The sequence below is a fragment of the Streptomyces spiralis genome (assembly GCF_014654675.1).
Lineage (GTDB): Bacteria > Actinomycetota > Actinomycetes > Streptomycetales > Streptomycetaceae > Streptomyces > Streptomyces spiralis.
Genome location: NZ_BNBC01000024.1, coordinates 80,326 through 126,607, shown reverse-complemented (window position 1 = coordinate 126,607; position 46,282 = coordinate 80,326). Strand labels below are relative to the sequence as shown.

Below are 46,282 nucleotides of genomic sequence, written 5' to 3'. Positions count from 1 at the left end.
GGGATCCTGGTCGTCGACTCCCCGGCCGGGGGCCCCACCCGCGTGACGGCGGAGCTGCCCTGGCGGCGCTGAGCGCACACGGGAACAACAGACGGAATCATTCGACGGGCCTGGTGGGCCGCGGCCGTACGGTCGCGGCCCACCAGGCCGAAGCACGGCCCACGGGCCGCAAACCAGGGGAAGCGCCCCCATGGCAATCCCCGCGACCCCGGTGAGCTCCCCCGCTTCACCGGGCCCGGGCGCGTCGCGGTCCGAATGCTGGAATGCTGGACCGTGTCGTAGCCGTTCCCTTGTGGACGGCCGGGAGAGCGAGGCAGCGAGGCTGTGGGGGGCCGAGGACGTGGAGGACAGAGTGCGGGTGGTCATCGCCGAGGATTCAGTGCTGCTCAGGGAGGGCCTGACCCGGCTGCTGACCGACCGCGGGCACGACGTCGTGGCCGGTGTCGGTGACGCCGAGGCGCTGGTGAAGACCATCACCGAGCTGCACGACCAGGGCGAGCTTCCCGATGTCGTGGTGGCGGACGTGCGGATGCCGCCGACGCACACCGACGAGGGCGTGCGGGCCGCGGTGCGGCTGCGCAAGGCGCATCCCGGTCTCGGTGTGCTGGTGCTGTCGCAGTACGTGGAGGAGCGGTACGCGACCGAGCTGCTGGCCGGATCCAGCCGCGGGGTCGGCTATCTGCTCAAGGACCGCGTGGCCGAGGTGCGGGAGTTCGTGGACGCGGTGGTGCGCGTCGCGCAGGGCGGTACGGCCCTGGACCCGGAGGTGGTCGCCCAGCTGCTCGGGCGCAGCCGCAAGCAGGACGTGCTGGCCGGTCTCACCCCGCGGGAGCGGGAGGTGCTGGGCCTGATGGCCGAGGGCCGGACGAACTCGGCGATCGCCCGGCAGCTGGTGGTGAGCGACGGGGCGGTGGAGAAGCACGTCAGCAACATCTTCCTGAAGCTCGGTCTGTCGCAGAGTGATGGGGATCACCGGCGTGTTCTGGCCGTCCTCACCTATCTCAACTCCTGACCGGTTGACACTGTGTCAGTCAGGGTCGATCCGGGTGTCGAGCCGACCACGAGCGCGACGAGAGAGCGGGCGCGGAACGTGCTGACGAGAGAACGGGCGCCGAGCGTGCCGAAGGAGGTCCGAGCGGCCGGCACTGCGTGACAGATCGCGGCCGGCACGGCGTGACAGATGAGGGCATCGGACCGTCTCACGGGTGCGTCCAGCATGCGAACGGTGCAGGGAGGGCGAACCTGACGGTCGTAGGGTTGAAACCGGGAAGGTCTTGGGCAAGGCCGCTCCCACACAGCCGCCTCGAAGGAGGTCCAGTTCAGTGACCAGCCAGGTCAGCAGTCCAGCGGAGCAGGCCGACGGAGCCGTCGTAGGGGAGCAGCGCAGGGCGGCCGGGACGAAGGACGTCCGGCGTCTGGACCGGGTGATCATCCGCTTCGCGGGTGACTCGGGTGACGGTATGCAGCTCACGGGTGACCGGTTCACCTCGGAGACCGCGTCCTTCGGCAACGACCTGTCGACGCTGCCGAACTTCCCGGCCGAGATCCGTGCCCCCGCAGGCACCCTGCCGGGCGTCTCCTCCTTCCAGCTCCACTTCGCCGACCACGACATCCTCACGCCCGGTGACGCGCCGAACGTCCTGGTCGCGATGAACCCGGCCGCACTGAAGGCGAACATCGGCGACCTGCCGCGTGGCGCGGAGATCATCGTCAACACCGACGAGTTCACCAAGCGGGCCATGCAGAAGGTCGGCTACGACGCCTCTCCGCTGGAGGACGGCTCGCTGGACGGCTACCAGCTGCACCCGGTGCCGCTGACCACGCTGACGGTGGAGGCGCTGAAGGAGTTCGACCTGTCCCGCAAGGAGGCCGAGCGCAGCAAGAACATGTTCGCGCTGGGCCTGCTGAGCTGGATGTACCACCGGCCGACCGAGGGCACCGAGAAGTTCCTGAAGTCGAAGTTCGCGAAGAAGCCGGACATCGCGGCGGCGAACATCGCGGCGTTCCGGGCGGGCTGGAACTTCGGCGAGACGACGGAGGACTTCGCGGTCTCCTACGAGGTCGCCCCGGCGGCGAAGGCGTTCCCCGTCGGCACCTACCGCAACATCTCCGGCAACCTGGCCCTGGCGTACGGGCTGGTCGCCGCCTCCCGCCAGGCGGATCTGCCGCTGTTCCTCGGGTCGTACCCGATCACGCCGGCCTCGGACATCCTGCACGAGCTGTCCAAGCACAAGAACTTCGGTGTGCGGACCTTCCAGGCCGAGGACGAGATCGCGGGCATCGGGGCCGCGCTCGGGGCGGCCTTCGGCGGTTCGCTGGCGGTGACCACGACGAGCGGCCCGGGTGTGGCGCTCAAGAGCGAGACCATCGGGCTCGCGGTCTCCCTGGAGCTGCCGCTGCTCGTCGTCGACATCCAGCGGGGCGGCCCGTCCACCGGTCTGCCGACCAAGACGGAGCAGGCGGACCTGCTGCAGGCGATGTACGGCCGCAACGGCGAGGCGCCGGTCCCGGTCGTCGCCCCGCGCACCCCGGCGGACTGCTTCGACGCGGCCCTGGAGGCGGCGCGCATCGCACTGACCTACCGCACGCCGGTGTTCCTGCTCTCCGACGGCTACCTGGCCAATGGCTCCGAACCCTGGCGGATCCCGGAGCTGGAGGAGCTGCCGGACCTCACGGTGCAGTTCGCGCAGGGCCCCAACCACACCCTCGCCGACGGCACCGAGGTGTTCTGGCCGTACAAGCGGGACGCCAGGACGCTGGCCCGCCCCTGGGCGATCCCGGGCACGCCGGGCCTGGAGCACCGCATCGGCGGCATCGAGAAGCAGGACGGCACGGGCAACATCTCCTACGACCCGGCCAACCACGACTTCATGGTCCGCACCCGCCAGGCCAAGGTCGACGGCATCGAGGTGCCGGACATCGAGGTCGACGACCCGGACCAGGCGCGCACGCTCGTCCTCGGCTGGGGATCGACGTACGGGCCGATCACGGCGGCCGTACGCCGGCTGCGCGCGGGCGGCACGGCGATCGCGCAGGCCCATCTGCGTCACCTCAACCCCTTCCCGAAGAACCTCGGCGCGGTGCTGGCGCACTACGACAAGGTGGTCGTCCCCGAGATGAACCTCGGGCAGCTCGCCACGCTCATCCGGGCGAAGTACCTGGTGGACGCCCACTCGTACAACCAGGTCAACGGCATGCCGTTCAAGGCCGAGCAGCTCGCCACCGCTCTGAAGGAGACCATCGATGGCTGAGACGACCGCACACGGAGCGAGCGCCGGCACCGAGGCGGACGCGAGCACCGGCCCCGGGACCGGCAGGGGGACGGTCGAGGCGCTCTCCCTCGTGCCGAAGGCCGAGGGCCGGCAGTCGATGAAGGACTTCAAGTCCGACCAGGAGGTGCGCTGGTGCCCCGGCTGCGGGGACTACGCCATCCTCGCCGCCGTCCAGGGCTTCATGCCGGAGCTGGGACTGGCGAAGGAGAACATCGTCTTCGTCTCCGGCATCGGCTGCTCCTCCCGCTTCCCGTACTACATGAACACCTACGGGATGCACTCGATCCACGGCCGCGCCCCGGCCATCGCCACGGGCCTGGCCACCTCGCGCCGCGACCTGAGCGTGTGGGTCGTCACCGGTGACGGCGACGCCCTGTCCATCGGCGGCAACCACCTGATCCACGCCCTGCGCCGCAACGTCAACCTCAAGATCCTGCTGTTCAACAACCGGATCTACGGCCTGACCAAGGGCCAGTACTCCCCGACCTCCGAGCTGGGCAAGATCACCAAGTCGACGCCTATGGGGTCGCTGGACGCGCCCTTCAACCCGGTGTCGCTGGCGATCGGCGCGGAGGCCTCCTTCGTGGCCCGCACGATCGACTCCGACCGCAAGCACCTGACCGAGGTGCTGCGCCAGGCCGCCGCCCACCCGGGCACGGCGCTGATCGAGATCTACCAGAACTGCAACATCTTCAACGACGGCGCCTTCGACGCCCTTAAGGACCGGCAGCAGTCCGAGGAGGCCCTGATCCGCCTGGAGCACGGGCAGCCGATCCGCTTCGGGGCCGACGGCTCCCGGGGTGTGGTACGGGACGCGGCCACCGGCGATCTGAAGGTGGTCACGGTGACGCCGGAGAACGAGGGCGACATCCTGGTCCACGACGCGCACTCCGCCTCCCCCACGACGGCGTTCGCGCTGTCGCGGCTGGCCGATCCCGACACCCTCCACCACACGCCGATCGGGGTGTTCCGGTCCGTGGACCGGCCGGTCTACGACACCCTGATGGCCGACCAGCTGGACACGGCGATCGAGCAGCGCGGCAAGGGCGACCTGGCCGCCCTGCTGGCCGGCGGGGACACCTGGACGGTCGTCGGCTGAGTCCGAGTCCGCTGCCGTCCGCTTGTCGTCCGCCTGCCGTTCGCTCACGAGGCCCGGGACCGCGCGTCCCGGGCCTCGTCGTATGCCAGGCGAGCCTTCTCCACCTCACCCATGCGGTCGTGGGTCCACTGAGCGAGGGCCCGCACCTGCTCCGCCGCCTCGCGGCCCAGCCCGGTCAGGGAGTAGTCGACGCGCGGCGGGATGACGGGCTTGGCGTCCCGGTGGACGAGGCCGTCGCGCTCCAGGGTCTGGAGGGTCTGCGTGAGCATCTTCTCGCTGACGCCCCGCCCTCCGAGGCCGCTGATCGCCCGCCGCAGTTCGCTGAACCGGTACGGCCGGTCCAGGAGCTGGATCAGCACCAGCACGCCCCAACGGCTGGTGACGTGCTCCAGGACGAGGCGGTGGGGGCACAGCGCCTCGGCGTCCACGAGCTGCTTGTCACTTACTGCCATGCCAGTACCTTACTTCAAAGTGGGTACTTTCCGATGGTTAGCGCCTCCCATAAGGTCGGTGCCGGACACACCCCATGCCTTACGGAGACCCCCCATGAGCATCGTCGTCACCGGAGCCACCGGACACCTCGGCCGCCTCGTCGTGGAGCAACTGCTGGAGAAGGTTCCGGCCGAACGGATCACCGCCGTCGTCCGCACCCCGGAGAAGGCCGCCGACCTCGCCGGGCGAGGCGTGCGGATCGCCGTGGCCGACTACAACGCGCCCGAGACCTTCGACGGTCTGTTCGCGGCCGGCGACAGGGTGCTGCTCATCTCCGGCAACGAGTTCGACAAGGGGCGGGTGCAGCAGCACCGGGTCGTCATCGACGCGGCCGAGGCGGCCGGTGTCGCGCTGCTCGCCTACACCAGCGCCCCCGGCAGCCTGACGGCCGCCCTCGCCGACGACCACCGCGGCACCGAGGAGGCACTGCTCGCCTCCGGACTGCCCTACACGCTGCTGCGCAACGGCTGGTACCACGAGAACTACACCGAGCAGCTCGCCCCGGTCCTCGAGCACGGCGCCGTCGTGCAGGCCGCAGGCGAGGGGCGGATCTCCTCCGCCTCGCGCGCCGACTACGCGGCCGCCGCCGTCGCGGTGCTCACCGGCGAGGGGCACGAGAACCGGACGTACGAGCTGGGCGGGGACCAGGCGTGGGGCTTCGCCGAGTTCGCCGCCGAAGTCAGCCGGCAGACCGGCAAGGAGATCGACTACCGGCCGGTCTCGGTCGAGGAGTACCAGGGCATCCTGGCGGGCGCCGGGCTGCCCGGGCCGCTCGCCGCGATTCTGGCGGGCGTGGACGCCTCCATCGAGAAGGGCGAACTGGTGGTCGACTCCGGGGATCTGTCCCGGCTGACCGGCCGCCCGACCACCCCGCTCGCCGACTCGGTCGCCGCCGCACTCGAGGGCTGATTCCCCGTACGTCTCCCCACCCCCGCCTGTCATGACCGTATGCCGATACGGACATGACAGGCGGGGGTGCTCGGCGCTACCTTCTTGCTTGCTGCACTGGGATCCGGCCAGGCCGAACGAGAGGGAGGGCACGTGACCGAGAAGTCGCACGGCGAGCGGCGCACAGGACTGCTGAACGGCTTCGCGGCCTACGGGATGTGGGGGCTCGTCCCCCTCTTCTGGCCCCTGCTCAAGCCCGCCGGGGCGGTGGAGATCCTCGCCCACCGGATGGTGTGGTCCCTCGCCTTCGTCCTCGTGGCGCTGCTCATCACACGACGCTGGGCCTGGGCCGGGGAACTGCTCCGGCAACCGCGCAGGCTCGCTCTGATCGTGGTCGCCGCCGCGGTGATCACCGTGAACTGGGGCGTCTACATATGGGCCGTGAACAGCGGGCACGTCGTGGAGGCCTCCCTCGGCTACTTCATCAACCCGCTGGTCACCATCGCGATGGGCGTGCTGATCCTCAAGGAGCGGCTGCGCCCCGTGCAGTGGGCGGCGGTCGGCACCGGCGCCGCCTCCGTGCTGGTGCTCACCATCGGCTACGGCCGACCGCCGTGGATCTCCCTCTGCCTGGCCTTCTCCTTCGCCACCTACGGGCTGGTGAAGAAGAAGGTCAACCTCGGCGGCATCGAGTCGCTGGCCGCCGAGACCGCGGTCCAGTTCCTGCCCGCGCTCGGCTATCTGCTGTGGCTCGGCTCGAGCGGCGACTCGACGTTCGCGTCCGAGGGTGCCGGGCACGCGGCCCTGCTCGCCTCCACCGGCGTCGTCACCGCGCTGCCGCTGGTCTGCTTCGGCGCCGCCGCGATCCGCGTGCCGCTGTCCACACTGGGGCTGCTGCAGTACCTCGCGCCGGTCTTCCAGTTCCTGCTCGGCGTCGTCTACTTCCACGAGTCCATGCCGGCCGAGCGCTGGGCCGGGTTCGCCCTGGTGTGGCTGGCGCTGTCCATGCTGACCTGGGACGGGCTCCGCTCGGCCCGCCGCGCCGCCCAGATCCGCGCCGGACTCACCGCTCCCCGGACGGCGACGGAGGGTCAGGTCCACTCGGCGGCGACACGGGCGCAGGTCCCCTCACAGGCGCAGGTCGCCTCACAGGCTCCGGTGCCGGGATCCGGCACGGGCGAGGCTTCGCAGCTGAACTCGGGCGTGGTGGAGGCCTGACGCCGTATAAGTGACCGTATGACTCAGACCGAGACCGGGACGTCCGCCGACCGCGCGCCCGACCCCGTGCACTGGAAGCTCGTCATCGACTGTGCCGACCCGCACGCGCAGGCCGACTTCTGGGCCGGCGCGCTGCACTACGAGGTCGAGGACAACAGCGCCCTCATCGAACGACTGCTGGAGCTCGGCGCGCTGCCGGGCGCGGCCACCGTCGAGTACCACGGCCGCCCGGCCTTCCGGGACCTGGTCGCGGTGCGGCACCCCGACGACCCGTACGACCACGAGCGCGGCACCGGTCTGGGGCGGCGGCTGCTGTTCCAGCGGGTGCCGGAGCCGAAGTCCGGCAAGAACAGGCTCCACCTCGACCTCCACCCGGGTGAGGGCCGGCGCGAGGCGGAGGTGGAGCGGCTCAAGGCCCTCGGGGCGAGCGAGCTTCGCCAGGTGAAGGAGCCCGCCGGGGAGTGGGTGGTGATGGCGGACCCGGAGGGCAACGAGTTCTGCGTGGCGTAGGACTCGTAGGCCTCGGGGTCAGTTCGACGGTGGCGGTGCCTGCCTGCGGGCACGTTGGGCGAGGCGGCCCATGCGGGCGCGGGCGGACTCCAGTTGTTCGATGTCGTCGGCGGCCGGGCCGTCCTCTGCGGTGAGCGCGGTCCACAGGTCGATCAGGTCCCGGCCGAGACCGAGGCCCTGCTCGGGGTCGCGGACCGCACGCCAGGCGGTGGCCGCGCTCCGGACGTTGTCGTAGGCGCCCTCCGCGTCCCCGGTGCCGCGGTGGACGCGGGCCAGTTCGAGCGAGAGACGGAAGGCGCGCAGCGGATCACCGGCCAAGTAGGCGATGTAGGCGCCGAGTTCGCGCAGGCGCAGCACCTCGGGGTGCTGTGCGCCGAGGGTGCCGGAGGCCTCCGCGACGGTGCGGTCCACGAGAGTCGCCGCCTCCTCGATGCGTCCCGCCTTCACGGCCTCGCCGACCCGCGCCATGGGTCCGGCGAGCAGGCCGGGGCCGCCGTCACCGGCTGTGGTCCTGGCGGCCCTGGGGTCGTCCCCGAGCACGGCCTCGGCCACGGCGTCGAACCCGCGCGCGGGGGTGGGCTTGGGGTCGGGGTCGTCCCTCACCGGCGGCCCCGCGTCCATCACCGGCGGCGGGCCGAACTCTCCCGTCGGGGCCACCGCCGTACCCGGAGGGGTCGCGGGGGATGCGACGGGAGGTGCGGCAGGCGTCGCTCCGGCCGGCGGCTCCGGTACGGCACGCAGGGCGAACGTCGGGGTGACCGGCACCTGCCGCAGCACGTGGGTCGCGCTGTCCCGTATCGGCTCGTCATGCACGGGCTCGCTCCGCACCGGCTCGTTACGCACGGGCTCGCTCTGCGCCGGCTCGTTCTGTGCCGGCTCGTCCGGTGCGGCGGTGCGCACGGGCTCCGCCGCGAAGGTGCTGGAGCCGTCGCCGTGGACCTGGAGGGGGACGACGTAGCCGATGCGTTCGTCGGTGACCGTGGCGAGGACGGAGCGGCCGGTGGCGAGTGCGATGCCCTGGAGGTGGTCGAGCACGGCCTGCTGGATCTCCTCGCCGGGCGCCGACCGGACCCGCACACCGCCGACCGAGGCCCAGGGTCCGGCGCCGGTGCCCTCCATGGCTTGTACGCGCTCGGGGGTGTCAGCCGGTGTCACGGGTACATGGACGGGGATCGGTGTCGTCGTCATGGGTGCCGCCGAGCGCGCGGCGCGCTTCTGTTCCCGCTTCTTCTCGCGGCTCAGTCGAGACATCGGCTCCCTCACTCGGATGCGTGCCATCCGGTCGTACGCGTACTGTCGAGTCTCTCTGCTCGGCTGCGCTCCCCATGTCACCGCGACGTCACAGACTCGCACCAGGAACCGCGCCGGTGTGAGCGGGGCAACGCTCCGAACGCCACGACCGTCGGGATGACGAGAGAGGGAACGGCCATGCGAACTGGCGTGCAGCACGGACCGGAGATCTGGCTCCGCGGGCCGGTGGCCCGCGCCCACGACCTGCCCCTCGTCACACCCCGGCGGTTCTCCTGGGTGGCCACCCACGGCGGCGCGGGCACGACCACACTCGCGGCCGTCTACGGCGGCCACGACTGCGGACGGAACTGGCCCGGCCCCGACGCTCCCCCGTCGGTGCTGCTCGTCGCCCGGACCCACGCGGCCGGACTGGACGCCGTGACACGGACGATCGGGACGTTCCGCAGGGGCGAGGCCCCGGCCGGGCTCGATCTGGACGCCGTGGTGCTCGTCGCGGACGCGCCGGGCCGGCTGCCGCGGCAGCTCGCCGACCGGGTGACGCCGATCGAGTCCGTCATCGACGTCTACCGCGTGCCGTGGGTGCCCGACTGGCGCCTCGGCGACCTGAGCGGACCTCCGCCACGGGAGACCGAGCCGCTGGCCCGTCTCACCGGCGCGGCCGGACGGCTGCCGCGGCCTCGGGCGTGACCTCGGAGCGGGCTACGCGGTGATGTCCTTCGCGGTGAACCGCGCCCAGGCCGCCGAGCCGAACACGGCCGCGTACAGCGTCTGGAGTTCCAGGTTCCTCACCAGGTCGTCCCAGTAGACCGGCTCGCGCATCAGGTCGGCGAAGGACATCCAGTAGTGCGAGAAGAGGTACGGCTGGATCGCGTGCAACTGGGGTATCTGGTCGAGGATCTGCACCGTGATCAGCAGGCCCACGGTCGTCGCCATGGCCGCGATGCCGCTGTTGGTCAGCGTGGAGACGAACAGGCCGAGGGCGGCGAGTCCGATCAGTGACGCGGCGACGACGAGGGCTATCAGCAGCGCCCGGCCCAGCCCCTCGGCGAAGCTGATCCGGGTGCCGGAGATGGTCGTCAGGTCGCCCAGCGGGAAGAGCAGCGCGCCCACGGCGAGCGCGAAGACGGCGACCACCAGGGTGGCGACCAGGCAGAAGGCCATCGTCGTGGCGTACTTGGTGAGCAGCAGACGGGTGCGGCCCGCCGGGGCGACCAGCAGATAGCGCAGGGTGCCCGCGTTCGCCTCGCCGGCTATCGCGTCACCCGCGACCACGCCCACGGCCATCGGCAGGAAGAACGGCAGCGTGGCCGCCAGCGCGGTGAACACCAGGAACAGCCCGTTGTTGGTGATCTGTGTGATGAACGCCGGACCGCCACCGCCGCCGCCCGCAGAGGACGAGCCGTCCCCGGTCTCGATCCGGACGGCCACTCCGACGAGGACCGGCACGGCGGCCAGCACACCGAGCAGCGCGAGGGTGCGCCAGCGCCGGAAGGTGGTCACCAGCTCACCGCGCAGCAGCCCGAGGGTCCACAGCGGCTTCGGGGAGCCCGCGGCGACCCGCGCCGGTCCCGGCGCCGCCTCAGCCCGCGACATCGAACCCCTCCCCCGTGAGTGCCACGAACGCGTCCTCCAGCGAGGCACGTTCGACCCCGAAGCCCCGTACGCGCACTCCTGCCCTGACCAGCGCGGCGTTCACCTCGGCGAGATCGCGTTCCGGCGGCTCGCCGGTCACCCGGTCGTCGGTGACGACGACATCGGCGACGGCCTGCTCCTTCAGCACCCGGGCCGCCTCCGCCGCGTCCGGTGTGGTGACCACCAGCCGTCCGCGGGCCCCCGCGGCCAGCTCGGCGACCGAGCCCTGGGTGACCAGCCTGCCCCGGGCCATGACCGCCGCGTGCGTGCACACCTGCTCGATCTCGTCGAGCAGATGGGAGGAGAGGAAGACGGTCGTGCCGTCGGAGGCCAGCTCCCGCACCAGGGAGCGGATCTCCCGCATGCCCTGGGGGTCGAGGCCGTTGGTCGGTTCGTCCAGGACGAGCAGTCTGCGCGGCTGGAGCAGTGCGGCGGCCAGTCCGAGGCGCTGCTTCATGCCCAGCGAGTACGCCCTGGCCTTCTTGCCCGCGGCGGCGGTGAGGCCCACCCGGTCCAGTGCGGCCGCGACCCGGGCCCCGCGGGTGCGCGGATCGGCGGTCGGGTCGGCGGCGTCGTAACGCAGCAGGTTGTCCCGGCCGGTCAGGAAGCCGTACAGCGCCGGGCCCTCGATCAGCGCGCCGACGTGCGGCAGCACGGCGCGCGAGGAGCGGGGCATGGGGTGCCCCAGGACCCGTGCCGTGCCGGACGTGGGTTCGATCAGCCCCATCAGCATGCGGATGGTGGTGGTCTTGCCCGAGCCGTTCGGACCGAGGAAGCCGAAGACGCTGCCCGCCGGGACGGTCAGGTCCAGGCCGTCGACGGCGAGCTGCCCGCCGCGGTAGCGCTTGGTGAGCGCACGGGTGTGGATGACGCAGTCTTCCGCGCCCCGCGCGGCCCGCTCCGGCTGCGTGGCGGACACCTCGTCCATCGGCTCCCTCGGCTCCCTCGGTCCGTCGTGCTCTCGCGTGCCTACTGTCCGGCGTTCGCCGCCTTCACCAGGGCGTCCTTGGTGACGGTGCCGACGTAGACCTTGCCGTCGTCCGTGATCAGGGCGTTGACCAGGCGGGTGGAGAAGACCGTGCCCTTGCCGAACTTCCCGCTGACCTGGTCGCCGAGCGAGCCGAGGAAGCCGCCCAGGTCCCCCTTGCCGGAGGACGACGGGATGCCGCCCTTGGCGCCGGAGTCGAGGACCGCGATGGAGTTCCAGCCCTTGCCGAGGACCTTCGTGCCCTCCTTGGCGAGCCCCTTCTGCGGGGTGAGGTCCTGGTGCGGGGCCCCCGGCCGGACGGAGCGCGCGCCCGCCTCGGTGTCCTTCTTCTCGGTGACCCTCGCGCCCTTGGGCGGGGTGAAGTCGAACGTGGAAGCGGCCGGCTTGGCGAAGCTGACCTGGGTGAAGCCGGCGTCCACCACGGCGGCGCCCCCGCTCGCCGGGGTGAGCGTGAACTTCAGCGGCATCCCGGTCTTGGAGTCCACCGCGATGCTGATCACGCCGACCGTGGTGCCGGAGGCGTGCTTGGGCTTGATGACCAGCCGGTAGGCGTCCCGGCCGGCGACCTGCGCCGTGCCGTCGACCGTCACCGAGGTGGTGTCGTCGACCGACTTCAGGGCCTGGTCGGCGAAGTCCTTGGGCGTGGCCGGCACCTCGTCCCGGTGCTTGGTGCCGTCCTGGTTCGCGGTGCTGTGGTAGACCTCGTTGGACTTGCTGTCGTAGCCCCAGATGTCCTTGCCGTTGTGGATGAGGCTGTACTCGGCGGCGCTCTCGATCAGCGAGACCTTCTGCCGGTCCGGGCCGTCCGCCGCGACGCGCAGGGTGTGCGTGCCGGCGGCCAGCTCGGTCAGCTTGGTGCTCGGGTCGGCCGACGATCCGTCACCGCCCTTGGCGGCGCCGGAGAGCAGGCCGCTCTCCAGACCGCCGAGGTTCGGCAGACCGAGGTCGGTGGTGATCTTGGCTGTGCCGGACAGCTGCTGGACGTCCGACTTGGCGATTTTCTCGATGAGTTGCTGCGCGGTGATCTTCGGCAGGTCCGGGTCGCCGGAGTCGGCGAGTGCGGGGACGAGCCCGATGGTCGCCGCCGCCACCCCCACCACCGCGACCGGGACGACGTAGCGCGCGGCCTTGCGCCGCGCCGAGTGCGGGTCGTCGACCGCCGCGCTCCTGGTGTCGTCGGATTCGTACGGTGCCATGTGTGCCTTACCTCCGTCGTCGGCGGCGGCTGACCGTCTGTACTGCTCCCACCCCGAGCCGCCATTCTCACCCGAATCGGTGAGGAGTGGTGTGGTCCGTGGTTTCCATCTGACCAAATCGGCCGCGCGGAAGCGTCAGACCGCGGAGCCAACTCCGCGTACGCCTGCGGTATGACACGAAGCGGCGGCGTCTCCACCATCCCGTAGGGGTCGGGTGGAGACGCCGCCCGTGATCTTTGCGGAAAACCGGCCTCGGCCGGCCGCTTCGGGGAGGACCGGCCTCAGCCGGCGCGGTGCACCACCGCGTCGCACAGCTGAAGCAGCGCGGCCTTCGCGTCGCACTCGGGCAGCGGCGCCAGCGCGGCGCGCGCCTCCTCCGCGTACCGCACGGTGTCCCGGCGGGCCTGCTCCAGGGCGGGGTGCTCCCGCAGAGCCGCGAGCGCCTCCGCGTGCCGCGCGTCGTCGCTCAGGTCGGAGTCCAGCAGCTCGCACAGCGCGATGTCCTCGGACAGCCCCAGCCGCTGCGCGCGCTCGCGCAGCCGCAGCACCGGCAGGGTGGCGATGCCCTCCCGCAGGTCCGTCCCGGGGGTCTTGCCGGACTCGTGCGAGTCGGAGGCGATGTCCAGCACGTCGTCGGCCAGCTGGAACGCGACACCCAGCCGCTCCCCGTACTGCGTCAGCACGTCCACGACGGTCTCGTCGGCCCCGGACATCATCGCGCCGAACCGGCACGACACGGCCACCAGCGACCCCGTCTTGCCGCCCAGCACGTCCAGGTAGTGGTCGACCGGATCCCGTCCGTCCTGCGGCCCCGCCGTCTCCAGGATCTGCCCGGTGACGAGCCGCTCGAACGCCAGTGCCTGCACACGGACCGCCTCGGGCCCGAGGTCGGCGAGGATCTGGGAGGCCCGGGCGAACAGGAAGTCGCCGGTGAGGACCGCGACGGAGTTGCCCCAGCGGGTGTTCGCGCTGGCCACCCCGCGCCGCACCGCGGCCTCGTCCATCACGTCGTCGTGGTACAGCGTCGCCAGGTGGGTCAGCTCCACCACCACGGCCGCGGGCACGACCCCCGGCGCGTACGGGTCGCCGAACTGCGCGGCCAGCATCACGAGCAGCGGCCGGAACCGCTTCCCGCCCGCCTTGACCAGGTGCTGCGCGGCCTCGGTGATGAAGGGGACCTCGCTCTTGGTGGCTTCGAGCAGCCCTTCCTCGACAGCCGCCAATCCGGCCTGGACATCGGCTTCGAGAGCCTGGTCCCGCACGCTCAGCCCGAACGGCCCGACGACGGTCACGAGGGGTCTCCTGTCTGCTGGTGTCTGCTGGCGCTTACACGGTTTGTCGATAGGTCGCTGCCATCACTCAAGTCAGCGTATCCGGTCACGTTTCGATCACCGATGGCGCCCACCTATACAGGCCAGGCGGTATCGGATCACGCCCGATATGTTTTCGATCGCCACATATGCACAGATATTTATCGACTTACCTCTCCCTACCCGCGGCCGCCCCCACTCGCACACATGCCCACAGGTGCACACGTACGCACAGGCCACGACGTCACCGGAAGTGACGACCGTCACGCTCGCACACTCCACGGCCCGATTTAACCCTATTGGTATCTCTATTCCGCTTAGCCGTAATTGCTCCTCGCCCCATGAAACCGTGAGTTGGGTCACGCCGGGCCTTCGACCCTCCGTGCGCCCCGTCTTCTCGCCTTCCCTTCCCCCGCATGCCAGTTGACCCTTGGCAATAGCAAAGGATCAAGCACCCCATACGCCTCAGATCAAGGTCAACTAGGACGATCTGCAAACCGAGCACTTGTTCCGGACATGTGCTCTCGCATACGTTCCCGGTCCATCGAGCGGACGCCGAATCCTGCCGCCGCCCGATGTCCATCGACCGAACCACTCATGGCAGGAGCGGGGGACCCAGGTAAGTCGCCGGGCCGGAGCGCCGTACGTCGTCGTACGCCGTGCCGGAACGGCTTGGGGTGAAGCCGTGTCCTTCGGGACACGGCCGGGCACCTCCCCGCCCGAACCCGACAGCTCACCTCGCAGGCGTAGGAGAGGAATTCTTATGCCCGCACAGGTCCAGCGCCGTACCCGCGCCGCTCGTCTCGTCCGCACCCTCGCCGTCAGCGGCACCGGTGCCGCCGTCCTCGCCCTGCCGCTCGTCGGCACCGCCAGCGCCTCCGCCGCCACCCCGGCCAAGAGCACCACCACCAAGGCCGCGAGCACGGTCGCCTACCCGAACAACCTCGACGGCTGGATCCGGGAGTCCCTCGCGGTCATGGCCGACAAGGGCATCCCGGGCAGCTACAACGGCATCTACCGCAACGTGATGCGCGAGTCCTCCGGCAACCCGCAGGCCATCAACCTCTGGGACTCCAACGCCGCCAAGGGCATCCCGTCCAAGGGCCTGCTGCAGGTCATCCAGCCGACCTTCAACGCGTACCACGTGGGCGGCACCTCGTTCGACATCTACGACCCGGTCGCGAACATCACGGCCGCCTGCAACTACGCGGCCGACCGGTACGGCTCGATCGACAACGTCTTCAGCGCGTACTGATCGGTCGCCCCACCCGTTTTCTAGGGGAACAACCGCTCGAGGACGACGGCGACGCCGTCGTCCTCGTTCGACAAGGTGACCTCGTCGGCCACGGCCTTCAGCTCGGGATGGGCGTTGGCCATGGCCACACCCCGGGCGGCCCAATGGAACATGGGGATGTCGTTCGGCATGTCACCGAAGGCCAGGGCGTTGTGCCGGCCGAGCCCCAGGCGCTCGGTGGCCAGCGCCAGCCCGGTCGCCTTGGTGATGCCGCAGGGCTGGAGCTCGACGGTCCCCGGCCCCGACATGGTGACCGTGGCGAGCGAACCGACCGCGCCGCGGGCCACCTCGGCCAACTCGTCGTCGGACAGCACGGGATGGCGCAGCAGCACCTTGCTGATGGGCGCCTGCCACAGCTCCTCGCGCCGCTCGACCCGCGACGCCGGCAGGGTCGGGTGCGGCATGCGGTACCCCGGCTCGATGAGCGTGAGCCCGTCCGCTCCGTCCTGGTCGACGGCGGCGTACACCTCCCCCACCTCGGCCTCGATCTTGCCCAGCGCGGTCTCGGCCGTCTCCGTGTCCAGCGTGACCGACCACAGCAGACGGTCGGCCCCGGCGTCGTAGAGCTGCGCCCCCTGGCCGCACACCGCGAGGCCCGTGGAGCCCAGGGCCTTCAGCAGCGTCCGGACCCTCGGCGCCGGCCGGCCGGTCACGACGAGGTGCCGGGCACCGGCCGCCGCGGCCCGCGCGAGCGCGGCCAGGGACCGCTCGGACACGGTGTCGTCGCCGCGCAGCAGCGTTCCGTCCAGGTCGGTGGCGATGAGGGCATATCCAAGGGGAGCGGGCATGATCAGAGAATACGGATCCGCCGCACCCCCGGCCCCACCGGAACCGGCCGACCCCTGCGGCCCCTCGCCTCACCGGCCACCTCCCTCCAACTCGCGTCCGGCGGCCCCGAGATGCTCAGCCGTGTGCCGCCGCCAGGTGGCGGGCCAGCCGCGGTGAGGCGAACTCCGTGCCGCACACGAAGCGCATCACCGGGCCGTACGACGCCGCCGCCGGCAGCCCCGTGAAGTACAGGCCCGGGACCGAGGAGACATAGCCCGCCCCGAGCCTCGGGGCACCCCGGCTCACCGCGAGCTCCGTGCGCAGCTCGTGGCCGAGGAAGCCCAGCGCGGCCAGGTCGACGCGGTAGCCGGTCGCCGCCACGACGTGGTCGGCGGTCAGTTCCCGGGTGCTGCTGCCCAGGGTGCGCACGGTCAGCGCCGAGCGGCCGTCGCGGGCCTCGGCGCGGACGATCCGGGCCACCTCGACGACCGGCACCGTTCCCTCGAAGCGGTCGCGCAGCCACCAGGCGCCGAGCGGTCCGAGGACCCGTCGGGCCAGGTAGTGGCGGACCTGGGCGGGGAGGCGGCGGTAGGGGTGGGGGTAGTAGCTGAGCGCCCACAGCGACCAGGCGCGGCCGAAGGGGGACTCGGGGCGCAGCCTGGGCTGGTCCCAGGGCGGGGCGCCGAAGGCGACCTTGCCGCGGCCGCGCGCCACCACTCGCACCCGCGCGCCGGCCTCCGCCGCGAGCGCGGCGGTCTCCAGCGCGGACTGGCCGGCACCGACGACGATCAGCTCCTTGCCGGCGAACCGGGTCAGGTCGTGGTGCTGGGAACTGTGGGAGACCCCTCCGGTGGGCGTGGGGCCGTCCGGTGCCGCCCCGGCCAGCTCCGGCGGCAGATGGGCGAGGCCCGACAGGCCGGTCGCCACCACGACCGCGCGGGCGGTGAACTGCTCCCCGGAGTCCACCTTCAGCTCGAAGCCGCCGCCCGGCCGCCGGTCGACCGACACGACCCGGGTCCGCTCCAGTTCGGGCACCAGCCTGCGCTGGAACCACTCGCCGTAGGCGACGAAGGTCTCCACCGGGATGATGTCCTCGTCGGTGACCAGCCGCTCGATGCCGGCCGCGTCGCAGTAGTCGACCAGGGTGTGGCCGCGCTGCGGGCAGTCGATGGTGGAGGCGGCCGGGGTCGACTTGAGCAGCATCCCGGCGGGCATGTGGTCGCGCCAGGCGACCATGGGCTCGCCGAAGGCGCGGACCGGGATGCCGCGTGCTCGCAGGTGGGCGGCGGTGGACAGGCCGTACGGCCCGGCACCGATGACTGCTACCGGATGGTTCACGAAGTCCCTCCCCAGGACGTGCTGATGCGTCACTTCACGGGCCGCCGCGGTGGGCGTGGCCGACCGCGGATACGGCCGCCGGACACGGCCGGCCGTGCCACCGGTTCGACGGGTGGGTGCGGGGTGGCGGGGCGCGAGGGTGCTAGGGCGCGAGGGTGCCGGGTCGCGGCGGCACGGGGTACGGGGTACAGGAGTGCGCGCGGTTGCCGTGGCCGGTGTCTAACCGGCCGCGCTGCCACGGCGGTTGGTACGCCACAGCTGGTAGAGGTGCTTCGCGCCCGGCCGCACGAAGCGCGCGAGCATGGTGAGGAACGGCAGCGGGTCGTCACCCGCGAACCAGGCCAGCTCGGTCCCGCTCGCCTTCGCCGGGGCGTGCGGTGTGGTGTATCCGCTGCGCCGGTAGGCGAGCAGGGCGGGCAGGTCGATGTTCTCCACGACGTAGCGGTGGCCGGCCCGCTGTTCCCCCTCGGGAACGGGCCGCCCGGTCAGGTCCAGGTGCATGGCGCGTACGACGTCCATCCCCGACTCGTTCTCGAAGAGCCGGAACTGGGCGCCCATGCGCGGGTTGAAGTCGAGAAGCTTGTACTGTCCGTCGCGCCGGTCGAAGCGCAGGTCGAGGTCGATGATTCCGGTGAAGCCGATCTGTTTGATGAAACGCGCGGCGAGGTCGGCGAGTTCCGGGTTGTCGACGACGTACGCGTTGGCCGTCATCCCCGCGTGCGGCGGCCAGGAGCGGACCTTCACGCCGGTGAACATCGCGAGCGGCGTGGAGTCCTGGTCGAAGTAGGCGTGCACGATCCAGTCCTCGGCCTCCTCCCGGGGCAGGTACTCCTGGAGGATCACCCCTGGCCGCTCGCCCCAGTCGCGGGCGAGCGTGAGCAGTCCCTCGCGGGTGGCGATCCGCGTGGTGCCGTTCACGGCCGGCCGGCTGCGGCGTACGAACGCCTCTCGGTTCTTGGCCACCACCGGGAAGCGGGCCGTCTCGGCGAACGCGGCGATGTCGTCGTAGGACTGCGGGAAGGCGGCCGCCGGGCTCGGGATGCCGTGCTCGACGCACAGTTCGTGCAGACCCTGCTTGCTGGCCAGGCGGCGCGGCAGGTCCGGGGCGACGCGCGGGAAGAGGAAGTGGCCCTTGAGCTCGTCCTGGTGCTCGGCGATCAGGACGGCCGCCTCCTCGTCGGTGGGGACCAGGACTGCGGGCCGCCCGATACGGCTCCCGATCCGCAACAGCCCCTCCACCAGGTGGCCCGCCTCCTCGGTGCCACTCGTCGGCCAGACGAACGCCCGTTTGAGATAACGGGAGGAGGCCGCCGGCGTGTAGGCGTCCTCGGTGATCGCGTACATGGGCACGCCCAGCCGGCCCAGACTGCGGATCGCCCCCACCCCGCCGTGGTGCAGCGGATAGTCGCCGAACTTCACGATCAGGCCCGGCACATCACGGTCGGCGCCGAAAGGCACGCTGACGGCATTCCTGGCCACGGGTCCCCCCACGTGTCCCCCCTACGGAGCGGACCCACCCCGTCCGCGTCCCCCAAAGGACGCTAAGCCGGAATTGCCCGCTCCGACAAGGCCAATCCGGACATTGCAAACTCTTTAGGCACTGCCCAAGACAGTCAACGCCCCCGTAACGTGTGGCGCGACCACATGAACGTGTGGCCCGAACCAGCTGGAACGCACGGCACACGAAAGAGAGGCAGTACCCGATGCCCCCCTTCGAGGTTCCCGAGGGCGACCCCTTCGGTCCGCACAACCTTCCCTACGGCGTCTTCTCCCGTGCCGGATCGCAGGAGCGGACCGTCGGCGTCCGGCTCGGCGACCACGTCCTCGACGCGGGCGCGGCGGCCGTGGCGCTCGGCTCGCCGTACGCCGCCCTGCTCGCGCGGCCGACTCTGAACCCGCTGCTCGCGGCCGGCCGCACCGCCTGGTCGGACGTGCGGCGCGCGCTGACGGCGTGGGTGACGGTGCCCTCCCACCAGGAGACGATCGCGCCGTTCCTGCACCCGCTGTCCTCGGTGACCCTGCGTCTGCCCTTCGAGGTCGCCGACTACGTCGACTTCTACGCGTCGGAGAACCACGCGCGGAACGTGGGGCAGATCTTCCGCCCGGACGCCGAGGACTCGCTGACCCCCAACTGGAAGCACCTGCCGATCGGCTACCACGGCCGCTCGGGCACGGTGGTCGTCTCGGGCACGGACGTCGTGCGTCCCTCGGGTCAGCGGAAGGCCCCCGGCGACCCCGCCCCGGTCTTCGGGCCCTCCGTCCGGCTGGACATCGAGGCCGAGGTCGGCTTCGTGGTCGGTGTGCCGTCGCGGCTCGGCCGGCCGGTGGCGCTGGAGGACTTCCGCGAGCACGTCTTCGGGCTGTGCCTGCTCAACGACTGGTCGGCGCGCGACATCCAGGCCTGGGAGTACGTCCCCCTCGGCCCGTTCCTCGGCAAGTCGTTCGCCACGTCGGTGTCGGCGTGGATCACGCCGCTGGACGCGCTGGAGGAGGCACGGGTGGCCCCGCCGGAGCGCACCCACCCGCTGCTGCCCTACCTGGACGACTCCGAGGAGGAGCCCGGCGGCTACGACCTGCGGATCTCCGTCGCGATCAACGGCCATGTGGTGTCGGAGCCGCCCTTCTCCACCATGTACTGGACGGCCGCCCAGCAGCTCGCCCACATGACGGTCAACGGCGCCTCCCTGCGCACCGGCGACCTGTACGGCTCGGGCACCGTGAGCGGGGCCGAGCCCGCGCAGCGCGGCTCGCTGCTGGAGCTCACCTGGAACGGCCGCGAGCCGCTCGAACTCCCGGACGGCAAGCGGACGTTCCTGGAGGACGGGGACGTGGTGACACTCTCCGCCTGGGCCCCCGGCGCCAACGGCGTACGGGTGGGGCTGGGAGAGGTCACGGGGCGGATCGTGGCGGACTGACCGGCGCGTCGCGGAGCCGCGCGCGGCGGTGTGTGCGGTGAGGTGCGCACAGCCGTGCGCACACGGGAGTACGCGCCCGGTGGTGTGCGCACCGTGACGCGGTGGGTGCGGCGGGGATTGGTTGTCGTTCAGGCCCTGACTCGCGCCGCCCACCGCCGTCATACTGACGGTAGGCCGTGCGAGAACCCCACGCCGGCCGCCGCACAGCACCGCCGCACGACCCGACACCCGCCCACCTCCGATCAGGATCCGGAGTCCGTGGCATGACCGTCTGCCTGCTCCTGCTGGGCGCCGTCGCACTGACGGCCGCCGTGCCCGTACCCCGCGCGCTGACCCGGGCGGCGTGGCCCGAACGGGAACCGGTCGTGGCGCTGTGGGTGTGGCAGTGCCTGGTCGCCACCGTCCTCCTGTGCTGCCTGGCCGGGCTGGTGCTGGGCACCGCGGCTGTCTTCCACACCGTCCGCGACCGGGTGTTCGCGCCCGCCCCGCCGTCGGTGACGGCCGCGTACGGCCTCTCGGCCGCGCCGGCCTGGGCCACCGCCCTGACCCTGCTGCTGGCGTGCGGGGCCGCCTGGACCACCGCGATGCTCGGCCGCGAGCTGGCGGAGGCCCGCCGCCGCCGTGGCCTGGCCCGCGCGCACCTGCGGGAGCGCGCACCCGACCTGCCCGCCGGGCTACCCGCGGCCCGCGGCCCGATGCTGGTGCTGGAGGACGAGTATCCCGACGCCTGGTGGATGCCCGGCCATCCGCCGCAGCTCGTCGTCACCACCGGCGCCCTGCACCGCCTCACCGGCCATCAGCTCGACGCCGTCCTCGCCCACGAACGCGGACACGCCCGGGCCCACCACGACTGGCTGCTGCACCTGTCGACCGCACTGGCGACGGGCTTCCCCCGCGTCCCCCTGTTCACCCACTTCTGCGACCAGACCCACCGCCTGGTCGAACTGGCCGCCGACGACACCGCCTCCCGCCGCCACGGCCACCTCACCACCGCCCTGGCCCTGATCGAGCTCAACCAGCACCGCGGAGTCCTCTCCTGCGCCTCCAGCCACCGTCTGCTCGGTGAGCGGGTGGACCGCCTCCTGGAGCCCCCGCCCCGGCTGGACCGCAGGCGCAGGGCCCTGACGACGACGGTGGCGGCCCTGGTTCCCCTGCTGCCGCTCCTGATCACCTTCGCCCCCGGGCTGACGGCGCTGCGCTGAGCCGGCCGGGTCCGGCTACGTCCAGTCCTCGGGCTCGGGCTCGGTGTCCCAGTCCGCCTCGGTGTCCGGACCGGGCCCGCCCTGCGCCGCGTCCCGTCCGGCCGGGCCGTCCGCTCCGGCGGCGGCCGGTCCGCCCAGCGACTCGAGCACCGCCAGGACACCCTCTCCGTACGTCGCCAGTTTCTTCTCGCCGACCCCGCCGACCGTGCCCAACTGGGCCACCGACGTGGGCCGGAGCATGACGATCTCGCGGAGCGTGGCGTCGTGGAAGATGACGTACGCCGGGACACCCTGCTCGCGGGCCTGCTCGGCGCGCCAGGCGCGCAGGGCCTCGAAGGCGGGCAGCAGCTCCTCGGGCAGTTCGGCCACGGCGGCCTTGCTCCTGCCCCGCCCCGAGGACGCCGACGACCCCGAGGACGAGCCCGACCGGGAGGCGGCCGGCCGCTTCGGCTCCTTGCGCAGCGGCACCTTCCGCTCGCGCCGCAGCACCGTGGCGCTCGCGTCGGTCAGCACCAGCGTGCCGTACTCACCCTCGACCGCGAGCAGCCCCTGTGCCAGCAACTGCCGTACGACACCGCGCCATTCGCCCTCGGTCAGATCCTCGCCGATGCCGAAAACGGACAGCTGGTCGTGGTCGAACTGGATCACCCGGCCGGTGCGCTTGCCGAGCAGGATGTCGATGATCTGCCCCGCGCCGAACTTCTGCCCCCGCTCCCGCTGCAGTCGCACCACCGTCGACAGCACCTTCTGGGCGGCGATCGTGCCGTCCCAGGTCTCGGGCGGGGTCAGGCAGGTGTCGCAGTTGCCGCAGCCGCTCGGGTCCGGCTCCTGGCCGAAGTAGGCGAGGAGCTGGCCGCGGCGGCACCGCGCCGTCTCGCACAGGGCGAGCATCGAGTCCAGGTGCGCGGCGGCCCGGCGGCGGAACGCCTCGTCGCCCTCCGAGGACTGGATGAGCTTGCGCTGCTGTATGACGTCGTTCAGGCCGTAGGCCATCCAGGCCGTCGACGGCAGCCCGTCCCGTCCGGCGCGGCCCGTCTCCTGGTAGTAGCCCTCGACCGACTTGGGCAGATCCAGGTGGGCGACGAACCGTACGTCCGGCTTGTCGATGCCCATGCCGAAGGCGATCGTGGCGACCACGACCAGGCCGTCCTCGCGCAGGAAGCGGGACTGGTGGGCCGCGCGCGTGCCCGCGTCCAGGCCCGCGTGGTAGGGCACCGCCTCGATGCCGTGCTGCGAGAGGAACTCGGCCGTCCTCTCCACCGAGTTGCGCGAGAGGCAGTACACGATGCCCGCGTCGCCCGCGTGCTCCGCGCGCAGGAAGGCCAGCAGCTGCTTCCTGGGGTCGGACTTGGGCACGATCCGGTACTGGATGTTGGGCCGGTCGAAGCTCGCCACGAAGTGCCGGGCCCGCGGCATGTCCAGCCGCTGGGTGATCTCCTGGTGGGTGGCGTGCGTGGCGGTCGCCGTGAGCGCGATCCGCGGCACGTCCGGCCAGCGTTCGCCCAGCACCGACAGCGTCAGGTAGTCCGGGCGGAAGTCGTGGCCCCACTGCGAGACGCAGTGCGCCTCGTCGATGGCGAAGACGGAGATCTTGCCGCGGGAGAGCAGGTCCATCGTGGTGTCCAGGCGCAGGCGCTCCGGTGCCAGATAGAGCAGGTCCAGCTCGCCCGCCAGGAACTCCGCCTCCACCACGCGCCGCTCGTCGAAGTCCTGGGTGGAGTTGATGAAACCGGCGCGCACGCCCAGCGCCCGCAGGGCGTCCACCTGGTCCTGCATCAGCGCGATCAGCGGCGAGACCACGATGCCCGTACCGGGTCTGACCAGGGCCGGGATCTGGTAGCACAGCGACTTGCCGCCACCGGTGGGCATGAGGACGACGGCGTCACCGCCCGCCACCACATGCTCGATGACCGCTTCCTGCTCGCCCCGGAAGGCCTCGTATCCGAAGACCCGGTTCAGCGTGGCCAGCGTCTCGCTGTCCGTCACTGACATCTCGGTGACACCGCCCGTCCCGCCCATCGTCTCGTCCCCCGTACGTCGTCCCTCGACCACTGCCTCCACGATAGGGGGCGGCGCCGACAACACCGGAGTTATCCACAGGCCGGCACCCGGTCCGGGGCCTTGTGGATCTGCGACTCCCCTCACACCGCTGCCCGGCACCCCCGCAGAGGGAGGTGCCGGGCAGCCGGCCGGTGAAGGGGTGCCTCAGCGCACGAACACCCCTGCCTGGTTCGCCAGGTCCAGGAAGTACTGCGGGGCCACGCCCAGGACCACCGTGACCGCCACACCCACACCGATCGCGGTCATCGTCAGCGGCGACGGCACGGCCACCGTCGGGCCCTCCGGCCGCGGCTCGCTGAAGAACATCAGCACGATCACCCGGATGTAGAAGAAGGCGGCGATCGCGGACGAGATCACACCGATCACGACCAGCGGCACCGCGCCGCCCTCCGCCGCCGCCTTGAACACGGCGAACTTCCCGGCGAAACCGGAGGTCAGCGGGATGCCCGCGAAGGCCAGCAGGAACACCGCGAACACGGCCGCCACCAGCGGCGAGCGCCGGCCGAGACCGGCCCACTTCGACAGGTGCGTCGCCTCGCCGCCCGCGTCGCGCACCAGCGTCACCACGGCGAACGCGCCGATCGTCACGAAGGAGTACGCGGCCAGGTAGAACAGCACGGAGGACACGCCGTCCTTCGAGGTGGCGATGACACCCGCGAGGATGAAGCCCGCGTGGGCGATCGACGAGTACGCCAGCAGTCGCTTGATGTCGGTCTGCGTGATCGCGACGATCGCACCGCCCAGCATGGTGACGATCGCCACGCCCCACATGACCGGCCGCCAGTCCCAGCGCATGCCCGGCAGCACGACGTACAGCAGCCGCAGCAGCGCGCCGAACGCCGCCACCTTGGTCGCCGCCGCCATGAACCCGGTGACCGGGGTCGGGGCGCCCTGGTAGACGTCGGGCGTCCACATGTGGAACGGGACCGCGCCCACCTTGAACAGCAGGCCCATCACGACCATCGCGACACCGATCAGCAGCAGCGCGTCGTTGCCCATGGTGTTGGCCAGCGCCGGGTCGACGTTGGGCACGTTGCCCTCGACGACCCGCGCGATCGTGGCGTACGACACGGAGCCCGCGTACCCGTAGAGCAGGGCGATGCCGAAGAGGGTGAACGCCGAGGCGAACGCGCCGAGCAGGAAGTACTTGACCGCGGCCTCCTGCGACATCAGCCGCTTGCGGCGGGCCAGCGCGCACAGCAGGTACAGCGGCAGGGAGAAGACCTCCAGGGCCACGAACAGCGTCAGCAGGTCGTTGGCCGAGGGAAACACCAGCATGCCGGCGACCGCGAAGAGCAGCAGCGGGAAGACCTCGGTGGTGGTGAAACCGGCCTTCACCGCGGCCTTCTCGCTGTCGCTGCCCGGCACCGCCGAGGCCTGCGCGGCGAAGGAGTCGATGCGGTTTCCGTGCGCCTGCGGGTCCAGACGCCGCTCGGCGAAGGTGAACAGGCCGACCAGGGCGGCCAGCAGGATCGTCCCCTGGAGGAAGAGCGAGGGGCCGTCGACGGCGATGGCGCCCATCGCCGCGATGTGCGCCTTGGTGGTGCCGTAGCCGTCCGCCGCGAGCGCGACGACCGCGGCGAACGCGGCGGCGAGCGCGACGACGGACACGAACACCTGGGCGTAGTAACGGGACCTGCGCGGGATGAACGCCTCGATGAGCACCCCGACGATCGCCGCGCCCACGACGATCAGGGTGGGCGACAACTGCCCGTATTCGATCTTCGGCGCCTGGATCTTCGAGATCGGGTCGGCTGCCGTTGTCCACAGGCTGTGGACGGCTGTTGCACTCACTTGGCCGCCTCCACCTCGGGCTTGGGGTCGGTCTGGTGTACGTCGGACATGGTCTGCTTAACCGCCGGGTTGACGATGTCCGCCACGGGCTTCGGATAGACCCCCAGGAAGATCAGCAACACGATCAGCGGGGCCACCACCACCAGCTCCCGGACCCGCAGGTCGGGCATCGCCGAGACCTCCGGCTTCACCGGGCCGGTCATCGTCCGCTGGTAGAGGACGAGGGTGTACAGGGCGGCGAGCACGATGCCGAAGGTGGCGATGATGCCGATCGCCGGGTGCCGCGTGAACGTGCCGACCAGGACCAGGAACTCACTGACGAAGGGCGCGAGCCCCGGTAGCGAGAGCGTCGCCAGACCGCCGATCAGGAAGGTTCCGGCGAGCACCGGCGCCACCTTCTGGACGCCGCCGTAGTCGGCGATGAGCCGCGAGCCGCGCCGGGAGATCAGGAACCCGGCGACCAGCAGGAGCGCGGCCGTCGAGATGCCGTGGTTGACCATGTAGAGCGTCGCGCCGGACTGGCCCTGGCTGGTCATCGCGAAGATGCCCATGATGATGAAGCCGAAGTGCGAGATCGACGCGTAGGCCACCAGACGCTTGATGTCCCGCTGGCCCACCGCGAGCAGCGCCCCGTACAGGATGCTGATCAGGGCCAGGACGAGGATGACGGGCGTGGCCCACTTGCTGGCCTCCGGGAACAGCTGGAGGCAGAAGCGGAGCATCGCGAAGGTGCCCACCTTGTCCACGACCGCCGTGATGAGGACGGCGACCGGGGCGGTGGCCTCCCCCATGGCGTTGGGCAGCCAGGTGTGCAGCGGCCAGAGCGGCGCCTTCACCGCGAAGGCGAAGAAGAAGCCGAGGAACAGCCAGCGTTCGGTGCTGGTCGCCATGTGCAGGGAGCCGTTGGCGCGGGCCTGCGCGATCTCGGTGAGCGAGAAGTTCCCCGCGACCACGTACAGGCCGATCACCGCGGCCAGCATGATCAGACCGCCGGCCAGGTTGTACAGGAGGAACTTGACCGCCGCGTACGACCGCTGCGTGGAGGCCGTCTCCTCACCGTGCTCGTGGGCACGGTCCCCGAAGCCGCCGATGAGGAAGTACAGCGGGATCAGCATGGCTTCGAAGAAGATATAGAAGAGGAAGACGTCCGTGGCCTCAAAGGAGATGATCACCATCGCCTCGACGGCCAGGATCAGGGCGAAGAAGCCCTGCGTCGGCCGCCAGCGGCGGCTGCCGGTCTCCAGCGGGTCGGCGTCGTGCCAGCCCGCGAGGATCACGAACGGGATCAGCAGGGCGGTCAGCGCGACCAGCGCCACGCCGATGCCGTCCACACCCAGTTCGTATCGGACCCCGAAGGCCGAGATCCAGGCGTGGGACTCGGTGAGCTGGTAGCGGGCGCCGTCCGGGTCGAAGCGCACCACGACGGCGATGGCCAGGGCGAGGGTGGCGAGCGAGGCGATGAGCGCCAGCCACTTGGCGGCGGTGCGCCGGGCGGCCGGCACGGCGGCCGTGGCCACCGCCCCGAGGGCCGGGAGCACCGCCGTCGCTGTCAGCAGAGGAAAGGACATCGGTATCAGACCGCCCTCATCAGCAGGGTCGCGGCGACCAGGAGCGCCGCACCGCCGAACATCGAGACCGCGTAGGAGCGCGCGAAGCCGTTCTGCAGCCGGCGCATCCGTCCGGACAGGCCGCCCATCGAGGCCGCCGTGCCGTTGACGACGCCGTCGACCAGGGTGTGGTCGACGTACACCAGGGAGCGGGTGAGGTGCTCGCCGCCGCGGACCAGGACGACGTGGTTGAAGTCGTCCTGGAGCAGGTCGCGCCGGGCCGCCCGGGTGAGCAGCGACCCGCGCGGGGCGACGGCCGGGACCGGCTTGCGGCCGTACTGGGCGTAGGCGATCGCGACGCCGACGACCAGGCACACCATGGTCGCGCCGGTGACCGTCATGGCGCTGACCGGCGAGTTGCCCTCACTGTGCCCGGTGACCGGCTCCAGCCAGTGCAGGAAGCGGTCGCCGATGCTGAAGAACGCGCCGCCGAAGACGGACCCGACGGCCAGCACGATCATGGGGATCGTCATGACCTTCGGCGACTCGTGCGGGTGCGGCTCAGCGTGCTCGCCGCGCTCCTCGGCCGCCGGCTCCACGCTGGGTTCGGCCGGGGAGGCGGTCGGCTGGTTGCGCCAGCGCTCCTCGCCGAAGAACGTCATCAGCATCACCCGCGTCATGTAGTACGCCGTGATGGCCGCGCCCAGCAGGGCCGCGCCGCCGAGGATCCAGCCCTCGGTGCCGCCCTTGGCGAAGGCCGCCTCGATGATCTTGTCCTTGGAGAAGAAGCCGGACAGCCCGGGGAAGCCGATGATGGCGAGGTAGCCGAGGCCGAAGGTGATGAACGTGACCGGCATGTACTTCCTGAGGCCGCCGTACCTGCGCATGTCGACCTCGTCGTTCATGCCGTGCATGACGGAACCTGCGCCGAGGAAGAGCCCGGCCTTGAAGAAGCCGTGCGTCACCAGGTGCATGATCGCGAAGACGTAGCCGATGGGGCCGAGTCCCGCGGCCAGCACCATGTAGCCGATCTGCGACATGGTCGAGCCGGCCAGCGCCTTCTTGATGTCGTCCTTCGCGCAACCGACGATCGCACCGAACAGCAGCGTGACCGCGCCGACCACGGTGACGGCGAGCTGCGCGTCGGGCGCGGCGTTGAAGATCGCGCCGGAGCGGACGATGAGGTAGACGCCCGCGGTCACCATCGTGGCGGCGTGGATGAGGGCGGAGACCGGGGTCGGGCCCTCCATCGCGTCCCCGAGCCAGGACTGCAGCGGCACCTGGGCGGACTTGCCGCACGCGGCGAGCAGCAGCATCAGGCCGATCGCGGTGAGCTTGCCCTCGCCGGTGTCCCCCGCATGGCTGAGGACCGGGCCGAAGGCGAAGGTCCCGAACGTCGTGAACATCAGCATGATCGCGATCGACAGACCCATGTCGCCGACGCGGTTGACCAGGAAGGCCTTCTTCGCGGCGGTGGCCGCACTGGGCTTGTGCTGCCAGAAGCCGATCAGCAGGTAGGAGGCGAGACCGACGCCCTCCCAGCCGACGTACAGCAGCAGGTAGTTGTCGGCGAGGACGAGCAGCAGCATCGCCGCGAGGAACAGGTTGAGATAGCCGAAGAAGCGGCGGCGCCGCTCGTCGTGCTCCATGTACCCGACCGAGTACAGGTGGATCAGTGAGCCGACGCCGGTGATCAGCAGCACGAACGTCATCGACAGCTGGTCGAGCCGGAAGGTGACGTCGGCCTGGAAGCCGGCCACCGGGATCCAGCTGAACAGGTGCTGGATCATCGTCCGCTGTCCGGCGTCCTTGCCGAGCAGGTCGGCGAAGAGGACCAGGCCGATCACGAAGGAGACGGCCGCGAGCAGGGTGCCGAGCCAGTGGCCGACGGCGTCGAGCCGCCGGCCGCCGACCAGGAGGACGGCCGCTCCGAGCAGGGGCGCCGCGATCAGCAGCGCAATCAGGTTGTCCACGATTCTTCCGACCCCTTACAGCTTCATCAGGCTGGCGTCGTCGACCGAGGCCGAGTGGCGGGATCGGAACAGCGACACGATGATCGCGAGCCCGACCACGACCTCCGCTGCGGCGACGACCATCGTGAAGAAGGCGATGATCTGGCCGTCGAGGTTGCCGTGCATCCGGGAGAAGGCGACGAACGCGAGGTTGCAGGCGTTCAGCATCAGCTCGATGCACATGAAGACCACGATGGCGTTGCGTCGGATGAGGACGCCGGTGGCGCCGATCGTGAACAACAGGGCGGCGAGATAGAGGTAGTTGACGGGATTCACTTCGACGCCTCCTCGGTCCGCTTGAAGGCCGACGGCTGGATCTCGGTGCGCTCCAGGCGTTCCTCGGCGCGCTGCTCCAGGGCCTTGAGGTCGTTCAGCGCCTCGGCGGAGACGTCACGGATCTGACCGCGCTCGCGCAGGGTCTTGCTCACCGTGAGCTCGGACGGGGTGCCGTCGGGCAGCAGACCCGCGATGTCCACCGCGTTGTGCCGGGCGTAGACGCCGGGGGCCGGCAGCGGCGGTACGTACTTCCCCTCGCGCACACGCTGCTCCGACAGCTCGCGCTGGGTCCTGGCGCGCTCCACGCGCTCCCGGTGGGTGAGGACCATGGCGCCGACGGCGGCCGTGATGAGCAGGGCGCCGGTGAGTTCGAAGGCGAAGACGTACTTGGTGAAGATGAGGGATGCCAGGCCCTCCACGTTGCCGTTCGCGTTCGCCTTGCCGGTGCCGGCGAAGTCCTTCAGGGAGGCGTTGGCGATGCCCGCGATGAGCAGGACGCCGAAGCCGACCCCACACAACAGGGCCAGCCAGCGCTGGCCCTTGATGGTCTCCTTCAGGGAGTCCGCGGCGGTCACACCGACGAGCATCACCACGAACAGGAACAGCATCATGATCGCGCCGGTGTAGACGACGATCTGCACGATGCCGAGGAAGTAGGCGCCGTTGGCGAGGTAGAACACCGCCAGGACGATCATGGTGCCGGCCAGGCACAGGGCGCTGTGCACGGCCTTCTTCATGAAGACGGTGCACAGGGCCCCGATCACCGCGACGGTGCCGAGAACCCAGAACTGGAAGGCCTCACCGGTGGAGGTGGTGTAGGCGGCGAGCTGTGCGGTCATCGGCCGATCACCTTCTCCGAGGCCGGCTCGTCCTCGCCGAAGGTCGTGGCCGCCTCCTGCGGGCCCTCGCCCTTGGAGACGGCGACCTGGCGCACCGTGCCGGGCGCGGCCTCCGTCACCAGGCCCCGGTAGTAGTCCTGTTCGTCGGTGCCCGGGTAGATGGCGTGCGGTGAGTCGACCATGCCCTCTTCGAGGCCGGCGAGCAGCTGTTCCTTGGTGTAGATGAGGTTCGCACGGCTGGAGTCGGCCAGTTCGAACTCGTTGGTCATCGTCAGCGCGCGCGTGGGGCACGCCTCGATGCACAGGCCGCACAGGATGCAGCGGGCGTAGTTGATCTGGTAGACGCGGCCGTACCGCTCGCCCGGCGAGTAGCGCTCCTCGTCGGTGTTGTCGGCGCCCTCCACATAGATGGCGTCGGCGGGGCAGGCCCAGGCGCACAGCTCGCAGCCGACGCACTTCTCCAGGCCGTCCGGATGGCGGTTGAGCTGGTGCCGTCCGTGGAAGCGCGGAGCCGTGGTCTTCTTCTGCTCCGGGTACTGCTCGGTCAGCCGCTTCTTGAACATGGCCTTGAAGGTCACGCCGAAGCCGGCCACGGGGTTCAGGAAACCGGGCTTGGTCTCCTTGGGCTCCTCAGCCATCGGACGCCTCCTTTCCATCCAGAGATCCGTCACTGGCAGTATCCGATCCGCCACTGACAATCAACTCGCCCTCGCGGCGGGAACGGCGCCGCGGCACCGCCGGCAGCTCCTGACCCGGCAGCGGCGGTACGGGGAACCCGCCGGCCATCGGGTCGAACCCGGCCGGCTCGGCCGCCGGCTGCTCGGCCGTCTTCGCCTTCTCGCGGAACATGTCGGCGACGAAGGACAGCACCAGCAGGGCCAGGACGGCGCCACCGACGTACAGGGCGATGTCGGCGAAGTCGTAGTTCTCGTTCCTGAGGGTCCGCACGGCCGCGACGAGCATCAGCCAGGTCACGGAGACCGGGATCAGGACCTTCCAGCCGAGCTTCATCAGCTGGTCGTAGCGGACCCGGGGAAGGGTGCCGCGCAGCCAGATGAAGAAGAACAGCAGCAGCTGCACCTTGATCACGAACCAGAGCAGCGGCCACCAGCCGTGGTTGGCGCCCGCCCAGAAGGTGCTGATCGGCCAGGGGGCCCGCCAGCCGCCGAGGAAGAGCGTGGTCGACACGGCCGAGACCGTCACCATGTTCACGTACTCGGCGAGCATGAACATCGCGAACTTGATCGACGAGTACTCGGTGTTGAACCCGCCCACCAGGTCGCCCTCGGACTCCGGCATGTCGAAGGGGGCGCGGTTGGTCTCGCCGACCATGGTGACGATGTAGAGGATGAAGGAGACCGGCAGCAGCAGGATGTACCAGCGGTCGTGCTGCTGCGCGACGATCGTCGACGTCGACATCGATCCCGAGTACAGGAACACCGAGGCGAACGCGGCGCCCATGGCGATCTCGTAGGAGATCATCTGCGCGCACGAACGCAGGCCGCCGAGCAGCGGATACGTCGATCCGGAGCTCCAGCCCGCCAGCACGATGCCGTAGATGCCGACCGAGGCGACCGCGAGGAGGTAGAGCACCGCGATCGGCAGGTCGGTCAGCTGCATGGCCGTGCGGTGACCGAAGATCGAGACCTCGTTGTCCGCCGGGCCGAAGGGGATCACCGCGATCGCCATGAAGGCCGGGATGGCCGCGACGATCGGCGCGAGGACGTAGACCACCTTGTCCGCGCGCTTGACGACGACGTCCTCCTTGAGCATCAGCTTGATGCCGTCGGCGAGCGACTGGAGCAGTCCCCAGGGGCCGTGCCGGTTCGGGCCGATGCGCAGCTGCATCCAGGCGACGACCTTGCGCTCCCAGACGATCGAGAACAGCACGGTCACCATCAGGAACGCGAAGCAGAACACCGCCTTGACGACGACCAGCCACCAGGGGTCGGTGCCGAACATAGAGAGGTTCTCTGCGGCGAGGTACGGGCTCATGCCTCCACCTCCTTGGGGGCCTCGGTCGCGCGGGTCGCCGGGCCGATGCGGACGAGGGAGCCGGGCTGGGCCCCGGTGTCGGAGGCGACGCCCCCGCCCACGGAGTTCAGCGGGAGCCACACCACCCGGTCGGGCATCTCGGTGATCTCCAGCGGGAGTTCGACCGTCCCGGAGGGGCCGGTCACGGCGAACGGGTCGCCGTCGGCGACGCCCGCCTCGGCGGCCGTGGCGGCCGACACGCGCGCGCGTGCCGCGTGCCGGGTCCCGGCGAGCGCCTCGTCGCCCTCCTGGAGGACGCCGTGGTCGAGCAGCAGCCGGTGCCCGGCGAGCACTGCCTCCCCGGCGGCCGGCCTGGGCAGCACGCCCGCGCTCTCCAGCGGGTCGGTGGCTCGCGGTCCGGTCCAGGCGCCGAGCCGGTCCAGCTCGGCGTGCGCGGTCCGCAGGTCCGGCAGCCCCAGATGGACGTCCATGGCGTCGGCCAGCATCTGCAGCACCCGCAGGTCGCTGGGCGCCAGGCGGCGGGTCATCTGGTCGGGCTTGAGCGCGGCCTCGAAGAAGCGCACCCGGCCCTCCCAGTTGAGGAAGCTGCCGGACTTCTCCGCGACGGCCGCCACGGGCAGGACCACGTCCGCGTGCTCGGTGACCTCGCTGGGCCGCAGCTCCAGCGACACCAGGAAACCGACCTCCGTCAGGGCGGCACGCGCGCGTGCCGGGTCGGGCAGGTCGGCGACCTCCACACCGGCGACGACCAGTGCCTGCAGCTGACCGTCGGCCGCGGCCTGGACGATCTGGGCGGTGTCACGGCCGTAGCGGTGCGGGAGGTCGGCGACGCCCCACACGGCGGCGACCTCCTCCCGCGCGCGCGGGTCGGTCGCCGGGCGTCCGCCCGGCAGCAGCGACGGCAGCGCACCCGCCTCGATCGCACCGCGCTCGCCCGCCCGGCGCGGCATCCACACCAGCTGGGCGCCGGTCGCGGACGCGGCCCGTACGGCGGCGGTGAGTCCGCCCGCCACCGAGGCCAGCCGCTCCCCGACGACGATCACGGCGCCTTCGGCGCGCAGCGCCTGCGCGGCCTGTGTGCCGTCCTCCTCCAGGCCGACACCGCTCGCCAGCGCGTCCAGCCACTCGGTCTCGGTGCCCGGCGCGGCCGGCAGCAGCGTGCCGCCCGCCTTCTGAAGGCCCCGGGTGGCGTGGGTGGCCAGGGCGAACACCTTCTGCCCGTGCCCTCGCCAGGCCTTGCGCAGCCTCAGGAAGACTCCGGGCGCCTCCTCCTCGGACTCGAAGCCGACGAGCAGGACGGCGGGTGCCTTCTCCAGGGAGGTGTACGTGACGCCCGTACCGTCGACGTCCCGTCCGCGTCCGGCGACCCGGGCGGCCAGGAAGTCGGCCTCCTCGCTGCTGTGCACGCGCGCGCGGAAGTCGATGTCGTTGGTGTCCAGCGCCACGCGCGCGAACTTGCTGTACGCGTAGGCGTCCTCGACGGTGAGCCGGCCGCCGGTGAGGACGCCGGTCCGGCCGCGCGAGGCGAGCAGGCCCTGGGCGGCGATCTCCAGCGCCTCCGGCCAGGACGCCGGGACGAGCTCGCCCTCGGGGTTGCGCACCAGCGGCGTCGTCAGCCGGTCCTTCTGCTGCGCGTACCGGAAGGCGAACCTGCCCTTGTCGCAGATCCACTCCTCGTTGACCTCGGGGTCGTTGGCGGCGAGCCGCCGCATGACCTTGCCGCGCCGGTGGTCGGTGCGGGTGGCGCAGCCGCCCGCGCAGTGCTCGCAGACCGACGGCGACGACACCAGGTCGAAGGGGCGGGAGCGGAACCGGTAGGCCGCCGAGGTCAGCGCGCCGACCGGGCAGATCTGGATGGTGTTGCCGGAGAAGTACGACTCGAACGGGTCGCCCTCGCCGGTGCCGACCTGCTGCAGCGCGCCCCGCTCGAGCAGCTCGATCATCGGGTCGCCGGCGACCTGGTTGGAGAACCGGGTGCAGCGCGCGCACAGCACGCACCGCTCGCGGTCCAGGAGCACCTGCGTGGAGATCGGCACGGGCTTCTGGAACGTCCGCTTCTTCCCCTCGAAGCGGGACTCGGCGTTGCCGTGCGACATGGCCTGGTTCTGCAGCGGGCACTCGCCGCCCTTGTCGCAGACCGGGCAGTCCAGCGGGTGGTTGATGAGCAGCAGCTCCATCACACCCTTCTGGGCCTTCTCCGCGACCGGCGAGGTCAGCTGGGTCTTGACCACCATGCCGTCCGTGCAGGTGATGGTGCAGGACGCCATGGGCTTGCGCTGGCCCTCGACCTCGACGATGCACTGGCGGCAGGCACCGGCCGGGGCGAGCAGGGGGTGGTCGCAGAACCGGGGGATCTCGATGCCGAGCTGCTCGGCGGCCCGGATGACCAGGGTGCCCTTGGGCACGCTGATCTCGATGCCGTCGATCGTCAGCGTCACGAGATCTTCCGGCGGGAGTGCCGCCTCACCGCCCGAGGAGGGGGCGTTGGTGGTCACGGTCATGCGAGCACCTCCGTGTGCTGGTCCGCCCAGGCCGTCGACTTGGCCGGGTCGAAGGGGCAGCCGCGGCCCGTGATGTGCTCCTCGTACTCCTCGCGGAAGTACTTCAGGGAGGAGAAGATCGGCGAGGCCGCACCGTCGCCGAGGGCGCAGAAGGACTTGCCGTTGATGTTGTCGGCGATGTCGTTCAGCTTGTCGAGGTCGGCCATGACGCCCTTGCCGGCCTCGATGTCCCGCAGCAACTGCACGAGCCAGTACGTCCCTTCGCGGCAGGGCGTGCACTTGCCGCAGGACTCGTGGGCGTAGAACTCGGTCCAGCGGGTCACGGCCCGCACCACGCACGTCGTCTCGTCGAAGCACTGCAGGGCCTTGGTGCCGAGCATGGAACCGGCGGCGCCGACACCCTCGTAGTCGAGGGGGACGTCGAGGTGCTCGTCGGTGAACATCGGCGTCGAGGAGCCGCCCGGGGTCCAGAACTTCAGCCGGTGCCCGGGGCGCATGCCGCCGCTCATGTCGAGGAGCTGGCGCAGCGTGATGCCGAGCGGCGCCTCGTACTGGCCGGGGCCGGCGACGTGGCCGCTGAGCGAGTACAGCGTGAAGCCCGGGGACTTCTCGCTGCCCATCGACCTGAACCATTCCTTGCCGTTTTGCAGGATGGCGGGAACCGACGCGATCGACTCGACGTTGTTCACCACAGTCGGGCACGCGTAGAGGCCCGCGACAGCAGGGAAGGGGGGACGGAGCCGCGGTTGCCCACGGCGGCCTTCGAGCGAGTCCAGCAGCGCTGTTTCCTCACCGCAGATGTACGCGCCCGCGCCCGCGTGCACGGTGATGTCGAGGTCGACTCCGCTGCCCAGGATGTTCTTGCCGAGGTAGCCCGCCGCGTAGGCCTCGCGCACGGCCGAGTGCAACCGCCGCAGCACGGGGACGACTTCACCACGCAGATAGATGAAGGCATGCGACGACCTGATGGCATAGCACGCGATCACCATGCCCTCGATGAGGCTGTGCGGGTTCGCGAAGAGGAGCGGGATGTCCTTGCAGGTGCCCGGCTCCGATTCGTCGGCGTTGACAACTAGATAGTGCGGCTTTCCATCACCCTGCGGAATGAACTGCCACTTCATCCCTGTCGGGAACCCAGCACCGCCACGCCCGCGCAGACCGGAGTCCTTGACGTACGCGATCACGTCGTCCGGCGACATGGCGAGTGCCTTGCGAAGTCCCTCGTATCCTTCGTGCCTTCGGTAGACGTCCAGCGTCCAGGACCTGTCCTCGTCCCAGAAGGCCGACAGCACGGGTGCGAGCAGCTTCTCCGGGCTGGACTCTCCCCCGGCCTCCGGCTGGGAGGTGCCCCCATGTTGAGTGGACAAGGTCATCACTCCCCCTCCTCAGCGGCGTGGTCGGAGGGCTGCTGGTCCCCGGATTCCTGGCTGCGCGGATGGACCACGCGCGCGGGTGCGGCCTCTCCCCTGGCCAGGCGGAGGCCCACCAGCGAGGCGGGTCCCGCGCTGCCCCCGGCCTCGGTGGCTCCCTGCCGCTCGTCGGGGAAGCCGGCCAGGATCCGGGCGGTCTCCTTGAAGGTGCACAGCGGCGCACCGCGGGTCGGCGACACCGGCCGTCCCGCGCGGAGGTCGTCGACGAGGCGCCTGACGGTCGCCGGGGTCTGGTTGTCGAAGAACTCCCAGTTGACCATCACGACCGGCGCGTAGTCGCAGGCCGCGTTGCACTCGATGTGCTCCAGCGTGACCTTGCCGTCGTCGGTGGTCTCGCCGTTGCCGACGCCCAGGTGCTCCTGCAGCGTCTCGAAGATCGCGTCGCCGCCCATCACCGCGCACAGCGTGTTGGTGCAGACGCCCACCTGGTAGTCGCCGGACGGCTTGCGCCGGTACATGGTGTAGAAGGTGGCGACCGCGGTGACCTCGGCCGTGGTCAGGCCGAGTACGTCCGCGCAGAACTGCATCCCGGTGCGCGTGACGTAGCCCTCCTCCGACTGCACCAGGTGCAGCAGGGGCAGGAGGGCGGACCGGGAGTCGGGGTAGCGGGCGATGATCTCGCGCGCGTCGGTCTCCAGGCGGGCGCGGACGTCGTCCGGGTAGTCGGGCGCGGGCAGCTGCGGCATGCCCAGGCTGACGCCCTCGGAAGAAGAGGTGGTCACCGGTCGACGCCTCCCATCACGGGGTCGATGGACGCGACGGCGACGATGACGTCGGCGACCTGGCCGCCCTCGCACATCGCCGCCATGGCCTGCAGGTTGGTGAAGGACGGGTCGCGGAAGTGGACCCGGTAGGGGCGGGTGCCGCCGTCGGACACGGCGTGCACGCCGAGCTCGCCCTTGGGGGACTCGACCGCCACGTACGCCTGTCCCGGCGGTACGCGGAAGCCCTCGGTGACCAGCTTGAAGTGGTGGATCAGGGCCTCCATGGAGGTGCCCATGATCTTCTTGATGTGGTCGAGGGAGTTGCCCAGTCCGTCCGGTCCCAGGGCGAGCTGGGCGGGCCAGGCGATCTTCTTGTCGGCGACCATGACCGGCCCGGGCTGCAGCCGGTCCAGGCACTGCTCGACGATCCTGAGCGACTGGCGCATCTCCTCCAGGCGGATCAGGAAGCGGCCGTAGGCGTCGCAGGTGTCGGCGGTCGGGATGTCGAAGTCGTACGTCTCGTAGCCGCAGTACGGCTGGGCCTTGCGCAGGTCGTGCGGCAGGCCGGTGGCGCGCAGGATCGGGCCGGTGGCGCCGAGGGCCATGCAGCCGGCCAGGTCGAGGTAGCCGACGTCCTGCATGCGGGCCTTGAAGATGGGGTTCCCGGTGGCGAGCTTGTCGTACTCCGGGAGGTTCTTCTTCATCTTCTTCACGAACTCGCGGATCTGGTCCACCGCGCCGGGCGGCAGGTCCTGGGCGAGTCCGCCGGGCCGGATGTACGCGTGGTTCATCCGCAGGCCCGTGACCAGCTCGTAGATGTCGAGGATCATCTCCCGGTCGCGGAACCCGTAGATCATGATCGTGGTGGCGCCGAGCTCCATGCCTCCCGTGGCGATGCACACCAGGTGGGAGGAGAGCCGGTTCAGCTCCATCAGGAGCACCCGGATGATCGTGGCCCGGTCGGGGACCTCGTCCTCGATGCCGAGGAGTTTCTCGACGGCGAGGCAGTAGGCGGTCTCGTTGTAGAAGGACGTCAGGTAGTCCATGCGCGTGACGAAGGTGGTGCCCTGCGTCCACGTGCGGTACTCGAGGTTCTTCTCGATGCCGGTGTGCAGATAGCCGATGCCGCAGCGGGCCTCGGTGACGGTCTCGCCCTCGATCTCCAGGATCAGGCGCAGCACTCCGTGGGTGGACGGGTGCTGGGGGCCCATGTTGACGACGATGCGCTCGTCGTCGGCGCGGGCCGCGGACTGGACGACCTCGTCCCAGTCGCCACCGGTGACCGTGTAGACGGTGCCTTCCGTGGTCTCGCGGGCCGCTGCGGAAGAGGGGGTGTGCGTGCTCATGAGTACGACCTCCGCTGGTCCGGAGCCGGGATCTGTGCGCCCTTGTACTCGACGGGGATGCCGCCGAGGGGGTAGTCCTTGCGCTGCGGGTGGCCCTGCCAGTCGTCCGGCATCATGATCCGGGTCAGCGCGGGATGACCGTCGAAGACGATCCCGAAGAAGTCGTAGGTCTCGCGCTCGTGCCAGTCGTTCGTCGGATAGACCGAGAACAGCGACGGGATGTGCGGGTCGCTGTCGGGGGCGCTGACCTCGAGGCGGATCAGCCGGTTGTGGGTGATCGAGCGCAGGTGGTAGACGGCGTGCAGCTCGCGGCCCTTGTCGTGCGGGTAGTGGACGCCGCTGACCCCCGTGCACAGCTCGAAGCGCAGGGCCGGGTCGTCGCGCAGGGTGCGGGCGACGCGCAGCAGGTGCTCGCGCTCGATGTGGAAGGTGAGCTCGCCCCGGTCGACGACCGTCTTCTCGATGGCGTTGTCGGGCAGGAGTCCCTGTTCCTCCAGTGCGCCCTCGAGTTCGTCGGCGACCTCGTCGAACCAGCCGCCGTAGGGCCGGGTTGCCGGTCCCGGGAGGCGGACCGAGCGGACCAGGCCGCCGTAGCCGGAGGTGTCACCGCCGTTGTTGGCGCCGAACATGCCGCGCTGGACGCGGATCTCCTCGCCGCCCTCGCCGCGCCGGCCGGGCAGGTTCTCGGCGGAGAGGGCCTTCTCCGGGTTGACGCCGTTCGCGGACCCGTTCAGCCCGTTCGCGCCGCCCGTGCCCTTCGCACCGCCGGTGCCGTTCACGTCGCTCACCGCAGCAGCCCCTTCATCTCGATCGTGGGCACGGCCTTGAGCGCCGCCTCCTCCGCCTCGCGGGCCGCCTCCTCGGCGTTCACGCCGAGCTTGCTGGACTGGATCTTCTGGTGGAGCTTGAGGATCGCGTCCATCAGCATCTCGGGGCGGGGCGGGCAGCCGGGGAGGTAGATGTCGACGGGGACGACGTGGTCGACGCCCTGGACGATCGCGTAGTTGTTGAACATGCCGCCCGAGGAGGCGCAGACGCCCATGGAGATGACCCACTTGGGGTTGGGCATCTGGTCGTAGACCTGCCTGAGGACCGGCGCCATCTTCTGGCTGACCCGGCCGGCCACGATCATCAGGTCCGCCTGACGGGGCGAACCGCGGAACACCTCCATGCCGAAGCGCGCCAGGTCGTAGCGGCCGGCGCCGGTGGTCATCATCTCGATCGCGCAGCAGGCGAGGCCGAAAGTGGCCGGGAAGACGGACGCCTTGCGCACCCAGCCCGCGGCCTGCTCGACGGTCGTCAGCAGGAATCCGCTCGGCAGCTTTTCTTCGAGTCCCATGTCTGTAAGGCCCCTCAGTCCCATTCCAGGCCGCCGCGCCGCCATACGTACGCGTAGGCGACGAAGACGGTGAGCACGAAGAGCAGCATCTCCACGAGCCCGAAAACACCCAGGGCGTCGAAGGTGACCGCCCAGGGGTAGAGGAAGACGATCTCGATGTCGAAGACGATGAAGAGCATCGCCGTCAGGTAGTACTTGATGGGGAAGCGCCCGCCGCCGGCCGGCGTGGGGGTCGGCTCGATACCGCACTCGTACGCCTCGAGCTTGGCGCGGTTGTACCGCTTCGGACCGATCAGCGTGGCCATGACCACGGAGAAGATCGCAAAGCCTGCCCCGAGGGCTCCCAGTACGAGGATGGGCGCATACGCGTTCACCGCTCCTCGCTCCTCTCAGTCGGCACTGACTGCTGGCGGTTCGCTGGACTCAGATCCGTCTCATCTGTCCCACCACCCCCGCTGGCCCCGGCGAAGATCGAGAACATGTGAAGCAGGTCACAAGCCCAACTGCAGGGCATCTTATGCCCGACGCTCTGTGATCTGCGACACGGGGTATTACTCGAGCTTTGTGATCTCCACCACCTGACGAACGATCATCAAGGCGGATGAGCGGTGATCTTCGCACTCGAAGCACCTGAGCGATCACCAGTGGTTACATTTTACCGCGTATTTGCAGGTGGGAGAGGGTCTGCACTATCAGATGCCCAGCGTCCGGCGCAAAGTGGCGATGGCCGTCAAGACCTTGATATAGGGCTGCTTTTCACACATCGGGGGGACGGCGGAACGGGAAGTGGACACGTTCACCGCTTCACGAGCGGTCGGCCGCCGACGGGAGAGGCGCGGGAGAGGCATCCGAGTCCCTTGAGGCTCGCGAGATTGGCGTGACTCTTGTGATGAAAGGGACTTCAGTTAGTCAAACAGGCATATCGCTCACAACGCCCTCGCAGCCGCGAGTGGGCCTGATGCACAGACGCAGGGCGGCCCGGTGACCGTTCCGTGACCTCCGCCACATCCATGAGAAGGGCATGAGAACCGGGCTTGGCCAACGATCCCAACCAGTGGTAGGCGCCGGGGCAATTCGGGCGTAACAGCGAAAGACCATGATCACAGGCATGATCACGTGCGCCCGCAATGTCCGTTACGGCGTCAATAAAGAGCGACACGCCCGGGATTCGGGATACCGATTGAGTAAATGTGGCGCAGCACACGTTTCTTGAAGATATGAAGGAGCCCCTGATACCGGTTGTTCCCATGTCCCACACCGCTCACATACGCAGCCACCGGAAACCCCGCCGTAGCGCGTCGAAAATCGCGATGCGGGCCGGAGTTGCCGGTGGCGTCCTCGGCACGCTGGCAGTGGCCGGTGCGTCCGCCTCGTCGGCGAACGCGGCCGAGCCGGTCACCCAGACCCTTGAACTGCCCACGCTGACGGCCGACCTGGCCGCTCAGGTCGCCCAGTCCGCGGACGCCACGCAGCAGGCCGCCGCGAACTACCAGCTGCAGGCCGAGCGCGACGCGGCCGCCGCGAAGGCCGCGAAGCAGGCCAAGTCGGACCTCGCGGAGGCGAAGAAGAAGGCCGAGGCCGAGGCCAAGAAGAAGGCCGAAGAGGCCGCCGCCCGCAAGGCCGCCGCCGAGCGCGCCTCGCGCAGCACAGCGCGGACCACGCTCTCCGCCTCGACGGGCTCCGGCGTCTCCGCCTCCGTCTCCACGAGCACGTCCACGGCCACCGGTTCGGCCGCCGCCGTCATCTCCTTCGTCAAGGCGCAGATCGGCAAGTCCTACGTCATGGGCGCCACCGGGCCCAGCGCCTACGACTGCTCCGGTCTGGTCCAGGCCGCCTTCAAGCAGGTGGGCATCAGCCTGCCGCGCGTCTCGCAGGACCAGTCGACCGCCGGCACCCAGGTGTCGCTGTCCAACCTGCAGCCGGGCGACATCCTCTACTGGGGCGGCGCGGGCAGCGCGTACCACGTGGCCGTGTACGTCGGTGACGGTATGTTCGTCGGCGCGCAGAACCCGTCCACCGGCATCGTGGAGAAGCCTCTGTCGTACGACCCGCCGACCGGCGCGGTCCGGGTGCTCTGAGGCACCACGCAGAGCCGTACGGGGTGAAGGGCCGCAGCCGCTCGGGGGCAGCGGCCCTTCCGGCTTTCCCGGTTCGCCCGGTTCGCCCGGAGAGGACCTGAACAGACCCCGAAGAGACCCCGACCGCCTTCCGGGCGGACATGGACGAGGCCGGCTCGCAGAACGAGCCGGCCTCTCCGTCATCGCGTCCCGCGGTGGCTACGCCTTCGGCGCCACCTTGCTCAGGCCGTTGATGATGCGGTCCATCGCGTCGCCGCCCGTGGGGTCGGTGAGGTTGGCCAGCAGCTTGAGGGTGAACTTCATCAGCAGCGGGTGGGTCAGGCCGCGCTGGGCGGCGATCTGCATGACCTTCGGGTTGCCGATGAGCTTCACGAAGGCCCGGCCCAGCGTGTAGTAGCCGCCGTAGGTGTCCTTCAGGACGCGCGGGTAGCGCTGGAGGGCGAGTTCGCGCGCGGCGGCCGTGCCGCGGGAGTGCGCCTGGACGATGATGTCGGCGGCAAGCTGGCCGGACTCCATGGCGTAGGCGATGCCCTCGCCGTTGAAGGGGTTCACCAGGCCGCCGGCGTCACCGACGAGCAGCAGCCCGCGCGTGTAGTGCGGCTGGCGGTTGAAGGCCATGGGCAGCGCGGCACCGCGGATCGGCCCCGTCATGTTCTCCGGCGTGTAGCCCCAGTCCTCGGGCATGGAGGCGCACCACGCCTTGAGGATCTCGCGCCAGTCCAGCTCCTTGAAGGAGGCGGAGGTGTTGAGCACGCCGAGGCCCACGTTGGACGTGCCGTCGCCCATGCCGAAGATCCAGCCGTAGCCGGGCAGGAGACGGTCCTGGGGGCCGCGGCGGTCCCACAGCTCCAGCCAGGACTCGAGGTAGTCGTCGTCGTGGCGCGGCGAGGTGAAGTACGTCCGTACGGCCACGCCCATCGGGCGGTCCTCGCGGCGGTGCAGGCCCATCGCCAGGGACAGCCGGGTGGAGTTGCCGTCGGCGGCGACGACGAGCGGCGCGTGGAAGGTGACCTCGCGCTTCTCCTCGCCCAGCTTGGCCTTCACCCCGGTGATGCGGCCGGTGCGGTCGTCGACGACCGGCCCGGAGACGTTGCAGCGCTCGAACAGCCGCGCGCCGGCCTTCTGGGCCTGCCGGGCGAGCTGCTCGTCGAAGTCGTCGCGCTTGCGGACGAGTCCGTAGTCGGGGAAGGAGGCGAGTTCCGGCCAGTCCAGCTGGAGCCGGACACCACCGCCGATGATCCGCAGGCCCTTGTTGCGCAGCCAGCCGGCCTCTTCCGAGACGTCGATGCCCATGGCGACGAGCTGTTTGACGGCGCGCGGGGTGAGACCGTCGCCGCAGACCTTCTCGCGCGGAAACTCGGTCTTCTCCAGCAGGAGTACATCGAGACCGGCCCGCGCGAGGTGGTAGGCGGTGGTGGAACCGGCCGGCCCCGCGCCCACGACGATCACATCAGCGGTGTTCTCGGAGAGGGGCTCAGTCACGACGGTCACGGCGGGATCTCCCCAAGTTCGAAATCTGCGTGCCGACCGGCACTGGACATGGGCAGTCTATTCAGCAGAATTGATCACCCGGCCGAAGGGATGCCCAGTGAACCGAGCCCTCCCCGTCGTAAGGCTGCGCGTCCCCACCGACGAGGACGCCGTCGCCTGGCACCGGATCTTCGACGACCCGGACGTCATGGAGTTCCACGGCGGCAGGCCGGCCGAGCTTTCCGTCTACGAGGAACTCACCGCCCGCCAGCGCCGGCACGACGCCGAACGGGGCTTCTGCTTCTGGACGATGCTGGACGAGTCCGGCACGGTCATGGGTTTCACCGGCGCCCAGCCGTGGCCGGGCGACTGGGGTCCGGTGGGAGAGATCGAGATCGGCTGGCGGCTCGGACGGGAGTACTGGGGCCGGGGATACGTCACCGCCGCCGCCCGGACGACCCTGGAGCGGTTGCGCGCGGTGGGGCTGCCGACGGTGGTGGCCATGGTGGACGCCGGCAACGCGCGGTCCATCGCCGTCACCCGGCGCCTCGGCATGCGCCTCGAGGAGACCTTCGTGGCCCCGGTGTCGCGACGCGAAGGCCACCGCTACCGGCTCGACCTCGACGCATCGTGACGGAGCGTATTCGATTGTCACGGAAAGACACCTGACGCTTCCGGGCGGCACCCTGGCCGGTTACCCTTCCAGTACCGCTGGGGGTGACGTCTGTGCACATAACACCCAAGACACCGGAAGTGCGCGTTCCGCGCCTGGTCGGACTGATGGCCATGGACGCGCGCGAGACCGCCCGGGCGCGGGGCCTGTTCCTCAACGCTCCCGACCGCCCGGACTTCCATCTGACCGTCGTCGACTACGTCGTACGCCAGTACCCGCAGCCCGGTGCCGAGGTGCCGCGGGACTCCATGGTGTACGTGTGGTTCGACTTCGGCCTGGGCGAGGGCGGCGGAGGCGTCCGCGAGCCGCGCGTCCCCAGGCCGCCCGCGGGCGGTCTACCGCGGGAACTGGACGAACCGGGCCGGCCGTACGCCGTCACCCCGCTTTGAAAGCCCGGTGCAGGGCCACGATGCCGCCGCTGAGGTTGCGCCAGGCCACCTGCGACCAGCCCGCCTTGCGCAGCCGCTCGGCCAGCGCGGGCTGGTCGGGCCAGGCGCGGATGGACTCGGCGAGGTAGACGTACGCGTCGGGGTTGGAGGACACCGCGCGCGCCACGGGCGGCAGGGCGCGCATCAGGTACTCGGTGTAGACGGTGCGGAACGGCGCCCAGGTGGGGTGCGAGAACTCGCAGATCACCACCCGGCCGCCGGGCCGGGTCACCCGGTGCATCTCGCGCAGCGCCGCGTCGAAGTCCTGGACGTTGCGCAGCCCGAAGGAGATGGTGACCGCGTCGAAGCTGTCGTCCTTGAACGGCAGCCGAGTGGCGTCGCCGGCCGTGAACGGCAGCCAGGAGTGCCGCCGCTTGCCGACCTGGAGCATCCCGAGAGAGAAGTCGCAGGGGACGACGTAGGCGCCGGCGCGGGTGAAGGGCAGCGAGGAGGTGGCCGTACCGGCGGCCAGGTCGAGGACCTTCTGCGCCGGCCGGGCGTCGACCGCTCTGGCGACCTCCCTGCGCCACCGCCGGTCCTGTCCCAGGGACAGCACGTCGTTGGTCAGGTCGTACCGTTCCGCCACGCCGTCGAACATCGAGGCGACTTCGTGCGGCTGCTTCTCCAGGGATGCGCGGGTCACGGGCCCATTGTGGCAGGCGGGGGTGCGGTGTCACGGAAGCAGCCTCGGCTTCTTCCGCCCGGCCACATCCTCCACCCACCCGCGCAGCAGCACGAACACGCCGATCAGCACGCAGCCGACCCCCGAACAGGAACCACTGGCTGCCCAGCGGCAGGTACATCCCGAAGGCGGGCACGTCCCACATCCGGTCGATCAGCGGGACCGCCAGGACCAGCGCGATCTCGTGCCACAGGTGAGCCGATCTGACCGCCGGGGCCCTTTCCGCCGCTGCCGAAGAGCAGCAGCTGCGAGGGGTTGAGCGAGGTGCCCCAGCCCATGAAGGCCGCACCGAGCACGACGGCGTACGCCAGACACGCGACAGCGAGGAGAAGACCGATCCGGCGCGGCAGCTTCGACCGGCGTCCGGAGGTGTCGACGAACACGGGCCCCTCGGCGGCCCGGGTGCCGCGTTTGCGACGGCGCCCCCGCCCGACGGCGCGGGTCTCGATGGCGGGATCGGCAGGCCCGTGTTGCATTCCCCGCGCATTAGGCAGCCTTTTTGTGGCCTTACCTCCGTGATTCTTGTGAGCCGCCCATGAAAAGAACGGCAACCTGTCTCTTTCGCATGAAATTCGACCAGTACCGTTCCCGTGGCCCGGATGACCGGGCTCGTGTGAGACATTTCCAGCTCGAAATCCCGTTTGTTTCGGTCTGAGACAGCCGTCACATCGAGCACGTCAAGACGGACATCACGAGAGCTGGGTGCAAGCGCCATGAGGAGTCTGCTGACGAAGACGGCCGGTCTGACCTGCCTGTTCGCCCTGACGGCCACGGGCTGCTCGGCGGGCTCGGGCGGCTCGTCGGACGCGGCCGCGCCGGCCGCCGGCAAAGCGGCGTCGCCCCGGGCCACCGATAAGGCGTCGACCACGTCGTACGCCCCCTACGTAAGCGCCACCACGGCGGCCGTCACCGATTCCGCGGGCTCACCGACGACATACAACCTGGCTTTTGTCATCTCCGACGGAAGCGGCTGCACACCGAAGTGGAACGGCACCTACGCCATCGGCGACACGGCGGTGAAAAACCGGATCGCCGGACTGAGGAAATCGGGCGCCACCGTCCGCGTGTCCTTCGGCGGGGCCTCCGGCAAGGAACTGGCGGCGGCCTGCGGCAGCGTGGCGGCACTGGCGAGGGCGTACGGCCAGGCGCTGGACGCGGCCGGCGCCGACCAGGCGGACTTCGACATCGAGGGCGACGAGCTGACCGACTCCGCCTCCGTCGCCCTGCGCTCGCAGGCGGTCCGTGAACTCCAGCGGCAGCGCCCGGAGCTGAGGGTCTCCTTCACGCTGCCCGTGATGCCCTCCGGGCTGGACGCCGACAGCCTGGCCCTGCTGCAGTCCGCGAACACCTATGACGTGCAGGTCTCCACTGTCAACCTGATGACCATGGACTACGGCGAGTCGTACACCGGCGACATGGGCGCGTACGCGATCACCGCCGCGAAGGCCGCCCACACCCAGCTGGAGAAGGTCTTCGGCCTGTCGGACGCGGTCGCCTGGCAGGGCATGGCGCTCACCTCGATGGTCGGCGTCAACGACGTGGCCGGGGAGACCTTCACGCTCTCCGACGCGGCCCAGGTGCGGGCCTTCGCCGAGGAGAAGAAGATCGCCTGGGTCTCCATGTGGTCGACCTTCCGCGACCAGCCGTGCCGGCAGGGCGAGTCGTCGCAGGACGACGCGGCCACCGACTGCAGCGGGGTGTCCCAGAGCGCGGGGGCGTTCGCGCGGGCCTTCG

39 protein-coding genes, 2 pseudogenes and 1 riboswitch are annotated in these 46,282 nt (G+C 70.5%); of the genes and pseudogenes, 14 read left to right on the top strand and 27 right to left on the bottom strand.

The annotated features are described in order from the left end of the window. Window positions 1–352: 352 nt before the first annotated feature. From IE318_RS24265 to IE318_RS24255, 3 genes are all read left to right on the top strand, one after another. A complete protein-coding gene (locus IE318_RS24265) occupies window positions 353–1,012 on the top strand; it encodes a LuxR C-terminal-related transcriptional regulator (protein WP_308438594.1) in 660 nt (219 codons plus the stop codon). Between the two features lie 310 nt (window positions 1,013–1,322). Further along, window positions 1,323–3,251: a 2-oxoacid:acceptor oxidoreductase subunit alpha gene (locus tag IE318_RS24260; protein WP_189903639.1), complete on the top strand. Its 1,929-nt coding sequence runs from the start codon at window positions 1,323–1,325 to the stop codon at window positions 3,249–3,251. A 118-nt stretch (window positions 3,252–3,369) separates the two neighbouring features. After that, entirely contained in the window at window positions 3,370–4,371 is a 1,002-nt protein-coding gene (locus IE318_RS24255; protein ID WP_229903724.1) for a 2-oxoacid:ferredoxin oxidoreductase subunit beta, read from the top strand. Window positions 4,372–4,415: 44 nt separating this feature from the next. On the opposite strand, the gene IE318_RS24250 is transcribed toward IE318_RS24255, so the two are convergent. Beyond that, window positions 4,416–4,823, bottom strand: coding sequence for a winged helix-turn-helix transcriptional regulator (locus IE318_RS24250; RefSeq protein ID WP_030174390.1), 408 nt, complete (start codon window positions 4,821–4,823; stop codon window positions 4,416–4,418). A 94-nt stretch (window positions 4,824–4,917) separates the two neighbouring features. Here IE318_RS24250 and IE318_RS24245 point away from each other — a divergent pair, with 94 nt between their 5' ends. The 3 genes from IE318_RS24245 (at window position 4,918) to IE318_RS24235 (ending at window position 7,479) form a co-directional block, all read left to right on the top strand. Then, entirely contained in the window at window positions 4,918–5,772 is an 855-nt protein-coding gene (locus IE318_RS24245) for an SDR family oxidoreductase (RefSeq protein WP_189903637.1), read from the top strand. A gap of 132 nt (window positions 5,773–5,904) precedes the next feature. Further along, window positions 5,905–6,969, top strand: a complete 1,065-nt coding sequence (gene rarD, locus IE318_RS24240) for an EamA family transporter RarD (protein ID WP_189903635.1) — start codon at window positions 5,905–5,907, stop codon at window positions 6,967–6,969. Window positions 6,970–6,987: 18 nt separating this feature from the next. Continuing rightward, window positions 6,988–7,479: a VOC family protein gene (locus IE318_RS24235; RefSeq protein ID WP_030174385.1), complete on the top strand. Its 492-nt coding sequence runs from the start codon at window positions 6,988–6,990 to the stop codon at window positions 7,477–7,479. An 18-nt stretch (window positions 7,480–7,497) separates the two neighbouring features. Here IE318_RS24235 and IE318_RS24230 read toward each other — a convergent pair whose 3' ends face one another. Further along, complete coding sequence (locus tag IE318_RS24230) at window positions 7,498–8,730, bottom strand: tetratricopeptide repeat protein (protein WP_189903633.1); 1,233 nt, start codon at window positions 8,728–8,730, stop codon at window positions 7,498–7,500. Between the two features lie 177 nt (window positions 8,731–8,907). Here IE318_RS24230 and IE318_RS24225 point away from each other — a divergent pair, with 177 nt between their 5' ends. Continuing rightward, window positions 8,908–9,417 carry a DUF6668 family protein gene (locus tag IE318_RS24225; protein WP_189903631.1) on the top strand — a complete coding sequence of 170 codons (510 nt, stop codon included), beginning with the start codon at window positions 8,908–8,910 and terminating at the stop codon, window positions 9,415–9,417. 12 nt (window positions 9,418–9,429) lie between these two features. Here IE318_RS24225 and IE318_RS24220 read toward each other — a convergent pair whose 3' ends face one another. From IE318_RS24220 to IE318_RS24205, 4 genes are all read right to left on the bottom strand, one after another. Continuing rightward, window positions 9,430–10,323 (bottom strand): ABC transporter permease, encoded by an 894-nt coding sequence (locus IE318_RS24220; RefSeq protein ID WP_189903628.1) that lies wholly within the window; start codon window positions 10,321–10,323, stop codon window positions 9,430–9,432. Further along, window positions 10,310–11,290: an ABC transporter ATP-binding protein gene (locus IE318_RS24215; RefSeq protein ID WP_189903627.1), complete on the bottom strand. Its 981-nt coding sequence runs from the start codon at window positions 11,288–11,290 to the stop codon at window positions 10,310–10,312. Before IE318_RS24215 ends, IE318_RS24220 begins: the two co-directional genes overlap by 14 nt. Before the next feature lie 41 nt (window positions 11,291–11,331). After that, the gene (locus tag IE318_RS24210) at window positions 11,332–12,546 is read right to left on the bottom strand and encodes a LolA family protein (protein ID WP_189903625.1); all 1,215 of its coding nucleotides are present in this window, start codon (window positions 12,544–12,546) and stop codon (window positions 11,332–11,334) included. Window positions 12,547–12,827: 281 nt separating this feature from the next. Then, window positions 12,828–13,838, bottom strand: a complete 1,011-nt coding sequence (locus IE318_RS24205) for a polyprenyl synthetase family protein (RefSeq protein WP_030174370.1) — start codon at window positions 13,836–13,838, stop codon at window positions 12,828–12,830. Between the two features lie 592 nt (window positions 13,839–14,430). Next, window positions 14,431–14,618: riboswitch (cyclic di-AMP (ydaO/yuaA leader) on the top strand. 1 nt (window position 14,619) lies between these two features. Here IE318_RS24205 and IE318_RS24200 point away from each other — a divergent pair. After that, entirely contained in the window at window positions 14,620–15,111 is a 492-nt protein-coding gene (locus tag IE318_RS24200) for a transglycosylase SLT domain-containing protein (protein ID WP_189903623.1), read from the top strand. Window positions 15,112–15,131: 20 nt separating this feature from the next. Here IE318_RS24200 and IE318_RS24195 read toward each other — a convergent pair whose 3' ends face one another. From IE318_RS24195 to IE318_RS24185, 3 genes are all read right to left on the bottom strand, one after another. After that, entirely contained in the window at window positions 15,132–15,938 is an 807-nt protein-coding gene (locus IE318_RS24195) for an HAD family hydrolase (protein WP_189903621.1), read from the bottom strand. A 115-nt stretch (window positions 15,939–16,053) separates the two neighbouring features. Beyond that, window positions 16,054–17,256, bottom strand: a complete 1,203-nt coding sequence (locus IE318_RS24190; protein WP_189903619.1) for an FAD-dependent oxidoreductase — start codon at window positions 17,254–17,256, stop codon at window positions 16,054–16,056. 219 nt (window positions 17,257–17,475) lie between these two features. Continuing rightward, entirely contained in the window at window positions 17,476–18,714 is a 1,239-nt protein-coding gene (locus IE318_RS24185) for a carboxylate--amine ligase (RefSeq protein WP_030174364.1), read from the bottom strand. 245 nt (window positions 18,715–18,959) lie between these two features. Between IE318_RS24185 and fahA the strand changes: the two genes are divergently transcribed. Further along, window positions 18,960–20,171, top strand: coding sequence for a fumarylacetoacetase (gene fahA / locus IE318_RS24180; RefSeq protein WP_189903617.1), 1,212 nt, complete (start codon window positions 18,960–18,962; stop codon window positions 20,169–20,171). Between the two features lie 263 nt (window positions 20,172–20,434). Continuing rightward, the gene (locus IE318_RS24175) at window positions 20,435–21,373 is read left to right on the top strand and encodes a M56 family metallopeptidase (RefSeq protein ID WP_189903615.1); all 939 of its coding nucleotides are present in this window, start codon (window positions 20,435–20,437) and stop codon (window positions 21,371–21,373) included. Window positions 21,374–21,388: 15 nt separating this feature from the next. On the opposite strand, the gene recQ is transcribed toward IE318_RS24175, so the two are convergent. From recQ to IE318_RS24100, 15 genes and pseudogenes are all read right to left on the bottom strand, one after another. Then, the gene (gene recQ / locus IE318_RS24170; RefSeq protein ID WP_189903663.1) at window positions 21,389–23,392 is read right to left on the bottom strand and encodes a DNA helicase RecQ; all 2,004 of its coding nucleotides are present in this window, start codon (window positions 23,390–23,392) and stop codon (window positions 21,389–21,391) included. Window positions 23,393–23,578: 186 nt separating this feature from the next. After that, complete coding sequence (gene nuoN / locus IE318_RS24165) at window positions 23,579–25,228, bottom strand: NADH-quinone oxidoreductase subunit NuoN (protein ID WP_189903613.1); 1,650 nt, start codon at window positions 25,226–25,228, stop codon at window positions 23,579–23,581. Next, window positions 25,225–26,796, bottom strand: coding sequence for an NADH-quinone oxidoreductase subunit M (locus IE318_RS24160; protein ID WP_030174357.1), 1,572 nt, complete (start codon window positions 26,794–26,796; stop codon window positions 25,225–25,227). Before IE318_RS24160 ends, nuoN begins: the two co-directional genes overlap by 4 nt. 5 nt (window positions 26,797–26,801) lie before the next feature. Next, a complete protein-coding gene (gene nuoL, locus IE318_RS24155; RefSeq protein WP_189903611.1) occupies window positions 26,802–28,748 on the bottom strand; it encodes an NADH-quinone oxidoreductase subunit L in 1,947 nt (648 codons plus the stop codon). Between the two features lie 15 nt (window positions 28,749–28,763). Next, a complete protein-coding gene (nuoK, locus tag IE318_RS24150; protein WP_003974374.1) occupies window positions 28,764–29,063 on the bottom strand; it encodes an NADH-quinone oxidoreductase subunit NuoK in 300 nt (99 codons plus the stop codon). Beyond that, a complete protein-coding gene (locus IE318_RS24145; RefSeq protein ID WP_030174348.1) occupies window positions 29,060–29,902 on the bottom strand; it encodes an NADH-quinone oxidoreductase subunit J in 843 nt (280 codons plus the stop codon). Before IE318_RS24145 ends, nuoK begins: the two co-directional genes overlap by 4 nt. Then, window positions 29,899–30,540 (bottom strand): NADH-quinone oxidoreductase subunit NuoI, encoded by a 642-nt coding sequence (nuoI, locus tag IE318_RS24140; RefSeq protein ID WP_189903609.1) that lies wholly within the window; start codon window positions 30,538–30,540, stop codon window positions 29,899–29,901. The genes IE318_RS24145 and nuoI overlap by 4 nt, the downstream gene beginning before the upstream one ends. Then, window positions 30,533–31,897, bottom strand: a complete 1,365-nt coding sequence (nuoH, locus tag IE318_RS24135) for an NADH-quinone oxidoreductase subunit NuoH (protein WP_030174345.1) — start codon at window positions 31,895–31,897, stop codon at window positions 30,533–30,535. Before nuoH ends, nuoI begins: the two co-directional genes overlap by 8 nt. Then, window positions 31,894–34,398 (bottom strand): NADH-quinone oxidoreductase subunit G, encoded by a 2,505-nt coding sequence (locus tag IE318_RS24130; RefSeq protein ID WP_189903607.1) that lies wholly within the window; start codon window positions 34,396–34,398, stop codon window positions 31,894–31,896. The genes nuoH and IE318_RS24130 overlap by 4 nt, the downstream gene beginning before the upstream one ends. Continuing rightward, window positions 34,395–35,771 carry an NADH-quinone oxidoreductase subunit NuoF gene (gene nuoF / locus IE318_RS24125; protein WP_030174343.1) on the bottom strand — a complete coding sequence of 459 codons (1,377 nt, stop codon included), beginning with the start codon at window positions 35,769–35,771 and terminating at the stop codon, window positions 34,395–34,397. The genes IE318_RS24130 and nuoF overlap by 4 nt, the downstream gene beginning before the upstream one ends. An 8-nt stretch (window positions 35,772–35,779) precedes the next feature. Beyond that, window positions 35,780–36,550: pseudogene (gene nuoE, locus IE318_RS24120) on the bottom strand (NADH-quinone oxidoreductase subunit NuoE); the annotation flags it as partial. Next, a complete protein-coding gene (locus tag IE318_RS24115; protein WP_030174340.1) occupies window positions 36,547–37,878 on the bottom strand; it encodes an NADH-quinone oxidoreductase subunit D in 1,332 nt (443 codons plus the stop codon). The pseudogene nuoE and the gene IE318_RS24115, both read right to left, overlap by 4 nt. After that, window positions 37,875–38,666: an NADH-quinone oxidoreductase subunit C gene (locus IE318_RS24110; protein WP_030174337.1), complete on the bottom strand. Its 792-nt coding sequence runs from the start codon at window positions 38,664–38,666 to the stop codon at window positions 37,875–37,877. Before IE318_RS24110 ends, IE318_RS24115 begins: the two co-directional genes overlap by 4 nt. Further along, complete coding sequence (locus tag IE318_RS24105) at window positions 38,663–39,217, bottom strand: NuoB/complex I 20 kDa subunit family protein (RefSeq protein WP_189903605.1); 555 nt, start codon at window positions 39,215–39,217, stop codon at window positions 38,663–38,665. Before IE318_RS24105 ends, IE318_RS24110 begins: the two co-directional genes overlap by 4 nt. 14 nt (window positions 39,218–39,231) lie before the next feature. Further along, window positions 39,232–39,591, bottom strand: a complete 360-nt coding sequence (locus IE318_RS24100) for an NADH-quinone oxidoreductase subunit A (protein ID WP_007383963.1) — start codon at window positions 39,589–39,591, stop codon at window positions 39,232–39,234. Between the two features lie 873 nt (window positions 39,592–40,464). On the opposite strand from IE318_RS24100, the gene IE318_RS24095 reads away from it, so the two are divergent. After that, on the top strand, window positions 40,465–41,295 hold the full coding sequence (locus IE318_RS24095) for a C40 family peptidase (protein ID WP_189903603.1): 831 nt from the start codon (window positions 40,465–40,467) through the stop codon (window positions 41,293–41,295). 198 nt (window positions 41,296–41,493) lie between these two features. Here the strand turns inward: IE318_RS24095 and IE318_RS24090 are convergent, their stop codons facing one another. Continuing rightward, window positions 41,494–42,786, bottom strand: a complete 1,293-nt coding sequence (locus IE318_RS24090; protein ID WP_030174322.1) for a geranylgeranyl reductase family protein — start codon at window positions 42,784–42,786, stop codon at window positions 41,494–41,496. 97 nt (window positions 42,787–42,883) lie between these two features. Here IE318_RS24090 and IE318_RS24085 point away from each other — a divergent pair, with 97 nt between their 5' ends. Together IE318_RS24085 and IE318_RS24080 are read left to right on the top strand one after the other, a co-directional pair. Beyond that, window positions 42,884–43,399, top strand: coding sequence for a GNAT family N-acetyltransferase (locus IE318_RS24085; RefSeq protein WP_189903601.1), 516 nt, complete (start codon window positions 42,884–42,886; stop codon window positions 43,397–43,399). Between the two features lie 119 nt (window positions 43,400–43,518). Next, window positions 43,519–43,827: a PASTA domain-containing protein gene (locus IE318_RS24080; RefSeq protein ID WP_078917187.1), complete on the top strand. Its 309-nt coding sequence runs from the start codon at window positions 43,519–43,521 to the stop codon at window positions 43,825–43,827. On the opposite strand, the gene IE318_RS24075 is transcribed toward IE318_RS24080, so the two are convergent. Then, window positions 43,814–44,509, bottom strand: coding sequence for a demethylmenaquinone methyltransferase (locus IE318_RS24075; RefSeq protein ID WP_189903599.1), 696 nt, complete (start codon window positions 44,507–44,509; stop codon window positions 43,814–43,816). The genes IE318_RS24080 and IE318_RS24075 overlap by 14 nt on opposite strands. A gap of 30 nt (window positions 44,510–44,539) precedes the next feature. Beyond that, window positions 44,540–44,744 (bottom strand): annotated as a pseudogene (locus tag IE318_RS45170) (acyltransferase family protein); the annotation flags it as partial. Window positions 44,745–45,261: 517 nt separating this feature from the next. Here IE318_RS45170 and IE318_RS24070 point away from each other — a divergent pair. Beyond that, a partial coding sequence (locus tag IE318_RS24070) for a chitinase (protein ID WP_189903597.1) occupies window positions 45,262–46,282 on the top strand: 1,021 nt, incomplete at its 3' end.

What these genes read in the sequence shown, in the direction of transcription:
- IE318_RS24130 (WP_189903607.1), bottom strand. Translation starts at nt 34,398, where the DNA reads ATGACCGTGACCACCAACGCCCCCTCCTCGGGCGGTGAGGCGGCACTC.
- IE318_RS24250 (WP_030174390.1), bottom strand. Translation starts at nt 4,823, where the DNA reads ATGGCAGTAAGTGACAAGCAGCTCGTGGACGCCGAGGCGCTGTGCCCC.
- IE318_RS24225 (WP_189903631.1), top strand. Translation starts at nt 8,908, where the DNA reads ATGCGAACTGGCGTGCAGCACGGACCGGAGATCTGGCTCCGCGGGCCG.
- IE318_RS24255 (WP_229903724.1), top strand. Translation starts at nt 3,370, where the DNA reads ATGAAGGACTTCAAGTCCGACCAGGAGGTGCGCTGGTGCCCCGGCTGC.
- nuoI (WP_189903609.1), bottom strand. Translation starts at nt 30,540, where the DNA reads ATGGCTGAGGAGCCCAAGGAGACCAAGCCCGGTTTCCTGAACCCCGTG.
- IE318_RS24230 (WP_189903633.1), bottom strand. Translation starts at nt 8,730, where the DNA reads ATGTCTCGACTGAGCCGCGAGAAGAAGCGGGAACAGAAGCGCGCCGCG.
- IE318_RS24220 (WP_189903628.1), bottom strand. Translation starts at nt 10,323, where the DNA reads ATGTCGCGGGCTGAGGCGGCGCCGGGACCGGCGCGGGTCGCCGCGGGC.
- IE318_RS24175 (WP_189903615.1), top strand. Translation starts at nt 20,435, where the DNA reads ATGACCGTCTGCCTGCTCCTGCTGGGCGCCGTCGCACTGACGGCCGCC.
- fahA (WP_189903617.1), top strand. Translation starts at nt 18,960, where the DNA reads ATGCCCCCCTTCGAGGTTCCCGAGGGCGACCCCTTCGGTCCGCACAAC.
- IE318_RS24115 (WP_030174340.1), bottom strand. Translation starts at nt 37,878, where the DNA reads ATGAGCACGCACACCCCCTCTTCCGCAGCGGCCCGCGAGACCACGGAA.
- IE318_RS24095 (WP_189903603.1), top strand. Translation starts at nt 40,465, where the DNA reads ATGTCCCACACCGCTCACATACGCAGCCACCGGAAACCCCGCCGTAGC.
- IE318_RS24105 (WP_189903605.1), bottom strand. Translation starts at nt 39,217, where the DNA reads ATGGGACTCGAAGAAAAGCTGCCGAGCGGATTCCTGCTGACGACCGTC.
- nuoH (WP_030174345.1), bottom strand. Translation starts at nt 31,897, where the DNA reads ATGAGCCCGTACCTCGCCGCAGAGAACCTCTCTATGTTCGGCACCGAC.
- IE318_RS24210 (WP_189903625.1), bottom strand. Translation starts at nt 12,546, where the DNA reads ATGGCACCGTACGAATCCGACGACACCAGGAGCGCGGCGGTCGACGAC.
- nuoF (WP_030174343.1), bottom strand. Translation starts at nt 35,771, where the DNA reads ATGACCTTGTCCACTCAACATGGGGGCACCTCCCAGCCGGAGGCCGGG.
- IE318_RS24215 (WP_189903627.1), bottom strand. Translation starts at nt 11,290, where the DNA reads ATGGACGAGGTGTCCGCCACGCAGCCGGAGCGGGCCGCGCGGGGCGCG.
- IE318_RS24235 (WP_030174385.1), top strand. Translation starts at nt 6,988, where the DNA reads ATGACTCAGACCGAGACCGGGACGTCCGCCGACCGCGCGCCCGACCCC.
- IE318_RS24160 (WP_030174357.1), bottom strand. Translation starts at nt 26,796, where the DNA reads ATGTCCTTTCCTCTGCTGACAGCGACGGCGGTGCTCCCGGCCCTCGGG.
- IE318_RS24200 (WP_189903623.1), top strand. Translation starts at nt 14,620, where the DNA reads ATGCCCGCACAGGTCCAGCGCCGTACCCGCGCCGCTCGTCTCGTCCGC.
- IE318_RS24245 (WP_189903637.1), top strand. Translation starts at nt 4,918, where the DNA reads ATGAGCATCGTCGTCACCGGAGCCACCGGACACCTCGGCCGCCTCGTC.
- recQ (WP_189903663.1), bottom strand. Translation starts at nt 23,392, where the DNA reads ATGGGCGGGACGGGCGGTGTCACCGAGATGTCAGTGACGGACAGCGAG.
- IE318_RS24195 (WP_189903621.1), bottom strand. Translation starts at nt 15,938, where the DNA reads ATGCCCGCTCCCCTTGGATATGCCCTCATCGCCACCGACCTGGACGGA.
- IE318_RS24145 (WP_030174348.1), bottom strand. Translation starts at nt 29,902, where the DNA reads ATGACCGCACAGCTCGCCGCCTACACCACCTCCACCGGTGAGGCCTTC.